The sequence below is a fragment of the Niveispirillum sp. genome (genome assembly GCF_052437035.1).
GTDB lineage: Bacteria > Pseudomonadota > Alphaproteobacteria > Azospirillales > Azospirillaceae > Niveispirillum.
The window spans coordinates 1-56,602 of the sequence record NZ_JBQVOH010000018.1 but is presented as its reverse complement, the minus strand read 5'-3'; the positions used below and the strand labels follow the sequence as shown (position 1 = coordinate 56,602).

Genomic DNA, 56,602 nt, shown 5'->3' with positions numbered 1-56,602 from the left:
GGCCGGGGCAGTCCACGTGGGCATAGTGACGGTTGTCCGTCTCGTACTCGACGTGAGCGGTCGAGATCGTGATGCCGCGGGCCTTCTCTTCCGGCGCCTTGTCGATCTGGTCGTACGCCGTGAACGTGGCGCCGCCCTTTTCGGCCAGCACCTTCGTGATGGCGGCCGTCAGAGACGTCTTGCCATGGTCAACGTGACCGATGGTGCCGATGTTGCAGTGCGGCTTCGTCCGCTCAAACTTTGCCTTAGCCATGGTATCCTGTGCCCTTGCCTGCTGCGATCTCTAGAAGACGCCGGGTCGTGGAAAACGGATTGTCTGGAGCGGGTGAAGGGAATCGAACCCTCGTCGTAAGCTTGGAAGGCTTCTGCTCTACCATTGAGCTACACCCGCACGGGTCGTTCGCCCACTCAACCGACTAACGTCACCACAAGCAGAACGGCGCGCCCCATATTCTGGGGCGCGCCTGAACTGGTGGAAGGGGCTGGATTCGAACCAGCGTACGCTATGCGGGCAGATTTACAGTCTGCTGCCTTTAACCACTCGGCCACCCTTCCGCGGTGCCGTTCTCGGCCAGCGGCCTGAACGGAGTGCGGGTTATAAGGATTAAATCGTCCCTGTCAACGCCAATCTGACATGCGTCTTCATTCTTTCTATCCGCTGGCGGAAATCCTGGGTTTGAACGAAAGTGCGTAAATGAGAAACCGACCCCCCTCCCCTAAATCCGGTCGCCCCGGTGGCAAAGGCGGCGCCAGCGGTAGCGGCGCCGGACGCCCCGGCGGCCGTTCCCCCTCGCGCGATACCCGTCGTGATGATGACAATCCCCGCGCGGCGCGCGGTCCCAAGGCCGGGGGCAAGCCCGGCTTTGCCAAGCCCGCCCGCGATGGTGACGCGCGCCCGCCGCGCGGCCCCCGTCGTGAGGATGATACGCGCGGCGCGCGTACAGGCGGCGACAGCCGTCCGCCCCGTGGCCCGCGTCCCGAGCGGCGCGATGACCGCCGGGACGATCGGCGTGACGATCGCCGCGATGACCGCCGGCCCGCCGCCGGCCAGGACCGGGGGGGCGCCGAACGTCGCCGCCCGATGAGTGCCGCTGAGGAGCTGGGTTTCGAACCCACCCCCCTGCGCGCCACCACCGGTCCGGCGCTGAACAAGCATAACCTGCTGTATGGCGTGCATGCCGCCTCTGCGGCCTGGATGAACCCGCGCCGCAAGATCCGCGATCTGTTTGTCACCGAATCAGGTCTGGAGGCGCTGGAAGAGGCGTTCCAGAAGGCGTCCGACGCCGAGCTGGACCGGCCCGAGCCGCGCCTGGTCGAAAAGGAAGAGATCGACAAGCTGCTGCCGCCCGGCGCCGTGCATCAAGGCGTGGCCCTTTCCTGCGCACCGCTGGCCGAGGTGGAAATCGAGGATGTCGTCGATGCCGCCGCCGACGATCCGCTGGCCCTGGTGGTCGTGCTGGATCAGGTGACGGACCCGCACAATGTCGGTGCCGTCCTACGTTCCGCCGCTGCCTTTGGCGCCAAGGCCGTGATCGTGCAGGACCGCCACGCCCCGCCCGTCACCGGCACCCTGGCCAAGACGGCATCGGGCGCGGTGGAGGCGGTGCCGCTGGTGCGCGTCACCAATCTGGCCCGCGCCATCGATCAGTTGAAGGCCGCCAGCTTCTGGACCGTCGCCTTGGCCGAATCGGGTGCCCGTCACCTGCATGAGGTCGATCTGTCGGGCCGCACGGCGCTGATTCTCGGCTCCGAAGGCGACGGCATCCGCCGTCTGACGGGGGAACGCGCCGATGAAATCGTGCGTCTACCCACCGGCGGCCCCGTCGGCAGCCTGAATGTTTCCACGGCAGCCGCCGTGGCTCTTTACGAGGTCGCGCGGCGACGCTAATGTCCCCGCCCGTTCGCCGGAGGGGTCCTCCCTCCGGCAACGCGCCTGGATCGCCGGCTTAGCTCAGTGGTAGAGCAACCGCCTTGTAAGCGGTAGGTCGTCAGTTCAATCCTGACAGCCGGCACCAGTGCCCCGTCTGACCAAAGGGTCACAGGCGGCTTTCAAGCTGCGAACGCCGCAGTATCTTCTCCGAAATTCGCTACGGAACCCACGGGGCCCCTTTCGCCTGTCCCCATCCGTTTTCTGCCGCCGCTGATCCAGACGGATCGCGCATGTGCATCCGCCTGAACGGATTTGGTTCGTTGAGTAAATAGATTTAATATTCTCTCTATACGTTAGAGCTACACCAATTTAAACATTGTGAAGTCATATGACTCACAGTTATTCTCGTAACTGGATATGCCGACTGCCGCCTTTATCCTTGTTGAAAGGAACGGCCCAGGAACAGAGCTGCAGTTACCTTTCGGGTCGCTGACAGGTCAGCCACCGGTTTTCGCACACAATCATAGAATCTTTTGCCCTGGGCATATCGGCGGGCAAGGCGACGTGCGCCCTGCTCCCAGGCACCGCGGAAGACGGTATTCGGATATCCTAAATAACAATGACTTGATGGAGCATAGAAATGCCTGCTGTTGCCTATGCAACCGGTAATGGATCGTCCACGGCCTTTACCATGCCATGGACGGTTTCCAATCCTCTGCTGTTCCTGTCTTTCCAGGACGGCGCCTGTGTCCCACCCACGGCCTATACGATCAGCGGCACGACGATCACCTATACCAGCGCACCGCCGAACAACGCGCAGATTTGCTGGCGAAACCTATCGTGACTTAGCGCCCCGCAAGGGAGCGCCCCCTTCCGGGTCCTGGCGCCCGGACAATCAGCGCGACCTGCACCCTCGACGCATATCCCGCCGGTGCTGCGCCGGTCGATAAAGGCTGACTGCCGCCCGAACGCGGCATTGCATCCTTGCGTCATCGCCATTCGACAGGAACGGCGCGTTCCAGACCCATATCGGAGCGAAATCCATGCCTTTGACCGTTATGTATCCGCGCACCATCGCTGGTGCGCCGCTGACCGTGCTCGACCAGACACCCGGGGGCACCGCATCGAACTATGGCCCCATCCTGTCGGGAATGCCCGGGCCGTTCCAGGTGGGGGCGGGCTCCTACCCCATCACCTCGAACGTCACGATCACGCAGCCGCTGCAATTCTGCATCGGGGCGCGGCTTGTCATCGCCTCCGGTGTCACGCTGACAATCAACGCGCATATCGATGCCGACTGGTACCAGCAGATCTTCGATACCAGTGCGTCCAATGCCAGCGTCGTCGGCACCTTCGGCAACAGCAGCATCTCGCCAGGCTGGTGGGGTGCGGTGCCGAACGGTCACCCCAATGGTTCCGGAACGAATAATCTGAAGGCTTTCCAGGAATGCCTGCGGGCCCGCCACCGTTCCGACAGCGTGGCGGCGCGCGTGTTCGTGCCCGCCGGTCGCTGGTTGATCGAGGGGCCGGCGGCGGCGGCAGTGCCGGGGCTGGCCGCAGCCGGGCTGCTGCAACTCTATCCCGGTGACTGCATGACGGGTGAAGGCTGGGACAGTTGCGCCATCATTGTCGGCAATACCAGCAGCGGCAACGTCATCTCCGTCGGCGCCCCCAACACGCAGGGTCCGCCATCGGAAGTGGGCGGCTTCATGCTGGTCGCGGAGGTCGGAGGCGCCTTCAGCTGCAACGGGCTGATGGTCTATGCCAATGGCGCCCAGGTACGGGATGTCTGGATCAGCGGCTTCTCCACGGGCCTGCGCCTGGACAGCACGGACCAGTTCGCGCGCAACTTCGTGGTCGAACATTGCTCTGAAGGCCTGCGTGTACAGCGCGGCGGCACGACTGTCAGCGATGGCGAGGTTTTCCTCTGCGGCAACGCCATTATTATCGAGCATCAGGATAATCAGGGCATCACGGTGATGGACAATGTCCGCGTCGTGGGCCGTGATCAGGCGCAGTCGGGCGGCCTGGGTATCGTGGTGACGGGAACCACGACCAAGGCCCAGATCATCAACTGCGCCGTGGAAGGCCAGTTCCTTACATTGGGCTATTGGCTGGTCAACACGCCATGGACGCAGCTCACGAATTGCAGTGCCAAGATGTATGGCAATGCCGACGGTCTGCGCATCGAAGCGGCCTCCGGCGTGCTGGTGGAGAATTTCCAGGCCGAGGTCTATGACGGCACGCCCAGCAGCAACAAAGGTATTGCCGTCATCAACAATAGCGGCACCGTGTCGATCACGGGTGGGCGGGTCCGGAACTTCTGGTACGGCGCCTATAATGAAACGGCGGGCGACACTGTCTGCTATACCGGCCTGATCGCCAACGGCAACCGGTTCCGCGGCATGCATACGGAACGCTGCACCACGCTGAACGTGGTTGGCGGCTCCTATTCCTATAATAGCGGAGCGGGTTCCAATGATTGCGGCATTTTCGGCCTGATCTCGGCAGCGGCGGATGTCCATCTCTATACGGGGGTGCTGGCCGTCAATGGTGGTGCCGCAACTCAGGATTACGGCATCCGCTATCAGATCAACGTGGTTGGTGCCCGCGTCCGCATATCCGGCGCAACCGCTGCGATGAACAACACCACCGCACAGGTGACCGCCGCCGGGGGTACCTATACAGCGGCGCCTCAGTTCGTGGTTGGCGCCGAAGTGGTGACAGCCTGAGAGGACGTGCCCCCGGCGGCAATATCGCCGGGGGCACCCCGCCCCTTGCGCACCCGCGCCCGCCGCACTAGCGTGGCGGCACCAATAAAGCTCGCGGGAGCCATAAAGTGTCTGTCAGCCTCCATACCGTTCCCTACCAGGGTGATGCTGTCCTGGCCGATCTGTTGCGTGCCGACGGGATTGACCGGTCGGTCGGGTCCATCCGGGACCTGATCGCCGGGGTCAATGCCGCCCCTGATGGCGAATTGCCCCATGCCTGGCTGGATCTTGTCTCGGCCCGCCGGTCGGACGCGACGTCGGAGCAGTTGACGGCCCTGCGTGCAACCATCGACCGGCCCGCCGACCCGGCCAAGGGCGACCATGCCGCCCGTCTGGCCGCCCTTCGCGCCGAGTTGAAGCGCCGGGGCCTGGACGGGTTCGTGGTGCCGCGCGCCGACGAGTATCAGGGCGAATATGTGCCGCTGCGCGGCAGCCGTCTGGCCTGGATCAGCGGCTTCACCGGGTCGGCGGGTGCCGTCGTGGTGCTGCTGGACAAGGCCGCCATTTTCATTGATGGCCGCTACACGATCCAGGCGCGCCAGGAAGTGTCGCCGGGTCTGTTCTCTTATCACCACCTGATCGAGGAATTCCACGGCGACTGGGCGGCGGCGAACCTGCCGGCGGGGGCCAAACTGGGCTTTGATCCCTGGATGCATACGGGCGCCTGGGCCGACAAGATGCGTGCCAGCCTGTCGCCTGCCGGTGTGGAACTGGTGGCGACCGATGGCAGCCCGGTTGACGCCGTCTGGGCGGATCAGCCGCCGGCCCCGCTGGGTGTGGTCAATGTTCAGCCCTTGTCCGCCGCCGGCCGGTCCGCCGCTGACAAGCGCGCCGACATTGCGCAGGCGCTGGCCAAGCTGAAGGCCGATGCCGCCGTGCTGACCCAGCCGGACAGCATCGCCTGGCTGTTGAATGTGCGCGGGGCCGATGTGCCCTGCACGCCGCTGCCGCTGTCCTTTGCCACCATCCGCGCCGACGGCAATGTCGACTGGTTCGTGGATCGCCGCAAGCTGGCACCGGGCCTGGAGGAACATCTGGGCAATCAGGTTTCTATCCGCGCGCCGGACGAGCTGGCCGGCGCGCTGGACGCCCTGGGGGCGGAGGGTGCCAAGGTCCGTCTGGATGGTGGCACCGCCGCCCTGTGGGTAGTGGACCGTCTGGCCAAGGCGGGGGCGCAGCTGGACCAGGGTGGCGATCCCTGCGTCCTGCCCAAGGCCGTGAAGAACCAGACCGAGATTGAGGGCGCCAGGGCCGCCCATCGCCGCGATGGCGCCGCCCTGGTCCGCTTCCTGCGCTGGTTCGATCAAGAGGCACCCAAGGGTGAGCTGGACGAACTGACCGTGGTGGACAGGCTGCACAAGGCCCGCCAGGGTGCCGACGATTTCCGGGGTCCCAGCTTTGAGACGATCAGCGGGGCCGGCCCCAATGGCGCCATCGTGCATTACCGCGCGACGCCGGCCACCAACCGCCGGATCGAAAATAACAGTGTCTTCCTGCTGGATAGCGGCGGGCAGTATCTGGATGGCACCACCGACATTACCCGCACCCTGGCCGTTGGCGATGTCGGGGCACAGGCACGACGGCATTTCACCCTGGTGCTGAAGGGCCATATCGCGCTCAACCGCGCCCGTTTCCCCGCCGGCACCGCCGGCAGCCAGCTGGACAGTCTGGCCCGCCAGTTCCTGTGGCAGCACGGGCTGGATTACGACCATGGCACGGGCCATGGCATCGGTTCCTACCTGTCGGTGCATGAAGGGCCGCAGCGCATCGGCAAGCAGCTGAACAGCGTCACCATCCTGCCCGGCATGATCTTCTCAAACGAGCCGGGCTATTACCTGACCGGGTCCTATGGCCTGCGCATGGAGAATTTGGAACTGGTGGTGCCGGTGGCGATCCAGGGTGCGGAGCGGCCCATGCTGGGCTTTGAGACGCTGACCGTCTGCCCCATCGACCGCCGCATGGTGGACCGCGACCTGCTGACCGCGGATGAGCGGGATTGGTTCAACGCCTATCATGCGCGGGTGAAGGCGGAATTGTCGCCGCTGGTGTCGGGTGATGACCTTGCTTGGCTGGAACAGGCGACGGCGCCGTTGTTGTGACCTGACTTGTCGCATGCGCTTGCGCTTATGCGACCTACAAGTGGTCGTAGGTCGCATAAGCGGAGCGCATGCGAAAAACCTTACCCTTTTGCCGTATACGGCGCTTCCAGGCCTGCCGTCACATAATCAATGACGCGGGCGGCCACGGCATCTAGATCATCCAGCTGGCACAGGCCGCCCGACAGTGTCTCCAGACGCTTCATGTCGGTATAGAGCGAGTGCTGCACGCCCATGGCGAAATGCAGCCGCCAATAGACCTCATGCTGCGGCAGGTGCGGCAGGGCGCGGGCCAGCGACAAGGCGAAGCGCTGCAAATGCCCCACCTCCTTGTCCAGCATCTCCCGCGCCTCTGCCGGGCCATCGCCGCGCGCAAAGGCCACGAACTGGTTATAAAGCGCCAACCGGGTGGAGGTGAAGGAATAGCGGATGGCGGGCAGGACCAGGGCCGCCACAATCTCCCGCACGGGCGGGGTGCCGCCCCCTGCCCTTTCCTCCGCCTCACGCAGAAGCCGGGCGCGGGCGCGGTTCAGCTCAATGGCGCCGCGCCGGAACAGGGCGATCAGCAGCGCATCCTTGGACCCGAAATGGTAATTCACGGCGGCCAGATTGACGCCCGCCGCCTGCGTCAGCTCCCGCAGCGATACCGCCGAGTAGGTCTTCTCCGCAAACAGCTTTTCCGCCGCGTCCAGGATCACCTCCTTGGTGTCCTGACGCCCGCCGGTCGATTCCATGTCGGCGGCGATATCGGCCCCTGCCTTCATCCTGCTTCGTCCCCAGTTTGCCCTGAACCACCCCTTGCCGGGGCATCTTGAGTCCGTATCAAACGGCTGTTCATACTTTACCGGGCGGATGCGGCCGCGCCAACCGTCCTGTAACCCCATCATTCCGCATGGCTGACGTAACGGAAGGTCCATGCCCCCGCATGCATTGACTTAAACGGGCGTTTGAATTTAGCATGGTACCAAAGGAACAACGCGGTATCATGGTTGGATGCCGTCAGCAGGGGGAAGGCCAGATGACCCAGTCGCCCGTCCGTTATGACCGCCAGGGTGCGGTCGGCATCGTCACCGTGGACAGCCCGCCCGTAAACGCCCTGTCGCAGGCCGTGCGTCAGGGTCTGTGGGACCGGGTGACGGAAGGGTTCAACGATCCCGCCGTGACGGCACTGGTCATCGTTGGTGCGGGCCGCACCTTCATCGCCGGGGCCGACATTGCCGAGTTTATCAAGGGCGGCATGGGTGAGCCGGACCTGAACGACGTCAACGCCTTGATCGAATCGGGGCCGAAGCCCGTGATCGCCGCCGTCCACGGCACGGCCCTGGGCGGCGGGCTGGAAGTGGCCTTGTCCTGCCACTACCGCGTCGCCGTGCCCAAGGCGCTGGTTGGATTGCCGGAGGTGAAGCTGGGTATCCTGCCCGGCGGCGGCGGCACACAGCGGCTGTCGCGGCTGGTCGGAGCAAAGACCGCGATCGAGATGATCACCAGCGGCGCCTTCATTCCGGCCGCCAAGGCCCAGGCGCTGGGTATCGTCGATCATGTCGGCGAAGGGGCGGACCCGCTTTCCGTCGCCCTGTCCTTCGCCGCATCCCTGCCCGCCGGCCCGCACAAGCGGACCCGCGACCGCGAGGAAGGGCTGGCCGCCGACCGGGGCAGCAGCGTGTTTGATGAGGCGCGGGCAAGCCTTGCCAAATCCGCCCGTAACCAGTTCGCACCCCAGCGCTGCATCGATGCCGTGGAAGCCGCCTTCACCCTGCCGTTTGATGAGGGGCTGAAGCGCGAGCGCGACCTGTTCATGCAATGCATGGCGCATGATCAGGCCAAGGCCCTGATCCATGTGTTCTTTGCCGAACGCGCCGTCACTAAGATCCCCGACGTGCCGCCCAGCGTGACCCCGCGCAAGATCGGCCAAGTCGCGGTCCTGGGCAGCGGCACCATGGGCGGCGGCATCGCCATGAATTTTGTGAATGCCGGTATTCCCGTGCGCCTGCTGGACCTGGACCAGGCCGCCCTGGACCGTGGCATGGGCGTGATTGCTAAGAACTATGCCGGTACCGTGGCCAAGGGTAAGCTGTCCCAGGCCGAGATGGACAAGCGCCTGTCCCTGATCCAGCCCACCACCGACTATGCCGATCTGGCCGATGCCGACCTGATCGTGGAGGCGGTGTTTGAGGATGCGGATGTGAAGGCCAAGGTCTTCCGCCGCCTGGATGAAGTGGCAAAGCCAGGCGCCATCCTGGCGTCGAACACCTCCACCCTGGACCTGGACGCCATTGCCAACAATACCAGCCGACCCGCCGATGTCATCGGCATGCATTTCTTCAGCCCGGCCAATGTGATGAAGCTGCTGGAGGTAGTGCGCGGCACACATACGGCGCCTGATGTCATCGCCACCGCCATGGCCGTGGGCAAGCAGATCGGCAAGGTCAGCGTACTGGTCGGCAATTGCGACGGCTTTGTCGGCAACCGCATGGTGCAATATTACGCAACCGAGGCGCAGCGTCTGGTGATCGAAGGCGCGTCCATCGAACAGGTGGATCAGGCGGCCCTGGAATTCGGTCTGGCCATGGGCCCGTTCGCGATGGGCGATCTGGCCGGGCTGGACGTGATGGCCTTCATCCGCGCCCGCCGTGTGGCCGCCGGCCTGATCTATGGCACGCCGCTGTCCGACCGCATCGACCCGGCCCGCAAGGGGCAGAAGAACGGGCGTGGCTGGTACCGGTATGAACCGGGCAACCGCACGCCCCTGCCCGACCCGGAGGTGGCGGCCATGATCGACGCCTACCGCGCCGAACGCGGCATCACGCCCCGGACGTTTACCAGCGAGGAGATCGCAAAGCGCCTGATCTATACGCTGGTGAATGAAGGGGCCAAGATCCTGGAAGAGGGGATGGCGCTGCGGGCCGGTGATATCGACATCGTCTATATCTATGGCTACGGCTTCCCCGCCTGGCGCGGTGGGCCGATGAAGTTCGCGGAACTGTCGGGACTGGACAAGGTCCTGGCTGACATCACCCGCTATCACGATGATGCCGTCGCTGCGGGCGATGCCGATGGCGGCTATTGGGAGCCGGCGCCGCTGCTGAAGCGACTGGTGGCGGAGGGGAAGAAGGGGTTCGGGTGACCATACACCCTACCCAGCACTGTCCCCGCCCCCTGAATGAAAGCCATCACCATGACCGCCATATTCGAGATGTCCCCCCGCGCCAAAGACCTGCACGAGCGGGTCACTGCCTTCATGGACGCTTACATCTACCCCAACGAGAAGGCGCTGTCCGCGCAGGTGGCCGAGGGGCCGACACGGTGGAAGCCGGTGCCACTGCTGGAGGAACTGAAGACCAAGGCCCGCCAAGCTGGCCTCTGGAACCTGTTCCTGCCGGAAAGCGACCTGGGCGCCGGTCTGACCAACCTTGAATATGCACCGCTCTGTGAGATCATGGGCCGCAGCCATTGGGCGCCGGAGGTGTTCAACTGTTCGGCCCCCGATACGGGCAATATGGAAGTGCTGGTCCGTTATGGCACGGAAGAGCACAAGGAACGCTGGCTGAAGCCGCTGCTGGCTGGTGAAATCCGTTCGGCCTTTGCCATGACGGAGCCGGAGGTTGCTTCCTCTGATGCCACCAACATCGCCACCCGCATCATCCGCGACGGCGATGATTACGTGATCAATGGCCGCAAATGGTGGATCAGCGGAGCCAGCGATACCCGCTGCAAGATCATGATCGTCATGGGCAAGACCGACCCGGACGGCACCGACCGGCATCGCCAGCAATCCATGATCCTGGTCCCCACCGACACGCCCGGTGTCACGGTCAAACGGCCCCTGCCCGTCTTCGGCTATGATGACGCTCCGCATGGCCATTCCGAGGTGCTGTTTGAGAATGTGCGCGTGCCCGCCAGCAACCTGCTGCTGGGTGAGGGGCGCGGGTTTGAGATCGCGCAGGGCCGCTTGGGTCCCGGCCGCATCCATCATTGCATGCGCCTGATCGGGGCATCCGAACGCGCCCTGGAACTGATGTGCCAGCGGCTGTCCACCCGTGTCGCCTTTGGTAAGCCGGTCGCGGCACAGTCGATCTGGCTGGAACGCATTGCGGACGCCCGCATCGCCATCGATCAGGCCCGCCTGCTGACCCTGCAGGCCGCCCACATGATGGATACGGTGGGCAACAAGGTGGCCAAGGCCCAGATCGCCATGATCAAGGTGGTAGCCCCCAATGTCGCCTGTCAGGTTATCGACATGGCTATCCAGGCGCATGGCGGCGGTGGCGTCTGCGACGACTTCCCCCTGGCCTGGGCCTATGCCAGTGCCCGCACCCTGCGCATCGCCGACGGCCCGGATGAGGTCCACCGCAATCAGATCGGCAAGATGGAATTGGGCAAGTATCGGGGGTGAATCACCCCATCCCGAACCAACCCGCGTCGCGGGCGGCATCCAGCCGCCCCGCAACGTGATTCCACAGTGCTGGACACCCCGCCGCGATGGGCGGGCCGACGCGGCCCATCACCTGTTCATAGCGCACCCCGTTCTCCCGCCAGCTCTGGCCATTATTGGCAAGGTTCAGCAGGACGGGGGCGGCGCGGTCCATGGCCTGGGCGAACCGCGCCTCCCGGCTCTGCCCCGCTTCGAATTCCCGCCACAGGTCCAGCAGCGGCGCTCCCTGCCCATTGGGCAGCAGTCCGAGGATGCGGGCCACCGCCTGTTCCTCCGCCGCCTTGCGCTCCTGCCGGCCCGCTTCGATGAAGAACAGGGTGTCGCCCGTCTCAATCTCCCCGATATCATGGACCAGCAGCATGCGGATCACCCGGTCCATGTCGGTGCCGGGTTCGGCATGGGGCGCCATGGCCAGGGCCAGCATGGCGAGGTGCCAGCTATGTTCGGCTGAATTCTCATACCGATCCTGGCCCAGCGGTTTCACCTTGCGCGTCACCGCCTTCAACCGGTCCAGTTCCAGAACGAACGCCACCACCTGTTCCATCACACCCTTCCTGTGCCTTGCGTGCCCAGCAGGATAAGGACGGGCGGTGCCGGACAAAACCGGCTATGGTTCATGACACTGCGGACAAATTTGTCTGCAATGGAGGCAGATCATGGACCGTTTCGGCGGCATTCACCTGTTCATGCAGGCAGCCCAGACACGCAGCTTCGTGGAGGCGGGGCGGCTGTCAGGCGTCTCATCATCCGCCGTGGGCAAGGCGGTGGCGCGGCTGGAAGAACGGCTGGGCGTGCGACTGTTCCACCGCTCGACCCGCAGCGTCACCCTGACACCGGAAGGCCAGCTTTTCCTGGACCATTGCCAGCGCATCCAGGCGGAAATGATGGCGGCAGAGGCGGCGCTGGCCGGCGCGCGCACCACCCCCGCCGGCCCCCTGCGCATCGCCATCCCGGCAGTGGCAGAGGCGGCATTGCTGCCGCTGCTGTCCGGATTCATGCGGAGCTATCCTGACATCATGCTGGAGATTGATGCCAGCGACCGGCTGGTCGACCTGATCGAGGAGGGGTTTGACGCCGCCATCCGTACCGGCACCCTGGCCGATTCGCGGCTGATGGGCCGGCGGCTGGGTGGCTTCCGCCACCAGATCGTGGCCTCGCCCGCCTATCTGGCGGAACGGGGCACACCGCAGACGCCGGCGGACCTGTGCCGGCATGCCTGTCTGCACCATCGCCACCCGGTGACGGGCAAGCCCGAACCCTGGCCCCTGATCGCGCATGATGACGCCCCGCCACCCGACCTTCCCGTCACCGGGATCGCCGGCACGGCCCAGGGGCGTGCCATTCTTGCCACCGATGGGCTGGGCATCGCCTGCGTTCCGGACTTCGTGGCCCGTCCGCTGCTGGATACGGGGCGGCTGGTCGATATCCTTGGCGACCATGTCATGGCCGTGGGACAGTTCCATCTGCTGTGGCCCACCGGGCGCCATCTGTCACCCCGGATCAGGGCGTTCCTGGACCATGTAACCGCCGGTTTCGCATTGACGAGCGGTTGAAAACAGGTGGCGTTTTCCACTTGCCCCACAGGCAAATCCGATGTGTGCTGTTAGTCATACGTTGGCATGCAAAAAGTCCGGCAAACGGGCGAATGGGAGGAACTGCATGCGGTGGCTAGGGGCACTGCTGCTGTCATTGGCGATGCTGACGCCGTCCGGGGGCCGGGCGGCGGACAATGAGATTCGTACCTACCGTATCGAGCATAACGCCTCCCCCGCCGGTCACAATGTCCGCTCCTATTATCTGGACCTGATCGAAAAGATTCTGGCCGATACGGAGGCGAAATATGGGCCTGCCCGGTTGCAGAAGGTGCCGGAGGATGTGCCGCAGGCCCGACTTCTGGCGCAGTTGGCGCATAACAAGCTGGACCTGCTCTGGACCACCACCAGCAATCTGCGCGAAGGCATCGTACCCCCCATCCGCATCCCCCTGGATATGGGCCTGACGGGACAGCGCGCCCTGGTCATCCGTGCCGACCGCAAAGCGGAATTCGATAAGATCACCAAGCTGGAGGAACTGTCGCAGCTGAAGGCCTGCCAGGGTTCCTACTGGCCAGATACAGTCGTGCTGCGCGCAGCGGGCTTGCGGGTGGTGGAATTCACCTGGATCGATATGGCCTATCCCGGCCTGCATGATGGCCGCTGCGACTATCTTCCCCGCGCCCTGAACGAGATTGACGGCGAGGTGGACGCCATCGGCGACAAGAATGTCATCGTCTATGACCGGCTGCTGCTGACCTACCCGTTGCCCATGTATCTGTTCGTGGCACCTAACCAGCCGGAACTGGCCGAACGCATGCGGGTCGGTCTGGAGCGGATGGCCTATGGCGGGGACTTGCGCCGGTTCATGGAGCAACATCCTGCAACCTCCATGATCTTCCCCCTGACCCGGTTCCAGGGCGCCCGCATCTTCCATCTGCCCAATCCCGACCTGCCCGCCCAGACGCCCCTGACAGACAAGGCCCTGTGGCTGGAGGTGGAGGCAGAGATGACCCCACGACCAAGGTCGTAAGCTTCCGGGCGGGCATTGCACCCTGTTCATGGCCGGTTTACTCTGCACACATGGCGAAAAGCCCACCACCCGGCGCCCGGAGAACCCGGTAAAGCCGGGGGTTACAGCAGGGGAGGGATGGACGCATGCGGCAACCCGCGACCGGCTTCAACCGTCATGCTGGGGAGGGCCACCATGCGTGTGCGTAGCCCGCAGGATCTGGTGGGCGGCATCGCCCTCATCCTCCTGTCCCTGCTGGCCTTCAGCCAGATCGGCGATCTGAAATTCGGCACCGCGTCGCGCATGGGGCCGGGATATTTCCCCACCGTGCTGGCCGGTCTGACGGGCCTGATGGGCGTGATCATCGCGGGCCGGTCATTGGTGCTGGACGGGCCGGCGCTGGACCAGCTGCATTGGCGCCAAGCCCTGCCCATCCTGGGGGCCATCCTGGCCTTCGGGCTGGCCATCCGGCCACTGGGTCTGGTCATCGCATCGGCCCTGCTGTTTGGGATCGCGGCCTTCGCGTCGTCCGACACGAAATGGCGGGAATTGCTGGTGGTCAGCGCCGCCCTGATCCTGTTTGCGGTCGGACTGTTCGTGCTGGCCCTGGGCCTGCCCTTCCCCCTCTGGCCGAGGTTCTGATCCATGGATAATGTATTTTCCAACCTCGCCATGGGGTTCGGGGCGGCGGCCACGCCCATCAATCTGGGCCTGTGCTTCATCGGCGCCCTGGTCGGCACGCTGATCGGCGTGCTGCCGGGCCTGGGCCCCATCGCCACCATCGCCATCCTGCTGCCCATCACCTTCTATCTGGACCCGCTGGGCGCCCTGATCATGCTGGCCGGCATCTATTACGGCGCACAGTATGGCGGCAGCACCACGGCCATCCTGGTCAATATGCCGGGCGAAACCTCGTCCGTCGTTACGACCCTGGACGGGCATCAGATGGCGCGAAGGGGCCGGGCCGGGCCGGCGCTGGCCATCGCCGCCCTGGGCTCCTTCTTCGCGGGCTGTGTCGCCACCTTCATCGTGGCCCTGTTCGGCCCGGTGCTGGCCAAGTTCGCCCAGAATTTCGGGCCGCCGGAATATTTCGCGCTGATGCTGGTGGGCCTGATCGGCGCCACCGTGCTGGCCAGCGGATCGGTGGTGAAGGCGGTGGCCATGATCATTGTCGGGCTGCTGCTGGGCTGCGTCGGGTCGGATATCGAAACGGGCGAACCGCGCATGACCTTCGGCATCCCGCAGATCGCGGAGGGGATCAATTTCACGACCTTGGCCGTGGGACTGTTCGGGGTGGCGGAAATCCTGCGCAATCTGGAAAAGACTGCCGACCGCACCGTCCTGGGTGCCAAGATCACGGGATTGATGCCGACCTGGGCCGATATCAAGCAGAGCGCCATGCCCATCCTGCGCGGTACCGGCATCGGGTCGGTCCTGGGTATCCTGCCCGGCAATGGTGCCGTCCTGGCACCCTATGCCAGCTACACGCTGGAAAAGAAGATCTCCAAGACCCCGTCGCGATTCGGCAAGGGCGCGATTGAGGGCGTAGCGGGACCGGAAAGTGCGAACAATGCCGGGGCCCAGACCAGCTTCATTCCCCTGCTGACCCTGGGCATTCCACCCAATGCGGTCATGGCAATGATGGTCGGCGCCATGACCATCCAGGGCATCGTGCCCGGCCCGCAGGTGATGAACGAGAACCCAACACTGTTCTGGGGCATGATCGCCAGCATGTGGATCGGCAATGCCATGCTGGTCATCATCAACCTGCCGCTGGTCGGCGTCTGGGTGCGGTTGCTGAAGGTGCCCTACCGTATCCTGTTCCCGGCCATCCTGATGTTCTGCTGCATCGGCGTCTATTCCATCAACTCATCGGGGGTGGAGGTGATGCTGGTCGCTCTGTTCGGGGGTGTCGGCTACTTCCTGCTGAAGCACGGGTTTGAACCCGCCCCCCTGCTGCTGGCCTTCGTTCTGGGGCCGCTGATGGAGGAAAATCTGCGCCGGTCCTTCCTGATAGCGCGCGGTGATCCGTCGATCTTTGTCACGCGGCCTTTGTCGGCTGGCCTGCTGGTCATTGCCCTGATCCTGATCGCCATCGTGCTGCTGCCATCGGTGCGCAAGCGGCGTGAGGAGGTTTTCCAGGAAGAGGATTGACCCAACCCCCGTCCCGAAACAAATCACACAAGACCAAACCAGGAGGATCCATGCGCTTTGCACCTATCGCCCTCGCGGCGGCCCTGCTAATCGGGGCCGGCACGGCCCAGGCACAGGATTACCCGACCCGTCCCGTGACCATGGTCGTCCCCTTCGCGGCGGGCGGCCCGACGGATACGGTGGCCCGCCTCGTCGCGCAGTCGATGAGCAAGACGTTGGGCCAGCAGGTGATCGTGGAGAATGTCGGCGGGGCCGGCGGCACCATCGGGGCGGCGCGCGTGGCCAAGGCCGATCCCGATGGCTACACCATCCTGCTGCACCATATCGGACAGGCGACGGCGGCCACCCTGTACCGCAAGCTGCCCTATGATGCGAAGGCCGATTTCGCGCCCGTCGGCTTGGTTACCGATGTGCCCATGACCATCGTGGCCAAGAAGGATTTCCCGGCCAAGGACCTGAAGGAACTGGTCGCCTATGTGAAGGCCAATCCGGACAAGGTGACGCTGGCCAATGCCGGCGTGGGTGCCGCCTCCCACCTGTGCGGCATGCTGTTCATGCAGGCGCTGGGCACCGCCCTGACGACCGTGCCGTACAAGGGCACGGGTCCGGCCATGAATGATCTGGTCGGCGGTCAGGTTGATCTCATGTGCGACCAGACCACCAACACCACGGGCCAGATCAAGGGCGGGGCCATCAAAGCCTATGCCGTGACGACGGCCACCCGCGTCCCCTCCCTGCCCGACCTGCCGACCACCAAGGAAGCGGGTCTGCCGGCGGTGCAGGTCGCCGTCTGGCACGGTATCTATGCGCCCAAGGGCACGCCCGATGCAGTGACGAAGAAACTGTCCGATGCGCTGAAAGTCGCGCTGAAGGACGACACGGTGAAGCAGCGCTTCAACGAGCTTGGCACCGAACCGGTCAGCGACGCCCGCGCCACGCCCAAGGCGCTGGGCGATTTCGTGGTGGCGGAGATCGACCGCTGGAAGCCGATCATTACGGCGGCGGGTGTCTACGCGGATTGATGGGATCGGACGGGGGCGGGTCCACATAACCCGCCCCCTTCCAGTAATAGTCGGTGACCCGTGACAGGCTACGGTCCATCCCACGCATACCGGCCTGTATCTGTGCCAGCGTGCCGTCTTCATACCGACGGACCGTGCTGAGATAGAGATAGATCGGCTCCCGCAGCAGCCGGAAGAAGGACCCCACGGATTGCGGACTGAATCCGCCCTGCTTCATGTGCCAGCCCAGGGCCAGACGGGTGCCAATCAGCCCATCCAACCGTCCGCCCATGATCATGGACAGACCCAGGGAAAGGTCCCGAAGCTCTACCAGCGTAACCGAGGGCGGCAGCTTGTCCGTCACATCCTTCCGGTTATTCCCACGCAGCACGCCAATTCGGCATCCCGCCAGTTCATCCGCGGATTGCGGGCGCAGCCCCGGTCGAGTAACCAGCCCCATGTCGGCATAGCCGAAGATGCCGGCGGGCACGGCAGCACCCTGCAGTTCCGGCAGTTCGAAGAAGATGATCAGGTCAAGTTGACCGGACTTGATGCCCATGATCAGCCGGACCGGCGGGCCGGGCCGGCTTTGAATGTCAAAGCCGCTATGTCGGGACAGATCTGCGATCACCTCGTTGGCGATGCCCTGTTTGGGGTCCTCCGGCAAATGCCAGGGCGGTGCCTCCATGACCCCACAGGTCAAGGTTCTTGCCAGGGCCCGTCCCGGCAGCCCCGTGGCAGCGGCGGCCAACATCGTTCCAAGCATCGTGCGGCGCGGAACCCGAATCACAGGCCACCCTCCCCAAGACGACTATGCCGGCCTATTGATCGCCATACCCGTCCATGATGATCGGATCGCCGCCCAAACCGCGCAACATGTCGGCCACCAGCGCCGTCACCGTTTCCAGCAGGACCGGATCGGTAGCGCGCAAGACCAGGGCCGTGGAGACCTTGCCCTGCCGGAAAGCCGGGTAGGAGCCAATATCGACGCCGGGATAATCGGCGGCAATGGTGCGCAGCGTGTCGGCAAAGCTGCCTTCGGGAATGGAAGAGGCTACCGACTTGGTCTTCACCACCGGCCCACCCACCAGCCGGTCACCGATACCGGTCAGCATGGCCTGCATGATCATTGGCACGCCCGCCATCACGAAAACATTGCCGATCTGAAAGCCGGGCGCGGTGGAGACAGGGTTGTCGATCAGGATCGCCCCTTCCGGTGTGTTGGCCATGCGCAGCCGCGCCTCGTTCAACATGCTGGTGCCGGCATAATGAAGCTCCAGCCGGCGCACAGCCTCCGGATTGCGGATCAGGGGGAGGCCGAAGGCCTTGGCGATGCATTCCGCCGTGATGTCATCATGGGTGGGGCCGATGCCGCCCGTCGTGAAGACATAGGTGTAACGGGCGCGCAGCGCATTGACCGCTGCCACGATCTCCACCTCCTCATCCGGCACCACGCGCGCCTCGCGGAACCGGATGCCCAGCGTCCCCAGATGCTTGGCAATGAAGGCCATATTGGCATCCTGGGTCCGGCCGGACAGGATCTCGTTACCGATGATCAGCAAGGCGGCCGTGGGGGCGGTGTCGGTCATTCAGGGCTCCGGCTTGGGTCACGTCATCTGTTCGGAGGTGAGGTGTCGCCCACTCTGAACGGGTGATCCGTGCAACATCATGCAACGAAAAACGCATTTTGAACCGGAGGCGTTTCTTCCGCCAACTCCGAATTCAGAGGCCATTGTGAAACATTGTGCATCCTTTTCCGCGTTTGAACGGGAGTGTTGCAGAAGCCCCCTCTGAATTCAGAAAAGCCAATCCGATCAATAGGCAAGAGCCTATCATGAACAGGCCTTAAAGTCAGCAATCACCCCAGCACCAGATCATCGCGATGCACCATCTCGTCCCGACCGCGATAGCCAAGGACGGCTTCGATCTCCGCACTGCGCCGCCCGGCGATGGCGCGGGCATCGGCGGCACCATAGGCCGACAGGCCGCGCCCGACGGTGCGCCCGTCCGGCCCCTGGATCAGGACCAGATCGCCGCGTTCAAACTCGCCTTCCACCCCGCGCACCCCGGCGGGCAGCAGCGACCCGCCCTTCAGCAAGGCGGCGACGGCACCGGCATCCAGCACCAGGGTGCCTAACGGCTTCAGGCTGCCCGCGATCCAGCGCTTGCGGGCCGTACGCGGTTCGGACCCCGGCACGAACCAGGTGGCCAGCGCCCCACCCTGGTCCACCGGCGTCAGCAGGGCCGACAACGGGTTAGAGCGTTTGCCCATGGCGATGGCCATGCGGCAGCCGGCAGACAGCGCGATGCGCCCGGCCACGATCTTGGTCACCATGCCGCCGCTGCTGTAACCCGGCGGCGGCTCGCCGGCCATGCCCACAATCTCCGGCGTGATTTCCTGCACGATGGGGATGTGCCGGGCTTCCGGGTCCTTGCGCGGATCGGCGGTGTAGAGCCCGTCAATGTCGGACAGCAGGATCAGCGTATCGGCGCTGATCATCTGCGCCACGCGGGCGGCCAACCGGTCATTGTCGCCGAAGCGGATTTCGGCGGTGGCGACCGTGTCATTCTCGTTGATGACCGGCACCGCGCCCAGTTTCAGCAGGGTTTCAATGGTGGCGCGGCCATTCAGGTGACGGCGGCGATCTTCTGTATCGTCCAAGGTCAGCAGCACCTGCGCGACGGTGATGCCATGGCGGGCCAGCGTCTCCTGATAGGCGTGCGCCAGGCGAATCTGCCCCGTGGCGGCGGCGGCCTGTTTCTCCTCCAGCCGCAGGGGACGGCCCACCAGCCCCAGATGTTCACGTCCGCAAGCAACGGCACCAGAGGTGACGATCACCACCTCCACCCCGCGTGCGCGGAGCGTGGCGACATCGTCGGCCACGGTATCCAGCCATTCGGTGCGGATTTTGTGGGTGGCGGCATCGACCATCAGCGCCGACCCGATCTTCACGATCAGCCGCCGCGCCGAACCCAGATCCTGCGAACCCGCCAACACCGCACCCATGGCATTCATCCCGCCCCAAGAAACCTGCCTCGCTTATGCTTTTCGGCAAGCATCGGGGTCAATGCACGAAGGAATATTGCCGGTATGCTTTGGCGGCGGGATGCTTCCACCCTACCGCTTGAACCGGTAGCTGACCTCCACGATCCCGTGATCGTCGGGGCTGTCATGGAAGGTGAAGCCCAGATCACGGCACAGGCCCAGCATGCCGGCATTTTCGCGTAAGACCTCGCCAAACACCTCCTGGATGCCGCGGCTGTCGGCATAGGCCAGGATGGCTTTCATCAGGCGGGAACCCAGACCCTTGCCCTTCATGTCGGACCGGACCAGCACGGCATATTCGGCCCGCTCATTATCCGGGTCGGCGGTGATGCGGACCACGCCGAAGATAGGGCCGGGCTTGTCCGGGTCGCTCAGGTCCTGCGGGATGGCGACCAGGGCCATTTCGCGGTCATAGTCGATCTGGGTCAGGCGGGCCGCCATCTGGTGCGACAGGCGGCGCATGGGCGCGAAGAAGCGCAGGCGCATATCCTCCACGCTGGTGGCCGCGATCATGTCATGGATCGCCGGCTCATCCTCCGGCCTTATCGGCCGGACCAGGAACTCACGGCCCGACCGCAAGGTCAGCGCATGTTCCAGCTTCTTGGGGTAGGCCCGAATGGCCAGCCGCTTCAGCGACCGCTCGGTCAGCGGCTTCACCTTGATGCGGGCATCCAGCGCCAGCACACCCGCCTCATCGGCATAGAGCGGGTTGATATCCAGCTCCGCGATTTCCGGGAAATCGGTGATCAGCTGGCTGACCTTGGTCATGGTCAGGGCCACAGCGTCCAGGTCGGCCCGCGCCATGTGGCGGAAGCCCTGCAACAGCTTATAGATACGGGTGCGGGCCATGGCGTCGCGCGCCAGGTTCAGGTTCAAGGGCGCCAGGGCCAGCGCCTTGTCGTCCAGCACCTCCACCGCCACGCCACCGGCCCCGAACAGGATGACGGGGCCAAACAGCGGATCATCCACCATGCCCAGGATAAGTTCCTGCGCACCGGGCCGGTGCGCCATTTCCTGTACCGTGAAACCCTCGATCCGGGCGTCGGGCATGGCGGTGCGGATACGTTCCAGCATGGCCTCGGCCTCCGCCCACACCTGCGTCGGCAGCAGGTTGAGCGAGACGCCGCCCAGATCGGATTTATGCGTGATGTCGGGCGACAGGATTTTCAGCGCGATACGCCCGCCCAGCCGCTTGGCCGCCCGTTCCGCCTCTGCCGGGGTGGCGGCGGTGACGGTCTGGACGCAAGGGATGCCATAGGCGCGCAGGACCTCCTTCGCCTCAAATTCCGACAGCCAGCCGCGCCCGTCGGCCAGCGCGGTGTCGATGACGGGGCGCACCGCCCCCATATCCACATCGAACTGTTCCGGCGCGCTGACCGGGGTTTCCATCAACAGTTCCTGATTGCGGCGATACTGCACCAGATGCAGGAAGGCGCGGATGGCCTGGTTCGGGGTCTGGTAGTGCGGGATGCGGGCATGGTCCAGCAGGCGGCGCGACGGGGCCGCCTGCTGTTCACCCAGCCAGCAACCCAGCACGGGCAGGCGACGGCCACCGCCGGCCCGGCTGTTCTGTTCGCGCACAATATCGGCCACGGCCTGGGCCGCGTCGGCGCCATCGGCCACCGCCGTGGGGCAGTTCATGACCAGGACGGCATCGATATTCTTGTCCGCCATCACGATTTTCAAGGCGTCGGCATAGCGCTTGCCATCCGCATCCCCGATAATGTCCACGGGGTTACCATGGCTCCAGGTCGGCGGCAGCACCTTGTCCAGTTGCGCCAGGGTTTCCGGCGACAATTGTGCCAGCCGCCCGCCACCCGCGATCAGGGTATCGGTGGCCAGCACGCCCACCCCACCGCCATTGGTGAGGATGGCCAGCCGGTCACCGCCGATCTGCACCCCGGTGGCCAGCGTCTCCACCGCTGCGAACAGCTCATCCAGTTCGCCCACGCGCAGCATGCCGGCGCGGCGGAAGGCGGCGTCATAGACGGCATCGGCCCCGGCCAGGGCACCCGTGTGCGAACTGGCGGCGCGCGACCCTTCCTCGCTGCGGCCCGACTTGATGACGATGACGGGTTTGGACCGCGCGGCGGTGCGGGCCGCCGACATGAATTTGCGGGCAGAGGTAATGGCTTCCACATAGAGCAGGATGGCCCGCACCGACCCGTCCTGCGCCAGATAATCCAGCATGTCGCCGAAATCGACATCGGCCTTGGAACCCAGCGAGATCAGGTGGGAAAAGCCGATGCCGCGCGGCGTGGCCCAGTCGACGATGGAGGTGACCACCGCCCCTGACTGCGCCACCAGGGCGATATCGCCCTTCAGCGGCGGCACATGACAGAAGCTGGCATTCAGCCCCTGGCCCGGCACCATGATGCCCAAGCAGTTCGGTCCGATAATGCGTAAAAGATGCGGACGGGCGGCGTCCAGCACCGCCTGCTGAAGCTTCCGGCCCTCCTCCCCCATTTCCGCGAAACCGGCGGTGATGATCACGGCGGCCTTGGTGCCGCGCGCACCCAGTTCGGCGATCAGGCCCGGCACAGTGGCGGGTGGGGTGGCGATGACGGCCAGTTCCGGGGTGATGGGCAGGTCGGAAACCGAGGGATAGGCCAGCACCCCCTCAATCGAGCGTTCGCGCGGATTGACGGGCATGATCGGCCCGTCGAACCCGGCATTGAACAGGTTGCGGGCCACTACCTTGCCCACCGATTTGTCCCGCCGGCTGGCCCCGATCAGGGCGACGGAGGCGGGCTTGAACAGGCTGTTCAGGTTACGGATGGTCATGGTGGCTCCTGGTATCCGGGATCACGCTGCCGTGCAGCATGCCGGAAGCAGGCGCCACCATAAACCAGGATCATGGTCGGGCGATGACATGGGTCAATCATTCGCCCGCAAACAGCGATCAGATCCACCAGGTTTCCGGGTTGAGGATCGGCCGGTCGTCAATGGCACGCAGCAGGCCGACGACAGCCCGGATCAGCCACCAGATGCCGACCACGAACAGGATGAGGACCCCGATACCGATGAAGCTGGTCGCCGCGCCGATCACCATGCCCAGAACACCCAGCCAGAAGGTGCGGATAATATAGGTGATGTGCGTTTCCCACATCGTGCCATAGGCCTCGCCCCGCTTCAGATAGGCGATGATGACGCCGATCAGGCCGAACCCGACAATGGTCAGCAGATTGCAAATCACCACAATCATGCGCATGGAGCCGTTGCCCCGGCGCGAATCATATTCGGCCATTCCCCCACCCTCCTTCGCACGCCCTGTTCATGGGGCAAGGCATCAGCCTATGCCATCCACGTCTCCTCCTGGCAACAGCCCCGGCAGACCCTCCATCGAAAGGGCAAGCGGTGCGGCGGCCGGTGCGGGGAAACTGGCGACGCGCCCCTCTGCTTTGCCGTACCGCACATAATGCTCGATCAGGGCGGTGTGGTTGAGGCCAAAGATCGCGAACAGATCGGGATTGAGGGCCGCATAAATCTCAGCATCGAATCCGGCGGCGCGTCGTCCCTCGGCGGCGCCGAAATTGACGAAATGGGTCAGCAGGGATTTCTCGTCCAATCCGAAGGCGGTGAACAGGTCGGCATTCAAGGCGGCATAGGCCTCAACATCGAATCCCGTCCCCGACCGTTTCTCCGCCGCGCCATAGCGGACATAGTGATCAACCAGCGCATTGCGGTCGGTTCCAAAGACACCGAACAGGTCCGGGTTCCTGGCGGCATATGCCAAAGCGTCGAACCCGTCCGCCTTGCGCTGTTCAAGGTGACCATTGGACAGGTAATGAGAGAGCAGAGCATCGGTATCGAGACCGAAGGCCCGGTAAAGATCCGGATTCAATGCTGCATACGCCTCGGGATCAAAGCCCGTGACGGGCCGCCCCTCGGCCCAGCCATATTGGATGTAGTGGCGGATCAGCGCCTCGTAATCGCCGCCGAAAACCGCCGACAAGTCAGGGTTCAAGGCACGGTAGGAGAGCGCCAGGCCAGCGGCGTCGTCATTGATGATGGTGCCGGTCACGGTGATGCTGGTAGCATTATTTGCGAGGCTGGCGCCACTGATCTGCGACAAGGTCAGGATCACCGTCTCGTCTGCCTCGACCTTCGTATCACCAGTAACGGGAACCTGGATGGTGGCCGTGGTCGATCCGGCGGCGATGGTCACGGCGCGGTCGATGGGGGCGTAATCCGTGCCGGCTGTGGCCGTGCCACCCGTTGTCTTAACAGTGAAGGTTACGGGCAGAGGAGACGACGCCGACAGGGTTACGGTGTATGACAAATGCTCCGCCCCTTCCACAACAGACGCCCCAGTCATAGACAGGGTCGGCATCTGAACAAGGATTGTCTGGTCGGAGAAAGCCAGCAGTTCCATGCCGGTCAGCGTGTCAATCTCACCGAATGTATGCCGGACAGTGGTTGTCCCGGATTGGGTGGAAACCGTGTAATTGGACCATTTATCGGTGAACAACACTGTATCCGTTCCCAAGCCTCCGTTCAGCGTATCGTTGCCGCCCCCGCCTGCCAACGTATCGTCACCCGCACCGCCATTCAGCGTATCTGCGCCGGCCCCGCCGGTCAGGCTGTCGTTGCCGTTGCCGCCAGTCAGGGAGAAAATCGTGGCGGACGGCGTCATGTCCTTGAAGTTATAAGCCGTGAGGCTGCTGGCCTGGACGCCCTTCAGACGCAGGATGGTGAATAACTCATAGCCCGGCCACCTGTTGGTCGTGCCGTCATAGTCGGCCTGTACCAGCGTGTCGGCACCATCCTGGACCAGTCGCAGAAAATCGCCGAACAGGTTACCGCCCGTATAGCCGTCGAACAGCCCGGACGAAGTAACGTCGATGATGTCACCGCCCGCACCCGCCGTGAAATCGGTTACGATATTGGCCGCACCGGATGACACGCTCCACATCTGGATCGTATCAACACCGCCCCCACCCGTGATGTTGTTGTTGGTGGGAGATACCCGGATCAGGTCATTGCCTTCACCGCCATCGATCCAGTTGCTGCCCAGGACATCCAGGAAATAATCACTGCCGCTGCCCCCCAGAAGGCTGTCATCCCCATCATTGCCATGCAGATAATCGGCACCACCACCCCCTAACAGCGTGTCATTCCCCGCATCGCCTTGAAGGAAGTCCGCGCCTTCGCCACCATCAATCAAATCAGCGCCGGCACCACCTTCCAGAGTGTCACTGCCATCAAGACCCGTGATCGTATCCGCCTCACCACCACCCTTCAGGCCATCAGCGCCAGACGTACCGGTCAGCGTCTTGCCTGGGGCGGCCGTACCTGAAGGGTCCATGTCCTTGAAGTTGTAAGCAGTGAGGCTGCTGGCCTGGACGTCCTTCAGACGCAGGATGGTAAAGAATTCATAGCCCGGCCACCTGTTGGTCGTGCCGTCATAATCGGCCTGCACCAACGTGTCGGCACCATCCTGGACCAGCCGTAGAAAATCGCCGAACAGGTTGCCGCCCGTATAGCCATCAAACAACCCGGACGAAGTAACGTCGATGATGTCACCGCCCGCACCCGCCGTGAAATCGGTTACGAAATTGGCCGCTCCGGATGACACGCTCCACATCTGGATCGTATCAACACCGCTCCCGCCCGTGATGGTGTTATTGGTGGGAGATACCCGGATCAGGTCATTGCCTTCACCGCCATCAATCCAGTTGCTGCCCAGGACATCCAGGAAATAGTCACTGCCCCCGCCACCCAGAAGGCTGTCATCCCCGTCATTGCCATGCAGATAATCGGCACCGCCACCCCCCAACAGCGTGTCATTCCCCGCATCGCCTTGAAGGAAGTCCGCGCCTTCGCCACCATCAATCAAATCAGCGGCGGCACCACCTTCCAGAGTGTCACTGCCGTCAAGACCGCTGATCGTGTCCGCATCACCACCACCCTTCAGGCCATCAGCGCCAGACGTACCAGTCAGGATGGGCATAATAACTCTCCAAATTATGTTGAACAGCGCGATAGGATACGAAAATTACACATACCATACAGGTAACACCACTTGAATATTCCTTGAGTACTAGGCAGCATTACTTCCCAGAAGGTCGTTAACAGTCAGATCACCTGGACATGAAAAACCGGGACCACAGCGGATCCCCGCTTTTCATGTCAGCTCTATCAGGCGGTTACCCGCCCGTCGAAGAATCACCCCGCCATCACAGGAAACTGTCGATACCCCAGCCGGTATCGGGCACGAAGGTGGACAGTTCGGCAGGGGCATTGGGAATGACGCCCAGTAGGCTGAAGGTCTGGCGTCCTTCGGCAGCGCCATTCTGGACATAATGGCGGACCAGGGCTTCGCGGTTCAGACCGAAGGCAGCGAACACATCGCTGTTGAAGGCGGCGTAGGCTTCCACGGTGAAGCCGGTGATGGCCCGACCTTCCTTGTAACCCATGGTCACATAATGGTTGACCAGCGCCTGTTCATTCAGCCCGAAAGCAGAGAACAAGTCGGGGTTCAGCGCGGCATAGGCCTCCGCGTCGAAGCCGCTGGCCAGACGGCCCTCCGCCTCGCCATAGAGAATATAGTGCTGAACCAGGGCGCGGTGATCCAGACCGTAGGCGGCAAAGACATCCTTGTTAAGCGCGGCATAGGCGACGGCGTCGAAACCTTCGGCCACCCGGCCCTCACGCATGCCCTTGGTCTGGTAATGGTTCAGCAGCGCCTTGGCGTCCAGGCCATAGAGATCGAAGACATCCTTGTTCTGGGCGGCATAGGCATCGGCATCAAAGCCGGTGGCAAGACGGCCCTCCGTCCGGCCCGTGCTGATATAATGCTGCACCAGCCCCGCATCATCACCGGCAAAACGGGTATCCAGCGAGGTGTTCAGCGCACGGTAGGCGGCGATGGAGAAATCCGCCTGGAAATCGTCGTTCAGGATGGTGGAGGACGTCCGCATGATACCATCGGAGGTCTGCACCAGGGCGCCGCGCACATTGCTGACGGTTCCGATCAGCGTATAATCGGTTGAGACCGTCGTATTCCCTGCATAGGGGAAACGGATTTCCAGGGATGTCTGACCGGGAGCGATGGTGTAGCTGCGGGTCCCGATCTGGAAGCCGGTCGAAGTGGCGTGGCTGAAGTCGAAGGTCACCGCCTCCGTCGCGGCACGTGACAGGTTGATCGTGAACACCGCGTCGGTATTGACCACCCGGCCCTGCACCGACCCTTCGATCTTGCCTTCCACCACCACCATGTAGACGCCACGGTCCCCTTCGATCCCGTAAGAGCCGGACATGGTGAGGAAAGGCGCCTCGGCGGGTGCCACATTGACCGTCTGATCCAGGAAGGCCAGACGCTCAACGCCGACAAGAAGGTCGGTGCCGTCGCTGCCCGTCTTGTGCCGGACGGTCGTGATGCCGTTGATGGTCGTGACCTCGTAATCGGCATAAAGACCACTGAAATTGGCCGTATCCGTGCCGGAACCGCCATACAGCCTGTCGTCACCGGCACCGCCCGTCAGGGTGTCGTCGCCACCATCGCCGAACAAGCGGTTTGCATTGGCATTGCCCCGCAATGTGTCGCCGGCCAAGCCGCCGATCACATCCTGGCTGCCCATCGCCTCCCGTGTCACCGGCGTCGTCTGTGTCGCCAGGATCAGATCGGCCGCCGTCAGCTTGGCCGGATCGACGACAAGGGCGACGGCACCCACGTCAAAGGTGGCGCCGCCCCGCAGCATCATGCCAGCCTTGCCGGCCACACGCACATGCTCGGCCATATAGCGGACCGTCTCCAGGCTGCTGATCCCCAGGGCGGACAGGTCCAGCTTGTCGGCACCCTGGGTGAAATCGGCGATAACATCCCGGCCATAAAGGTTCTGAATGACGAACGTGTCCCGACCGAGGCCACCCACCCAGACATCACCACCAGAATTGCCATAGGGTTCGTAGGGGTCGTCCTGAATCCTGTCGTCACCAGCCCCACCGAACAGCCGGTCGCTGCCAGAACTGCCGATCAGGGTGTCATTGCCGCTGCCACCGACCAGAAAGCCCGTGCCGCCCCCAAAGGTTGATATCTGCTGGGCGGGCAAATCCGGCGCCAGGATGAAATCCGCCGCCGTCAGCTTCTTCCAGTCAATATTCAAGCTCAGACTGCTGCTTGATATCTGGATCGTGCGGCCGGACGGCGACAGGGCCATCATCTCGCGCAGAACTTGAAAACTGCTGATGCCCAGATCCGAAACGTCGATCCGGTCCTGCCCCTGGGTGAAGTCGGTAACGATGGCCGTGGCAAAGCCAGTGGCGCTGCTCAGCGCAAAGACGTCACGGCCAGCACCACCCGTCATGCTGGTGATGCCGCCGATTGCCGCGTAGATGATATCGTCGCCGGCATCGCCGAAAATGGTGGAGCCGTTATAGGATCCGTGCAGCCGGTCATTGCCAGTACCGCCGAATACATAGCCGCTCTGGTTGGCGAAAATCTCCCGGGGGGCATCGCCCGACGCGAAGATGAAATCGCGTTCCGACAGGGTCCAGTAATTGACCCCTTTCAGCTGGAACGTCACGACGCCGCTGCGCATGAAGGTGAAATTGGTGTCAGCCGTGCCCGCCACACCCGGCGGCACCAGTGCCTTCAGGGCATCCCAGCTGCTGATGCCAAAGGCAGACAGGTCGACACGGTCCTGGCCCAGCGTGAAATCGGTAATGGTCATACTGGTGTTGCTGTTGCCGCTGACGCTGGGCAGCAGAACATAGGTGTCGTTGCCGGCACCGCCGGTGACAGTGTCATAACCGTCGCGGACAATGATGCGGTCATGACCGGCACCAGCCAGAATGAGGTCGCTACCCGCGCCGCCGTCGATCGTGTCGTTGCCGGCCCCGCCCAGAATATCTTCGCCGGCATAACCACCAAGGATCAGGGCGCCCGTGGCGCGCGGGGTGGCGAAGACGAAGTCGGCCTCCGTCAGCTTGTCCACCGCACTGTTCATGGTGAAGACATAGACGCCGTTGGTGGCGCGGAACAGGAAGCGGGAGCCGCCATCATTGCCGCTGGACAAGAAAAGCCGCGCCGTCGCCAGATCGGGAATACCCAGGGCCGACAGATCAATCCGGTCCTCACCGGGCGTGAAGTCCGTGATTCGGGACTCCCCATAGCCATAGTAATTCTGAACGAGATTGGGGATGAACAAGTCGCGCCCCGCACCACCCGTCAGAAGATCGTTTGAACCGATATATAAAGTATCGTTGCCGGCCCCACCCAGCAGGGCGTCAGTCCCCTCACCACCGATCAGCGTGTCGTTACCGTCCAAGCCGGACAAAGTATCGTTACCATTGGAACCATTTATATTATCGTCTTCAGCGCCGCCAACCAGAGAATCGTCGGTATTTTCTCCAATAATATTAGCCATTCTTGCCCCACAATACAGAAAAACCAGTCGTTATCGACAGTTCACCGAATAACATGACGCCTTTGAAATTTCTATCTGATGACGATAATTAATCAGTATTATGCCGAAAGTGGCGTATCCCGGCGACACAGACAGGAAACCAATCGGCACAAATGAAAAAAAGCCGGAACCCGACAGGGTCCCGGCTTTTTCAAGAAAGCAGCGGGCGGTTACCCGCCCGTCATGGCAATCACGCAGTGGCCGCAGCGCGCTCAATGCTTTCCTGGATCAGTTTGGCGGCGACATCCGCCTCGTCCCAGCGGACGATGCGGACCCACTTGCCATGTTCCAGGTCCTTATAATGCTCGAAGAAGTGGGCGATCTGTTCGACCAGGATCTGCGGCAGCTGACGGTAGCTGGTGATGTCCTTGTAGAACGGATGCAGCTTGTCCACCGGCACGGCCAGAATCTTCTCATCCATGCCCGCGTCATCTTCCATGATCAGCACGCCGATGGGGCGCGAGCGCAGGACGACGCCGGGGACCACGGGGGTCGTACCCACCACCATAACGTCGATCGGATCGCCATCCAGCGCCAGCGTGTGCGGGACGAAGCCGTAATTGGCCGGATAGAACATCGCCGTGTGCAGGAAACGGTCGACGTAGAGCGCGCCGCTATCCTTGTCCAGCTCGTACTTCACGGGCTGGCCGCCCTGCGGGATCTCGATGACGACGTTGATGTCCCAGGGCGCGTTCTTGCCGACGGGGATCTTGGTGATGTCCATGGTTACGGCCTTCTTGGCAACTGAACAGAGTGAATTACCGGCGCGATCCTAGCCGAGTGCACGTGCGAAATGAAGTTTGCGGAAGGATGACCCGCTGTGCATTTCCGCCGCATCTACCAAGGTCGTAGGTCAAATCCGGCACTGGAACGGCAAAGGGCCGCCAGGTTGCCCCGGCGGCCCTTTCCACGGCTGGGTCTGACCCCTGCTTACTTCTTCTGCGGCGCCGGGGCAGCCGGAGCGGCGGGCATGGGCGAGCCGTCAATGTTGAACTTCTCAACCTTGGCGGTCTTCTCCAGACCCTTCACCACGTCCTCGGCGATCTCCTGGGCCACCATCTGGCGCAGCTGCGGCGTAGCCTGGTCCAGCGTCGGCGGAACCTGCTTGCGCTTGTCGGTCAGCTTGATGACATGGAAGCCGAACTCGCTCTGCACCGGGGTGGCGCTCACGTCACCAACCTTCATGGCGAAGGCAGCGTTGGCGAACTCCGGCACCATGCGGTCCTTGGTGAAATAGTCCAGGTCGCCGCCACGGTCCTTTGTCCCGTCGGTGCCCTTCTCAGCCGCCAGCTTGGCAAAGTCGGCGCCGCCCTTCAGCTGCTTGATGATGGCATCGGCCTCTTCCTTGGTCTTCACCAGGATGTGGCTGGCGCGCACTTCGTCCTGCGGCGGGTTTTCCTTGATCCACTTGTCGTAGGCGGCCTTGATCTTCTCAGGGCTCATCTTCTTGTCGATCTCGGCCTTCAGCCAGGCCTGCTGGACGAACTGCTCCTCAGCCTGCTTCAGACGCTTCTTGACGTCGGCGCTGTCCTGCAGCTTGGCCTTGTAACCAGCCTCGGTCACCAGCTGCGCCTGGATCAGCTGATCGACCAGCTGCGGATAGATCATCTGCAAGGGCATCTGCTGCACCTGGGGGTCCAGCTGCTGCAACAGGGCGATCACGTCGGAACGCTTGAACTCCTTGCCGTTGGCGCGGGCGACGACCGGGTCGTCAGCCAGGGCGGAACCAGCGGCGGCGGGCTTGGCGGCGGGTGCTGCGGGCTTGGCCGCGTCCTGGGCCATGGCCGGAGAAAGGGCAACGGCGGCGACCGACCCGAGGGCGGCAACAACCAGAGCGGCACGCATGGTCTTGAACGACATCTGTGGGGGTTCCCTCGAAACAATCTGGTCGGTCGGCGGGAACATACCCAGCAGACCGCACCGGCATAAAGCATGACAGGCCATGAGCAGGCAAGGGGCCACGCACATGCCCTAAAGACCAATTCCCGGCGCATCGGGCGTGCCGGGAATTGGCACGGCGGCGACCGCCGACGCGCCGCCCATGCGGCGTAGCCAAACCGCCGGATGGCGGTGCCGGCGATTGAGGCCCGGTGATCAGAGTGATCGCCGGGAACAGCGGAAAGCATCCATTTCATGGCTGCAACGCCCCGGAAAGGCGCGTTGATGTGGCATTGCCGCATTGACCGATGCGATGCGCGGTCTTATCTGTGACGGGCGCTGGAATGGGCGAGGCCTGTTCCGGTATAAACAGCCTTCCCGGCGGCCCGACCGGCCGTAACCGGGATATCGTCATGTCCGGTGTCCTTCGCGCCTGTACCTTCTTCTGGAGTGCCTCTATGTTCGGTTCCATCGCCCGCAAGCTGTTCGGCAGCGCCAATGAGCGGGTGGTCAAGGGTCTGCGCAAGCGGGTGGAAGCCATCAACGCGTTGGAGCCGAAGCTGTCCGGCCTGTCCGACGCCGAGCTGCAGATGCGCACCGACTGGCTGCGCGACCGGCTGGAAAAGGGCGAGACGCTGGACGCCATTCTGCCCGATGCCTTTGCGACGGTGCGCGAAGCGTCCAAGCGCGTCATGGGCATGCGGCATTTCGACGTGCAGATGATCGGCGGCATGGTGCTGCATTCCGGCAAGATCGCCGAAATGCGCACCGGTGAGGGCAAGACCCTGGTCGGTACTCTGGCTGTGTATCTGAACGCGCTGCAGGGCAAAGGCGTGCATGTCGTCACTGTGAACGACTATCTGGCCCGCCGCGACGCCACGCATATGGGCCGGCTGTACAGCTTCCTGGGCCTGACGACGGGCGTCATCGTGCATGGGCTGGATGACGAGGAGCGGCGCGCCGCCTATGCCTGTGACATCACCTATGGCACCAACAACGAATTCGGCTTCGATTATCTGCGCGACAATATGAAGTACCGCCTGTCTGACATGGTGCAGCGGCCCTTCAATTACGCCATCGTCGACGAGGTGGACAGCATCCTGGTGGATGAGGCGCGCACGCCGCTGATCATCTCCGGCCCGTCCACCGACGGCTCCGAATTGTATATCGCTATCAACAAGGTGATGGCGCATATCGGCGAGGGCGATTTCGAAAAGGACGAGAAGGCCAAGGCCGTCTCCATGACCGAGTCGGGCACCGAGAAGGTGGCCCAGATCCTGAAGGACATGGAACTGCTGAAGACCGGCGACCTGTACGACATCCATAATATCTCCCTGGTCCATCACATGAACCAGGCGCTGAAGGCCCACAAACTTTTCACGCGCGATGTGGATTACATCGTCAAGGATGACAAGGTCATCATCATCGACGAGTTCACGGGCCGCATGATGGAAGGCCGCCGCTATTCCGAAGGCCTGCATCAGGCGTTGGAAGCAAAGGAAGGCGTGTCGATCCAGCGCGAGAACCAGACGCTGGCCAGCATCACGTTCCAGAATTATTTCCGCCTGTACCCGAAGCTGTCGGGCATGACCGGTACGGCCATGACCGAAGCCGCCGAGTTTGCGGAGATTTATGGTCTGGAGGTGGTTGATATCCCCACCAACCTGCCCGTGGCCCGCACGGATAATGACGACGAGGTCTACCGCTCTGCGGCGGAGAAGTACGAGGCCATCGTCAAGCTGGTCGAGGAATGCCGCGCGCGTCAGCAGCCTATGCTGGTCGGTACCGTTTCGATTGAGAAATCAGAAACGCTGGCAGCCCTGCTGAAGAAGAGGGGCATTCCGCATAATGTGCTGAACGCCCGCTATCACGAACAGGAAGCCTATATCGTTTCGCAGGCGGGTCGTCCCGGTGCCGTAACGATTGCCACCAACATGGCCGGTCGCGGTACCGATATCCAGCTGGGCGGCAATTTCGAGATGCGGGTGGAGTTCGAGCTGGCCGACGTGCCGGAGGGTGAGGAGCGCGACCGCCGCATCCAGACCATCCGTGACGAGATCGCGGCGGCCCGCGAAGTGGTGCTGAAGGCCGGCGGCCTTTATGTGGTCGGTACCGAGCGCCATGAGAGCCGCCGTATCGACAACCAGCTGCGTGGCCGTTCGGGCCGTCAGGGCGATCCGGGTGCGTCCAAGTTCTTCCTGTCGCTGGATGATGACCTGATGCGCATCTTCGGCAGCCAGCGTCTGGACGGCATGCTCCAGAAGCTTGGCCTGCAGGAGGGTGAGGCCATCATCCATCCCTGGATCAATAAGGCCCTGGAAAAGGCGCAGCAGCGCGTCGAAGCCCATAACTTCGAGATCCGCAAGAACCTGCTGAAGTATGACAATGTCATGAATGACCAGCGCAAGGTCATTTATGAACAGCGCAAGGAGATCATGGAGGCCGAGGACGTCCAGGAAATGGTCGCGTCCATGCGCCACGAAGTGATCACCGACATGGTGCGCCGCGCCATCCCGGAAAATGCCTATGCCGAGCAGTGGAACGTCAATCTGCTGCATGAGGAATGCCTGCGTCTGTTGGGCGCCGACCTACCGGTCCGGGAATGGGCCAAGGAGGAAGGCATCGCGGATGAGGAGATCAGCGAGCGTCTGCTGAAATTCGCCGACGACAAAATGGCGGAAAAGGAAGCCGCCTATGGCGCTGAACTGCTGCGCAATATCGAGAAGAGCCTGCTGCTCCAGATTCTGGATCAGGTCTGGAAGGATCATCTGCTCTCGCTCGACCATCTGCGCCAGGGCATCAATCTGCGCGCCTATGCGCAGCGCGATCCGCTGAATGAATATAAGAAGGAAGCGTTCGAGCTGTTCTCCGGCCTGTTGGATAACCTGCGTGAGCAGGTGACCCAGATGCTGATGCTGATCCAGGTTCGCGTCAACGAGCCGGAGCCGATGCCCATGCCGATGCCGGAATTCGGCCAGGAAACTCGCTACGACCCGGCCTTGGCCGGCCTGCCGCCCGCCGACGCCCCCCTGCCCGAAGGCATGGTGCGCCGCGCTTCCATCCCGAATTTCGGCATGGGTGCCGCCGCCTTGCCGGTGGCGCAGGAAACCGACCTGACCGATGGCGAGGCCTGGGTGAACACCCCGCGCAACGCCCCCTGCCCCTGCGGCAGCGGCAAGAAGTTCAAGCATTGCCACGGTGCTGCCGGCTGACGGCGGCATCCAACAAACCAACCTGCCGCCGGCCGTGGCCGTACCGGCAAATCCGTCCTAACAGCGCCGCCTCATAACCATGGCGGTTCATTCAGTATCGGGAGTTGTGGCGTCATGCCGAAGATGGTGTTCATTGAAACCGACGGCACCCGCCGCGAGGTGGATGCCCCCCTGGGCCTGTCGATCCTGGAAGTGGCCCGCCGCCACGATATCGACCTGGAAGGCGCCTGCGAGGGCTCGCTGGCCTGTTCCACCTGCCATGTCGTGGTCGCACCGGAATGGTACGACCTGCTGCCCGACGCGCAGGAAGATGAAGAGGATATGCTGGATCTGGCCTTCGGTCTGACCAAGACCTCCCGCCTGGGCTGCCAGATCCGCATCACCCCGGAACTGGACGGGCTGACCGTCAAGCTGCCGGGCGCCAAGTAAGGCGCCTGCCATGGCGCTGATCCGTCAGACCTTGCCGGACCTCGCCACGCCGGGCGGCCTGTTCGACCGGTTGCGCGGGGCCACGCGCCCCGCCTGGGACCGTTATGTCCGCCACCCGTTCGTGGCGGGCATGGGCGATGGCAGCCTGCCGGAGGCCTGCTTCCGGCATTACCTGATCCAGGATTACCTGTTCCTGATCCATTTCGCCCGCGCCTACGCGCTGGCCGCCTTCAAGGCCGACAATCTGGCCGATATGCGGGCGGCGGCGCGGTCCATGGCGGCGATCCTGGATCTGGAAATGGGCCTGCATGTCAAATATTGCGCGGGCTGGGGCCTGGATGAGGCCGCGATGCAGGCCGCACCCGAGGCACAGGGTACATTGGCCTATACGCGCTTCGTGCTGGAACGCGGGCTGGCCGGTGATCTGCTGGACCTGCATGTGGCGCTGGCCCCCTGCATCATCGGCTATGCCGAGATTGCGGCCAATCTGCTGACTGATCCAACGACAAAGCTGGACGGCAACCCCTATGGCGACTGGATCGCCATGTATGCCGACCCTGAATACCGGGCTGTGGCGGCAGCACAGGTGGCCCTGCTGGACCGGCTGTCGGCCACACGCGGCGGTGAGGCGCGGTTCAACGACCTGACCCGCAGCTTCGATGCCGCCAGCCGGCTGGAAGCCGGGTTCTGGGACATGGGGCTGGGGCTGCTGCCATGAACAAGGCGGCGCACCCCGCGCGCGCCGACCGCCTGACATTGCTGGCGCCGCTGCTGCTGGTCCTGTCCGTCTCCATGCCACCGCTGGGGGGTGGGCTGGCCAAGGATGTCTCGCAGGGGCATGATATTCTGGCGCTGGCCTTCCTGCGCAACGCCATCTCCGCCGCCATCATGCTGGCCATCGTCCGGCCTTCCTTCCGCAATCTGACGGGCGCGCAATGGCGGGCGGCGGCGGCGCTTGGCGCGTCGCTGGCGGCCATGAATGCGTGCTTCTATCTGGCGCTGGCCCGGCTGCCGCTGGGTGTAGCCGTAGCGATCGAGTTTCTGGGGCCGCTGGCCGTTGCCATGGTGGGTGCCCGGCGGGTGGTGGATTATCTCTGGCCGCTGCTGGCGCTGGCGGGTGTACTGCTGCTGACGCCGCTGGCGGGGGCGGAGCGGCTGGCCCCGCTGGGTCTGCTCTTCGCCATCGTCACGGCGGTTGGCTGGGCCGCCTATATCCTGATGTCGCGGCATGCGGGGCGGCAGATACCGGGCATGACGGGGCTGGCCCTGGCCCTTTTGTTCGCGACCCTGTTCACGGCCCCGGTCGGCCTGCCGGTGTCCGGCCCCTATCTGACCAGCCCGGAGATGATGGCCAAGGTGGCGGCGGTGTCGATGCTGTCCACCCTGCTGCCCTATGCACTGGAGTTCGTGGCGTTGCGCCGGGTCTCCACGGCCCTGTTCGGCATCATGATGGCAATGGAGCCGGCCCTGTCCGCTGTGGTCGGCCTGTTCTTGCTGGGTGAAGTGCTGTCGCTGTCGGCGGTGGCGGCCATCATCCTGATCTGTATGGCCGCACTGGGGTCCAACCTTACGCGGCGCGGCGGCTGATCCAGCCCTTCTCGATAAAGCCGGTCCTGATGCCGGCCAGCCAGAAGAACCCGACATGCACCGCCTGATAAAGGGCGAATTCGCCCCAGTCGGCCCAGCCCGACAGGTCGGGCGGGTCGAGGTCCACCCGTGTGGTCAGGTCGGGGAAGGACAAGTCCGCACTGCCCACGAAGAAGGAAAACAGCACATTATTGATGATGTGCACGCCCATCGCGGCCTCCAGGCGGCCGAAGCGGGTGGTGATCCAGGACAAGAACAGGGCCATGCAGAAAATCTCCGCCCGCATGGCCCAGACAGCCTGCGCCCCCGACCCTTCATGCACCAGCGTGAACAGCACAGCCGTCAGAAGCGAGGCCGGCACGGCATGGCGGAACAGCAATTGCGCACCCTGCGCCAGATAGCCCCGGAACAGCAGTTCCTCCGCCGAGGCCTGCAGGCCGAACAGCAGAATGGACAGCGGCGCCAGCATCAGGAAGGTCATCAGGCTGGTCTGCGACAGGCGCAGTTCGCCCGCCCACAGCCCGATCCCCACCTGTACCAGCATGGGCAGCGCGAAGATCAGGGCCGCCCGCCCCATCATCCCCCAATCCAGCCGCCGCCCCGGCGCGATCAGGTCGGATAGGCGCAGCCGGTGCAGCCAATGCAGCACCAGGGCCATAACCGGGATAGCGATGGAGTTGATGGTCAGCAGCCCATAGGTCTGCAAGTAGGGAGTGCCCGGCAGCAGGCGCGCCAACCCCGTCACCATCATGAAGATGGCGATGCCCGCCAGCAGCATCAGCACGACAATCACAACGGTGCCGAACAGATAGGCCCCGCGCGACTGCCCCGTCGCCACGCCCGCCATGTGGACCGGCGTCTCTTCACCCGTCATTCCGGCTGCCCCTGTGCGTGGCCCGCGACAAAGCCGGTGCGCAGGCCGATGAACCAGTAATTGGCGCAGACGGCGCCATAGATCAGCATCTGGGCCAGCACGGCATTGATGTCGAAACTGCTGTCACGGAAATCTTCCTGAAAGCCGCTGACCGACGGCAATCCATGGTCCGGGCGGGCGGCCAGGGTGAAGACAATGATGTTATGGGCGAAATGCACGCCCATGGCAGGCTCCAGCCGCCCAGCCCGCGTGGTCAGCCAGGACAGCGCCAAACTGATCATCAGGATATTGATCTTGCGGTCCCAGCCGGTATCAAAGCCGCCCGTATCATGCAGCGACAGGAAAATGACGGCCACCGGCAATGCCGCCAGCATTGCATGGCCAAACAGGACCTGGAAACCCTGTGCCAGATAGCCCCGGCAGACCATTTCCTCCGCCGTGGCCTGCAACGCCACCAGCACCAGCATCATGGGCAGCAGCGCCAGGGCCGCCCGCCAATCGCCCAGGCCCAACTGACCACTCATCACCGCCATGATGATCACGGGCGTGAAGGCCAGGGCATAGGTGGCGGCCGACCGGGCCATCATGCCCAGGTCCAGATGCTGTTCGGGGGCCACCACGCTCATCAGTGACCGGCCCTGCATGTTTAGCACAGCGGTCAGCAGCAGGATGATGGCGGCCAGCGCCAGCAGATTGGTGATGCGGCGGATGGCGGGGTCCCCCTCCATCCAGCCCAGCGACAGGCTGACGGTTTCGGAGATGCCGCCTGCAGCCCAAGCCACCGGAAAGACCAGCAGGCCCAGCGCCAGCATGCCCACGGCGTAATGCCAGAAGGACAGGCCCAGATGCACGCCCACCATATGCACCGGCACAGGCGCCCAGCCCCGACCTTCGCCCCCCTGCCGCATGGTGTCATCCGTCGCTGTTGCAACAGCCGGTGTAACCCCTGGCGGCAGGGGGGCGCAAGGCCGCCCAAACTCAACTCACCGTGAAGCCATAGTCGGTGAGGGGGAGTGAGCGCACCCGCTTGCCAGTCGCGGCGAACAGGGCATTGACCAGGGCGGGCGGCAGGGGTGGGGTCATCGGCTCCCCCGCTCCGCCCACGGGTGCGTCCGGGCTGTCGATCAGGACGATCTCCACCTCCGGGATACGATCCATCTGGATCAGGTGGTACTGATCGAAATTGCGGCTGCTGACCGCCCCTTTCTCCAGGGTCACCTTCTCCGCCAGACTGGCCGACAGGGCCATCAGGATCGACCCCTCTCCCTGGGCCCGCACACTGTCGGGATTGACGACGGTGCCGCAGTCGAAGGCGCACCAGACCTTTTCCACCCGCACGCGGGTGCCGGTGACCGACACCTGCACCACCTGTGCTGCAATCGACTGAAAACTGTTCCAGATGGCGATACCCAGGCCGGTCCCCGGTGGAAGGGTCCGACCCCAGCCGGCGGCACGGGCGGCGGCGTCCAGCACGCGCAGCGCGCGGGGATTGCTGGCCAGCAGCCGGCGGCGATAGGCCAGCGGGTCCTGTCCCGCCACCTGCGCCAGTTCATCCACGAAACATTCGAAGAAGAAGGCGCCTTGCGTGCTGCCCGGTGCGCGCCAGGGGCCATTGGGCACGGGCAGGCCGCCTTCCGCCATGGTCGTCAGGGGGGATGGCAGGTAATAGCTGGGCTGATGGTCAGGCTGTGTCGGCCCGCCCGTTGCGATGGAAACCCAGACATTGCCGGACGCCGGGACCGTATGGGTATGAACGGCGACGGGCATGCCATCGGCCCCCACCCCAGCGGTTATGCGGCAGGCCGTGGCGGGGCGGTAACGGCCCTGGCACAGATCCTCCTCCCGCGAATAGATCAGCTTTACCGGGGCCGCCACCTGCTTCGACAGGAAGGCAGCATAGCCGACATAGTCATTCAGGTACCGCCGGCCAAAGCCGCCGCCTGACAACAGCGTCTCCACCTCCACCTTGTCCTCTTCCATGCCGGACAGGCCCGCCAAGATGCGGCGGACGGAGGTGGGGAACTGGCTGCCTGTCCAGGCCCGCGCCTTGCCGGGGCTGAGGTCGATGGTGGCCGACATAGGCTCCATCTGGGCATGGGCCAGGGCCGGCACGACATAATCCCAGGAGAGGACCCTGGCCGCCCCTGCCATGGCGGCAGTGTGGCCGGCACGGATCGCGGCCTCATCCTCCTTCTCGCCCTTGCGGATGCTGCCAGGGTCGGACAGCTTGGCCGTGATCGTGCCGATCATGCCGTCTGTGTCGAGGTTATCCTTGCCGTGGGCGTCCCAGACGGGAGAGAGGGCCAGCAGCCCCTGGCGCGCCGCCCACCAATGGTCGGCCACCACCGCCACCGCATCGACCAGACGCATCGGCCGGTCGGAACCGGGAATGGGGATGGCTGTATCCTTGATCACCACCACATGCCGCACGCCGGGAATGGCCATGGCCGGGGCGGGATCAACGCTGACCAGCTTTCCACCGAAGACCGGGCATTGCATCAAGGTGGCGGACAGCAGGCCCGGCAGCTTCACATCGGTGGCATAGACGGCACTGCCATCCACCTTGGCGGCGATATCCTTGCGCATCACCCCCTGCCCGACCAGTGTCCAGTCGGCTCGCGACAGGAGCGCGGGATCGGCGGGAACCGGCAGGCGCGCCGCCATGTCGGCCACGGCGCCATAGGCAATGCGCCGACCGCTGGACCGGTGTTCGACATGGCCGGCAATGGCCCGGCATTCGGCAACCGGCACGCCCAGCATGCGGGCACCAGCCATCACCAGCATCTCCCGCGCGGCGGCGCCGGCGCGGCGCAGCTTGTCCCACTGGCTGCGGATCGACGAACTGCCGCCCGTCCAATGGCTTTTGCCATCGGCCATGCCCATAGCGTCGATCAGGGGGGCCGTCTTCACCGAAACCCTGTCCCATTCCACGCACAGTTCATTGGCCAGCAACTGCGCCACACCGCTGAACCCGCCCTGGCCCATTTCCTGGGCGTTGGAATAAAGCGTGACGGCACCGTCCGTACCGACATGCAGCCAGTTATTGATGGTCGCCCCCTGTCCGGGGGCGGCGACGGCCACGATGCTGAACGGCATCAGCCCCAGGGTTAGACCAGCCCCGGCGGCGGAAAACAGCGTGCGGCGCGACAGTGAAACAGCCATGGTCCCCTCCCCCCGCTTCAGGCCGGTGCCATGCCGGCGGCGCGGCGGATGGCACGGCGCACGCGGGGCAGGGTGCCGCAGCGGCACAGGTTGGTCATGGCGGCGTCGATCTGCGCATCGGTCGGACGCGGGTTTTCGCGCAGCAGGGCGTCGGCAGCCATCAGCATGCCAGACTGACAATAGCCGCATTGCGGCACCTGTTCGGCGATCCAAGCCTGTTGCAGCGGGTGGGTGCGGTCGGGCGACAAGCCTTCGACCGTCGCCACCTTCTGTCCCGCATATTGTTCCATCGGGAACTGACAGGACCGTACCGCCTGTCCGTCCAGCAGAACGGTGCAGGCGCCGCACTGGGCAACGCCGCACCCATATTTCGTGCCCGTCAGGCCCAAAAGGTCGCGCAGCACCCATAGCAGCGGCATGTCGGCAGAGGCGTCCACGCCATGCCGCTGCCCGTTCACATCGATCTCATATCGCATTCCAACCACCCGGTCACATCATCGCCGGTAGGCCCGGCGGGTCGGGATGGAAGGTGGCGAAAGCCAGGGAAACCGGGAAGTCCGATGGTCCGACGGCATCCCGATGGAACGCCGATATTGTGCCGATCAGCGCTCTACCATCCGCACATCGACAATATCGACCAGGGTGCCCAGATACTTCCCGATGATCAGGCGCCCGTCGGGGTCCAGGGCCAGGGAGGATTTGTAGAGCGCGTCGGGAAGGTCGGCAACGGCGCGCAGCTGGCCGCCATCGGCGGGCAGCAGCATGATGCGCGCCTGCCCATTGCCCGGCCGGTCGATCAGATAAACGCCGTCCGGCCCCACCACCCAGCTTTCATTGTCATAGGCGCTGGGCAGGTCGGCCACCTTTTCCACCTGTCCGCCATCGGCGGGTTGCCGCCACAGCCCATCCTCCCCGTCACGCACCATGTAGAGCCAGCGGCCATCGGCACTTTCCTTGGCCACGCGCCACCCGGCCTCACTGATCGGCATGGCCTGTTCATAGGGCGGACGGGTGATCCAGATGCGCCATCCCTCCAGCCGGTTGGAGGCGAAATACAGCCGCTGCCCGTCGCGCGACCAGGCAGGCGCCCGATCCTCCGCCCCCGGATCGGCGGCCACACGGCGCAGCCGGCCCGCCCCGCGATCCAGGATGAACAGGCCGGGTGCGCCATCGACCACCGATACCAGCGCCAGCCGCCGCCCGTCGGGCGCCCAGCGGGGGGACTGGGTGAACGGTCCGGCAAACTGCGTCACGGGGGACGGGGCCTGTCCGGGATCGGCCACCCAGATCTCAAACATGCCGGACCGGTCGGACGCGAAGGCCACGGCCCCCTGGCGGCTGACATCGGGGTCCCAGTCCAGACGGTTGCTGGCCGGCACCACGGGTTCGGTCCCGCCACCCTGCAGCAGGCGCAGCAGGGTGGACCGGTTGGTCCGCACCTCTGCCGCCACCCGGTCGCCACCGGCCCCGATGCGGCCCAACTGGTTCAGGCCGGGGGCGATGCGCAAAGGCGGGGCCTTGCCCTCGGGATCAACCCGCCACAGGCCGAAATCGCCGGCCCGGCTGGAGGATGTGTAAAGCCAACGCCCGTCGCCCGACCATTCCAGCCCGTGCAGCTTTCGCCCATCCGCCGTGACTTGCCGTTCTTCGCCGGTCGCCAGATCGCGCAGGATGACATCCGATACACCGACGGCGCGGTGGCGCATGAAGGCCAGACGCTTACCATCGGGGGAGATGGCGGGGTCACCATCGCCATTGATCCCGGCGGGCGGGCTGGTCAGCGGCACCGGCGTCCCGGCATCAGCCCCGGACAGGGCGATGGACCACAGGCGGGCGGGTTCGGCGGCGCTGGCCTTGTCGGCGAAGACCAGATGATCGCCATCAGCCCAGGCGGGTTTCACCTCCCGGAACGTCGTGCAGCTGGCCACCAGCCGTTCCGGCCCCGACGGAACGGGGCGCACAAACAGCTGACACGGTCCCGATGACGGGACCCGGACAAAGGCGATGCGGCCACCATCGGGTGACCAGACGGGCGACAAATCATGGGCGGGATCATCGGTCAGGCGGACGGGTGTTCCGCCCGACAGCGACTGCACCCAGATATCAAATCCCTGGCCGGCCCGGTCCGATGCATAGGCGATCTGGCCGCCGCCGAGGCTGATCGCTGGCTGCACCTCCTGCCCCGGATCGGTGGTGACGGGGGTGACTTGCGCCACCGGCGGCGCGTCGTCAGTCCGGGTCAGCAGCAGGGCGGTGCCGGCCACCGACAGGGTCAGCAGCAGGGACAAGCCGACCCAGAGATAGGGCCTGGACCGCCGAGCCTGTGCGGGGGCCGCAGCGACCGCCGCCGGCTCCTCCACCACCGTTTCCGCCCCCTGCCCCGCCACATTCAGGCGGTAACCGATCTTGGGGATCGTCTCGAATCCGATGACCCCGTCGATGGCCAGAACCGCGCGCAGCCGCCCGATACAGCGGCCAATGGCGTCATCCCCGACCTCCAGCCCCCAGGCCGTGCGCATCAGTTCGGCGCGCGACACCGTCCGCCCGTCGGCCCGGACCAGCACGATCAGGGTTTGCAGGACACGGGGTTCCAGCTTCACCTCCGCCCCGTCGCGGCAGGCCATGCCCAGGGACGGGCGCACCAGCCAGGGGCCCAGGCGGAAATCCGGCTCCACCGCCAGATCGATGCTGCCCATCGCCACGCCCATGCCGCACCCGTTCCCTGCCATCCCGGACCCAGAAGGGCCGCAGAGTGCCGCGAATGGATGGCTTTGGCAAATCGTGGTTCCCTTGCGGGCAACATGAATGGTGCCCCTTCCCCCTAACCCTCCCCTGGCGCGAACATTAACCAGGATGTAGCCTCGTCGCCTGCGACCGCCATGCCTACGGACGAAGGGGCGGCGTCAACAGAGGGGGTTACAACAGTGAAGCTGAAAAAGATCCTGCTGGGCACCGTGGGGGGTGTCGTTGGTCTGGCCGCTGTGGCCGTTGGTTACGGGCTGTGGGGGCCGCTGCCCATCCATCCCACCATTGAGCGTCAGACCATCCTTCAGGTTCTGGACAGTCCGGAGACGTTGACCCAACTGGGCATGATCGACGGCACCTTCTTGGATTTCCATTCCGGCAAGCTGGACGAGATCAAGCCGGAAGACCTGGAAAAGGCCCGCCGGGACATGACCCGCTATATTGCGGAGATCAAGGGCTATACCGGCCTGACGGGGCAGCAGGCCATCTCGCAGCAGGTGATGCTGGAATTCTATTCCACCAATCTGGCGCAGCTGGATTTCCCCTGGGTGGTGCCGGGCGGCGGGCTGTACCCCGTGGATCAGTTATTCTCCCCACCCGTCAGCCTGCCGCAATTCCTGACCAACGCCCATGTGGTCAGCGATGTGAAATCGGCGGAGCGCTATATCAGCCGCCTGCATGCCGTCTCCACCAAGTTCGCGCAATTGGGTGAATCGGTGCGCAATCAGGCCAAGGCCGGCGTGGTGCCGCCCGATTTCGTGGTGGATAAGAGCCTGGTGGTCATTGACGGCTTCACCAAGGACCCCGTGGCCGATAATGCGCTGATCACCACCTTCAAGACGCGCCTGGAAAAGGCCGGCGTCGCGGAGGCCGACCGCACCCGCCTGATCGCCGCCGCCACCACCGCCGTGGAGAAGGACGTTTATCCGGCCTATCAGGCGCTGGGCAAGCTGCTGCGTGAGGAAATCCGGCCCAAGGCGACGTCGGATGCCGGCGTCTGGCGTCTGCCGGACGGGGCGCGCTATTACAAGCTGGCGCTGCGGGCCAACACCACGGTGGATACCGAACCGGAAGCGATCCACGATATTGGTCTGTCGGAAGTGGCCCGCATCACCGCCGAAATGGACACGCTGCTGCAAAAGCTTGGCCGGACAGAGGGCACGGTGGGCGAGCGCGTGCGCGCCCTGGAACAGGACCCGGCCCAGAAATACCCGCCCGGTCGCGAAAGCTATGAGCAGGAGCTGGCCGATCTGAAGCGCATGACCGACACGGTCATGGCCAAGGCCCCGCAATGGTTCAACAAGCTGCCCAAGCAGCCGGTCGATATCCAGGCCGTGCCGGAATATGCCGAGGCCACCTCCCCCGGCGGCTATTACAACCCGCCGGCGCTGGATGGCTCCCGCCCCGGCATCTTCTATATCAACTTAGGCGAAAAGGCGCGCGCGCCGAAGTTCAGCCTGCCGACCCTGGTCTATCACGAGGCCGTGCCCGGCCATCATTTCCAGCTGGCCCTGGCCCAGACGATTGAGGATGTACCCACCTTCCGCAAGGTCTATCCCTTCACCTCCTATGCCGAGGGCTGGGCGCTCTATGCGGAGCGGCTGGCCGTGGAAATGGGGATGTATGAAAACGATCCTTACGGCGACCTCGGCCGGCTACAGGCCGAACTGTTCCGCTCCGTCCGTCTGGTCGTGGATACCGGCATCCATGCCAAGCGCTGGACCCGCGAACAGGCCATCACCTATATGCGCGACACCACGGGCATGAGCGAGGAAGCGGTCACCATCGAGATCGACCGCTACATCGTGCTCCCCGGCCAGGCTTGCGCCTACAAGCTGGGCCAGCTGAAAATCCTCGACCTGCGCGAGAAGGCCAAAACCGCGCTTGGCGAGAAGTTCGACATCAAGGGCTTCCACGACGTCGTGCTCGGCTCCGGCGGCCTGCCGCTAACGGTGCTGGAGGCGCAGGTGGATGCCTGGGTGAAGCAGGTTAAGGGGTGAGCGTATAGTGCGGGTGAGGGCCCGTTAAGATTCATCCCAAGTCAAGAATACCCGCCTCCCTGGTGAATATCCAGGGAGGCGGTTGTGCACAATCAGATGTCATTCCTAACAGCGCCTACAGTCGATCATGCGTCCATGTAGGCAAAGTCACTGCGCGGCACATAGCCCAGCAGGTCCAGGGGTGCGGTAGGTACCAACCCTTGTGCCGTGCCATTATAGGCAAGCCGCCCCTCGCCCCGGCCATAATCGACGTAATGGCGGACCAGGGCGGCGTGGTCCAGCCCGAAGGCATTGTAGAGGTCACTGTTGAAGGCGGCATAGGCTTCCGCACTGAAGCCGATGGCACTTCGTCCTTCTGCCCGGCCGAACTGGATATAGTGGCTGATCAACGCCCATTCATTCAGACCGAAGACGCGGAACAGGTCAGGATTCAACGCCGCATAGGCTTCCGCGTCGAAGCCGGCGGTAGCACGCCCTTCCGCCCGGCCGCTGGTGATGAAGTGTTCGACCAGGGCCTGACGGTTGGTGCCGAAAGCACCAAACAGATCGGGATTTAACGCCGCATAGGCCATGGCGTCGAACCCTTCAGCGACACGTCCTTCTGTCCGGCCGGTGCTCACGAAATGGTTCAACAGGGCGGAAGCGTTCAGGCCGAACGACCGGTAGAGTTCGGGATTGAAGGCAGCGTAGGCCTCGGCATCAAAGCCGCTGGCGATCTTGCCAGCAGCCCGGCCATTGGCGATGTAGTCCTGCATAGCGGCAGCATCGCTGCCCAGACCGCCATTCAGGGCGCGGTATGCCTCCACACTGAAGCCGGCCTGGAAGTCATCATTGACGACAGTTCCGGTGGCATAGAGGTAGCGGCCATTGCTGCTGGCGAAAAGGGCACCGGACAGATCGGTCACCGTGGCCAAAACGCTTTGATCTGCCTCCACCAGAACGTCGCCCTTTACCGGCACAAGGACGGTAACGCTGGTAGAACCCGCCGGAATGGTCACGGTCTTGATGACAGCGTCAACGGTGGTGCTGGCCCTTACGGTGAAACTGAAGCTGACATCAGAGGTTCCGGCTGCCGACAGGGTGGCGGTGAAAGCCAGATTGGCCGCCGTGCCCGATTGCCCTTCGCGCACGGCGCCGCCGGACAGTTTCAACGTCGGGACGGTTCCGCCAGACAGATCAATGGTCCGGTCGTTGAACACCAGCTTTTCCACGCCAGTGATCAAGGTCTTCTCACCTCGGACGCTGCTGGCGGTCGTGATATTGTTGACGGTAGCGATCTGCCAGAAGCTGGATGTATCGTTGAAAATAACACGGTCCAGGCCCGCCCCGCCGATGATCGTGTCATTGCCATACGCGGTCGTCGTAGAGCCAGGAATGAAGCTATCATCGCCATCCCCGCCGAAAAGCAACTGCGATGCCTGTGACCCTTCCAGCGTATCGTTGCCGGCCCCCCCGAAAAGGTTCATCTCCCCACTGAGCGCGGAGGTCAGGTAGAGACTGCCTGTCGGGTTGGACGCGAAGATGAAATCGGCCGCCGTCAGCTTGGACCGGTCTGTACGGATATCCACGGCGCCGCCGCCAAACTCGATACGCACGACATTGCCCGATGCCTGCAGGATGGCATTGGAAGAGGCAAGCAGCGCCTGGAAACTGTTGATCGAGGTGGCGGACAGGTCGACCTTGTCGATACCGCGGGTAAAATCGATGATCGAAGCGAATGTGGACGAATTGGTGGCAGGCACGATGACGAAAATGTCGCTGCCGGCGCCGCCGGCCAGGACGTCCTCGCCGCCGGTCGCCACCATCGTGTCATTGCCAGCTCCCCCCACCAACCAGTCCGCATATCGGCTGCCGCGGATCATGTCGTCACCAGAGCCGCCGACCACGGGCACGGGATTGAACATATTGCTGGAGTTCGAGTTGGTGGCGGTCAGCCACTGGCCCCTGCCATCATCGGCCGCATAGACGAAATCCTGCGCCGTCAATCTGGCCGAAGGGATGCCGACATCCATCACCTGGGCCAGGAAGTTCAAGCGGCCATAAAGCCGGTCATCCGCCAGGATCATGGAGAAGGTCGCGAAGTCACGGATACCCCAGGGCGACAAGTCGATCCGGTCCTCGCCCTGCTTGAAATCGATGACCTTGACCGGATTGTTCAGGCCGCTGCGCATCTCCGTGCGGAAGACATCCCGTCCGCTGCCACCAACCAGTTGATCCCCACCATCTCCCGTCAGCGTATCATTGCCGGCATCGCCGTACAGCCAGCTCTCACCGAGGCCCCGCAGAACATCATCGCCCAAGCCGCCATAAAGGGCGCCGCCATACGATGTCGCGGTCACGGTCCGGGCCGTCCCACTATCCTCGAAGATGAAGTCCGCCGCCGTCAGGCGGGTGGGATCTATGGCCAGGATCAGGTCCGCCTCGCCACCGCCTGGAAGGTCGATGACGAACTCCGTCACCTGCTTGTTACCTTCGATGACGGTGGCGAAGCCCAACTGCTTCACCGTTTCCAGGCTGGCGATCCCGGTCGCCCGCAGATCGATCCGGTCCTCGCCCTGCGTGAAGTCGCGGAAATAGGTGCCACGGTAGCCGTAACTATAGCCAGCATCACTGAAGACCAGCACATCCTTGCCGGAACCGCCGACCAGGGTGTCGAAGCCGCTTGAGACGATGATGCGGTCGTCCCCGGCACCAGCCAGGACGAAGTTGCTGCCGCTGCCGCCGGTGATGGTATCGTTGCCGTTCCCGGCCAGGATGTCCGAGGTATATTGGTCGGCGACCAGCCGCATGCCGTAATCTGCGGGGGCGAAGATGAAATCGGCGGCGGTCAGCTTCGAGATCTCGGTGCCGACCAGCAGGCGGTCGCTGCCGAAAATGCCGCGGGTGGCGATCACCGTCCCACCTGCGGGAGCGGCCGTCATGATCTCCCGCAGCATGGTGAAGTCCCGCACCCCGAACTCGCGCAGGTCAATCCGGTCGCTGCCCTGCTCGAAATCCTGAATCGTGACAGCCCCGTCACCCGAATGGACGAAGACATCGTTGCCCGCTCCGCCGATCAGCGTATCGGTGCCGGTACCGCCAAACAGCGTATCGTTGCCAGCGTCGCCATAAAGGCGCTCATCGTTGACGCTGCCATTGACGCTATCATTGCCCAGGGTGCCGTAAAGATCACGCAGACCGGTGGAGAAGATACCGCTTGGATTGCTGGTAGCGCCCGTCACCAGAAAATTGGCCACCGTCAGTTGGCTGGCCGTCACTCCCTCCAGGAACAGGATGATGCTGGTGCCACCGTCATAGTTGACGGTGACGGCGGTGCCTGCCTTGCCCTGGTATGTGGTGGCGCTGATCAGATCCTTGGCCACGGAGAAGCTGGCGATGCCACGTTCTCCGCTGATGTTGGTAAGGTCTATGCGATCGCTGGCCACATCAAAATCGGTGATGATTGCCATGCCGCCGGAATAGGGGAAATAGCGCGGGAAATGGAAAACATCGCTTCCCGTCCCGCCGGAAGCGGTATCGCTGCGCCCGACATAGAGATGGTCGTTGCCCTCACCACCCTGGATATTGTCGCCACTACGCACATAACCGATCCCGTCATCGCCGTAGATGACATCATCGCCGGCCTCGCCCTTGATGGTGGCCCCGCCGCCACCGCCGCCGCTCAACGTGTCCTTGCCATCACCACCAGAGATCTGGTCGCGACCGCCGCCGCCAGTGATGACGTCATTCTCGGCGCCGCCGGTCAGGGTTTCAGCGGCGGACGTACCGTTGATCAGGGCCATGGGTTCTCCTGTTGCGAAGCGATTCTCGACTCTTGGCAGCGACGGCTGCGACGATGACCGCCGGTTGCCTCCGGGGGCCCGATCGTTCAGGCCAAATTCAGCGTCTCGACGCGAGCAGATGAGAAATTTTCTTTCAAACGACTATTCAGTAACCAACATTTCAACCACAAGATACAGCTATTCCAGGCATGTCTATTTGAAATTTAATGCATATCCTCATTTTCATACATACTAATGGAAACGAATCCGTCCGCCGGCGGCGGTCGCCGCCAGAGCGGCTTGGGATCGACCTGACCGACGTTATTCGGTCTTCCCAATGCCAAAAAGCAAAAGGCCGCCGGGTTGCCCCGGCGGCCTTCGCATATTCTCAACCCTGACAGAGGGCTGATCCGGTTGCGGATCAGTCGTTCTGCTGCTTGCGCTTCAGGGCCGCACCCAGGATGTCGCCCAGAGAGGCGCCCGAGTCGGACGAGCCGAACTCGGCCATCGCGGACTTCTCTTCCTCGACTTCCTTGGCCTTGATCGACAGGCCGATCTTGCGGGAACCGCGATCGACCTGGGTGACCTTGGCATCGACCTTTTCGCCAACGGCGAAGCGGTCGGGGCGCTGCTCGGAACGCTCGCGCGACAGGTCGGACTTGCGGATGAAGCCGGTGAAGCCCTCGCCCACTTCGACCTCGATGCCGCCTTCGGTGATCTGCGTCACGGTGCAGGTGACGACATCGCCCTTCTTGACGCCAGCGGCAGCCTGCTCGAACGGATCGGAAGCCAGCTGCTTGATGCCCAGAGAGATGCGTTCCTTCTCAACGTCAACGTCCAGGACCTTGACCTTGACCTGATCGCCCTTCTTGTACTCCTGGATCGCCTGCTCGCCGGGGGTGTTCCAGTCCAGATCGGACAGGTGCACCATACCGTCGATGTCGCCCGGCAGACCCACGAACAGACCGAATTCGGTGATGTTCTTGACTTCGCCTTCCAGCTCGGTGCCGCCCGGGAACTTCTCGACGAAGGCTTCCCAGGGGTTCTGCATGGTCTGCTTCAGACCCAGCGAGATACGGCGCTTCACCGGATCGACGTCCAGGACCATCACTTCCACTTCCTGAGAGGTGGAAACGATCTTGCCCGGATGGACGTTCTTCTTGGTCCAGCTCATCTCGGAGACGTGCACCAGACCTTCGATACCCGGCTCCAGCTCCACAAAGGCGCCGTAGTCGGTGATGTTGGTGACGCGGCCCTTGAACTTGGCCTGCGGCGGGTACTTGGCTTCCACGCCTTCCCACGGATCGGCTTCCAGCTGCTTCATGCCGAGGCTGATGCGCTGGGTCTCGGAGTTGAAGCGGATGACCTGGACCGTGACGGTCTGGCCGATCTGCAGGGCTTCCGACGGGTGGTTGATGCGGCGCCAGGCGATGTCGGTGACGTGCAGCAGGCCGTCAACGCCACCCAGATCAACGAACGCACCGTAATCGGTGATGTTCTTGACCACGCCCTGCAGGATCTGACCTTCCTTGAGGGAGGCGACCAGCTCGGAGCGGGCTTCCGCACGGCTTTCTTCCAGCACGGCGCGGCGGGAGACGACGATGTTGCCGCGCGAGCGGTCCATCTTCAGGATCTGGAACGGCTGCGGCGTGCCCATCAGCGGGGCGATATCGCGCACCGGACGGATATCGACCTGGCTGCCCGGCAGGAAGGCCACGGCGCCATTCAGATCGACGGTGAAGCCACCCTTGACGCGGCCGAAGATGATGCCGGTGACGCGGGACTGGTCCGTGAAGGACTTTTCCAGCAGGGTCCAGGCTTCCTCGCGCTTGGCCTTTTCACGCGACAGGACGGCTTCGCCGTTCTTGTCTTCCATGCGCTCCAGGTAAACTTCGACGGTGTCGCCAACCTTCAGCTCGATCGGCTGACCGGGAACGGCGAATTCCTTCAGGGCGACGCGGCCCTCGGACTTCAGGCCGACATCGATCAGGACCTGATCATTGTCGATGCTGAGGATGCGGCCCTTGACGACGGTGCCTTCCAGGCTGTCGGAGGAACCGAAGGACTCTTCAAGCAGAGCGGCGAAGCTTTCCTTCGCGGCGGAAACCTGTGCCATTTGAACTCCAATGGGCAAACTGTTTCGGGTTGAAACCAACGCTGGCGCCGCCCCTCGTGTCCGGCACGCCCGAGCCGGTCGAGAAACCTTGCCACCGCCGCGCCGGACACCACGCCCGGCGACTTGGTACGCTTTGTCCCGAAGAGACCGGCGCGCCAGACGGGATGTCTGGACGAGAACCGGTTGAAGGCCATGGCGGCACCGGCGGCAAGCGCCAGCGAGGACGTTTTCTAAGCAAAAACGCGGGCGTCGACGCGCCCCCGGGTTCCCCCGGCGGTCGTCCGCTCGCGTCACGATCCTTCATGTCCTTCGGGACAGGCGGGTCTTATAGCCGCGATGGGCCATCCCCGCAACCGATAGAGTCGGCGGAGCCTCCTGCTTTCCGCAGTGCTCCGCGCATGGGTGTTATATTTTATCTGTTCCCTCAGGCGGAAAGCCGACCCCGCACCACCGTCAGCGCCGCATCCAGCACCTGCTGTGGGTTCATGTCGGAATTGTCGATGATCACGGCATCGGGTGCCGGCACCAGGGGGGCGACGGCGCGTTTGGTGTCGCGGTCGTCACGGGCCTGCATGTCGGCCAGGACATCGGCGAAGTCCGGCTTTTCCCCCCGCCCCTGCAATTCCGCAAACCGGCGCTGGGCGCGGACTTCCACACTGGCGGTTACGAACAGCTTAACGGGCGCATCGGGGCAGATGACGGTACCGATATCGCGCCCATCCAGTACGGCCCCTGGCAGCCCGCCTGGCGGGTTGGCGGCAAAGTCGCGCTGGAAATCCAGCAGTGCCTGCCGCACGCCCGGCACCGCCGACACGCGCGAGGCGCCGGACGCGGTCGTATCCAGGCGCAGATCGGGGTCATGGGTCAGACGGTCGATATCCGCCGCCGTCAGACCGCGCGCCGTGGCGGTCGCAGCCTCCGCATCGCCCAGATCGATAGAAGCGCGGATCATGGTCAGCGCCACACCACGATAGAGCGCGCCCGTGTCCAACAGCGCAAAGCCCATGGCCGCCGCCACCTTGCGGGCAAGCGTGCCCTTGCCGGACGCGGCGGGACCATCAATGGCGATGACGGGGCGAGACATGGGCTGGCTTTCGGTCTGTACGAGGAACGCCGCAGGCTTTGCGCCATGTGCCAGAGGCCGTCAAGTCTGCCATTAAATTGAACATCGATTCAGATTTCATTTGGCTTGCCGACAGGCCGCGCATTGCCCATGCTCTTGCCCCAACAGAGAACCAGATTCTGGGGGGATATGATGCGGCTTTTGGGAAAAATCCTGTTGGGCCTGCTGCTGCTGATCGTGGCGGGGGTCGGGGGCTTTGCGTTGTGGGCCTGGACCCCCGACCTGTCGCGGGTCGAGGCGGAGGCAAAGTTCGCGCGCGGACCCGGTGATTTTGTCGAGGCATCGGGCCTGCGCTTCCATGTGCGGCTGGAGGGGCCGGAAGGAGCACCGGTACTGGTGATGATCCATGGCAACGCCTCCATGCTGCAAAGCTGGGACGGCTGGGCGGCCGACCTGTCCAAGGATCACCGCGTCATCCGCTATGATCTGGCTGGCCATGGCCTGACGGGCACGGACCCCGCCGGCACCTATAGCCCGGAACGCGACGCGGTGCAGTTGAAGGCGCTGCTGGATACGCTGAAGGTGGAGAAGGCAACCTTGATCGGCAATTCGCTGGGCGGGCAGATTGCCTGGCATTTCGCGGCGGCCAACCCGGACCGGGTGGAGAAGCTGGTGCTGGTCGCCCCGGGCGGCTTCCCCCTTCTGGGTATCGGGTTTGGGCAGAAGGTCGAGTTGCCGTCCGCCATGAAGGCCCTGCCTTATTCGCTGAAACGCGATGCGGTGCGGGCCATGATCGGACCACTGTATGGCGATCCGGCGCGGTTCAGCGACCAGATGCTGGACACCTATTATAACTCCTGGCTGTCGCCCGGCGTGCGCGCAGCCCGACTGCAACGCGCCGCCGCCTATATGATCCAGGACCCGACGGAAGCCCTGCGGACCATCCAGGCGCCGACGCTGCTGGTCTGGGGTGAGAAGGACTGGCTGGTCGCGTTCGCCACGACGCCGGCCAAGTTCCAGGCCGCATTGCCCAACAGCACCCTGGTCAGCTTCCCCGGCCTGGGCCACATGCCGCAGGAAGAAGACCCGGCGGCCACGGTGGCGAAGGTCCGCGAATTCCTGGCACCTTGATGTGAACTTCCCTCAGACGCCGGTGGCGGCATCCGCCGCCTTGGCTCACGGCGCACGCGCGCCGGGCTGCCGGTCGGGAGATTGGTGATAAACCGAGCCGTCAGGCGCTGCGGCGCTTGGCGGCAAGGTCAATGGGCGGCGGCGGCGTGGGGCGAACCTCGCCCGTCTCGCTGGCCGGCGGGGCCACCGCCGGGAACCGGGCCAGGAAGCAGGTGCCATTATCGGGCTGGCTGTTTTCCACAATCAGGGTGCCGCCCAGCTTCTGGCTGACCTGGGTATAGGCCAGATAGAGACCCAGGCCGCTGCCGCCGCGTTCACGGCCCGTCGTGAAGAAGGGTTCGAACACCCGGTCCAGCTGTTCGCGGGCCAGGCCCTTGCCATCATCGCGAACCCGCAATTCCACCCAGCCCTGTTCATCGGCGCGCAGGTCCAGCTCAATGCGGCCCGTCTGCCCATCGACAAAGGCGTGGGTGACGGCGTTGACCAGCAGATTGGTCACCAACTGTGCCACCGCATCGGGATAGGTGTCCACCGGCAGGCGGGTGGCGCCGGTCAGCGCAATGGCGTGCGGGGTTTTGCGCGTCTGCGGGCGCAGGGAAATCACCACCTCTTCCAGATACCCGGCCAGATCGAAACGGCGGCGATCCTGGCGCGTGCGGTCCACGGCCACATGCTTGAAGCTTTCAATCAGCCTTGCCGCGCGCTCCATATTCGATTGCAGGATGCGGGCGGCCAGCGAGGTGGCATCGATATATTCATTCATCTGCTCCCGCCGCAGCGTACCGGTGGCCAGCGCCTGTTCGATCCCGCGCGTGTCATTAGCCAGACGCGTGGCGGCGGCCAGGGCGGTGCCGACGGGCGTGTTCACCTCGTGTGCGATGCCGGCGACAAGGCGGCCCAGCGAGGCCATCTTTTCGGCCTGAACCAGATTATCCTGCGTCTGGCAGAGACGGGTAAGTGCCTGTTCGGCCTGATGGCGTGCGTCACGTTCAGCCTGCATCACGCGGCGCAGGGTGGCCATGACGGTGGCCAGCGCCAGCCCGGCAACCGCCAGAATGGACAGGGCCGCCAGCAGCGTCGCGAAACTGGCATGGTAATCCGCCGATGCGAACGGACCCAGGCCCTGCGCCGTCAGCAGGGTCAGGCCCGTAGCCACCAGCAGCGTGTAGAGGGACGTCCCCAGCAGCCCGAGGCGCAGCCCCGCCGCCAGGATCAGGCAGAACAGCACCAGCCGCCCCGCCTCCCGCAGCCAGAGCGTATCGACCAGCGCCATGGTCCCCAGCACGACCGCCCCAACCAGCACCAGGCCCAGGGCCGTGCCCCAGCGGCGGCGCAGCAGGGCCGTGGCGCCCGGTGCCGCCATTAGGATCAGCGGCGGCGCCACCAGCAGCACGCCCATGGCATCACCCACCCACCAGCTGACCCAGGCGCTGGCCAAGCCTTCACCCAGGTCGGCCCCACCGACGAGTGACGACATGATGCCCGCAGACGCACTCAACATGGGGGTGATAAGGACCGGAACGCTCAGAAAGGCGATCAGACCGGACGGGCCATCGAACAAGGGCTGCTGTCCCCGCACCTTGTGCAACCAGACCCAGGCCGCCAGTGCCGGCAGGCAATTGCCGAGGCCGACCGATATGGCGAAGACCGGGTTGGCGAAATTCAGCAGGTTCAGGGCAAAGGCCCCCATGAACACACCGGGCAAAAGGCGGGGACCGTAACGCCAGACGGCGGCAAAGGCGATACCAGTGGGCGGCCATATCAGGGTCACCGCCTCCCCCGCGAACGGGACCTGCAAACCAGCCCACCCCGTGGCCGCATAGATCAGCGCCACGAACAGGTTCGCCAACAGGAGCCTGAGGCCTTCTGCCATCCACCATCCCCCAGACCATGTGAGACGCCCATGGTCATTCACTTCGGATTAACTCCAAGTGTAGTAGATTATACGCCGAATGGAAGGATCGCGTGTGCGCCACAGCGTGCTCATTGCGCCGCACCATGTTGCACAAATGTGACGTGGTCGGCAAATGACGGCAGCAAACAGCATTCATGGCTGGCGGGGCACCGGCTTTCGCGTATTGTCCGCCCTGCCGTGAGGTGCTTTGGGAAACCAAGCGCCCACCGGGATGGAACCCTGGACGTGTCTCGCCGATCCGGGGATGATCATCTACAGCCGGCGTGCCAGGCACAGCCGGCTTTTCTTTTGCCCTTTCTTTGTCATGCATGCGCGCTGGTGCCGTGATATCCTGCGGCGCATGTACAGTGACGTCCTTGATCTTCGCGAATTCTACCGCTCCAGCACGGGACAGGTGGTGCGCCGCCTGATCCGCCGCCGCATCCGGGAATTATGGCCCGACCTGCGGGGACAGCGCGTGCTGGGCATTGGCTATGCCACGCCCTATCTGACCATGTTCCAGGAAGAGGCGGAGCGTGTGATGGCCGTGATGCCGGCCAGCCAGGGCGTGATCGCCTGGCCCCCCGACGGCCCCGGTCAGGTAACCCTGGCGGATGAGGCGGAGCTGCCCTTTCCCGACATGTCCATCGACCGCATCCTGCTGATCCACGGGCTGGAATGTACCGAGGAATTGCGGCCCCTGATGCGGGAAATCTGGCGGGTGATGGCCGGTGGTGGACGCCTGATCACGGTGGTGCCCAACCGTCGCGGCATCTGGGCCCGGTCCGACAGCACGCCGTTCGGCCAGGGCAGCCCCTTCACGCCGGGGCAGCTGCGCAGCACCCTGAAGGCCAACATGTTTGTGCCGGAGCGGGAGGATTGCGCCCTGTTCCTGCCGCCCACCCGCCTGCGCTTCATGCTGGCCAGCGCGCCAGCGGTGGAGGAACTGGGCCATCGCTGTTTCCGCGCCTTTGCCGGCGTCCATATGGTGGAAGCATCCAAGCAGATCTATGCCAGCGCCGCCCGCGCCAAGGTACGCGAACGCCAGCGCGTCCTCTCCCCCCAAGGCCAGCCCGTATTCGGTCGCGTCGCCACCGAGCGCACGCGCGAGTCCTGAACCTCCCGAAACCTAACCTTTAGCTTAGGTTGTGCCATTGCCGTGGCTTCAGTTGCTCTTTGCAATGACAATTGCATATCGCAACATGCATTTCGCAGTTTTGCAGATTGCAATATATCAACCGGAGTACCCCCTGCACCCGAAAGTCGCAGAAACCCTCAACTTTCAGGGTGTGTCCGCACTTGGCATTCCGGCTGCAATCCTTGGTTCCCATGAAGGCAACAACGCCTCGCCCCAACGAACCGATGGAGACCGACATGACCAAGTTCTTCGCCAAGACCGCCGCCGCCGCCCTGATCGCTTCTGCCA

Annotated in this window: 39 protein-coding genes and 3 tRNA genes; 19 read left to right on the top strand and 23 right to left on the bottom strand. The window is 64.0% G+C overall.

Annotation, left to right across the window (positions count from 1 at the left end; genetic code table 11):
• From ACT6Q8_RS24920 to ACT6Q8_RS24910, 3 genes are all read right to left on the bottom strand, one after another.
• A partial coding sequence (locus tag ACT6Q8_RS24920) for a GTP-binding protein (protein WP_444739455.1) occupies positions 1-253 on the bottom strand: 253 nt, incomplete at its 3' end.
• Positions 254-317: 64 nt separating this feature from the next.
• Positions 318-391 (bottom strand) — tRNA-Gly (locus ACT6Q8_RS24915).
• A 79-nt stretch (positions 392-470) separates the two neighbouring features.
• Positions 471-555 (bottom strand) — tRNA-Tyr (locus ACT6Q8_RS24910).
• Positions 556-694: 139 nt separating this feature from the next.
• Between ACT6Q8_RS24910 and rlmB the strand changes: the two genes are divergently transcribed.
• The 5 genes from rlmB (at position 695) to ACT6Q8_RS24885 (ending at position 6,740) form a co-directional block, all read left to right on the top strand.
• Positions 695-1,888, top strand: coding sequence for a 23S rRNA (guanosine(2251)-2'-O)-methyltransferase RlmB (gene rlmB / locus ACT6Q8_RS24905; protein ID WP_444735225.1), 1,194 nt, complete (start codon positions 695-697; stop codon positions 1,886-1,888).
• A gap of 52 nt (positions 1,889-1,940) precedes the next feature.
• Positions 1,941-2,015, top strand: a tRNA-Thr gene (locus ACT6Q8_RS24900).
• Between the two features lie 495 nt (positions 2,016-2,510).
• Entirely contained in the window at positions 2,511-2,714 is a 204-nt protein-coding gene (locus ACT6Q8_RS24895) for a hypothetical protein (RefSeq protein ID WP_054169431.1), read from the top strand.
• A 199-nt stretch (positions 2,715-2,913) separates the two neighbouring features.
• Entirely contained in the window at positions 2,914-4,602 is a 1,689-nt protein-coding gene (locus tag ACT6Q8_RS24890; RefSeq protein WP_444735224.1) for a hypothetical protein, read from the top strand.
• Between the two features lie 107 nt (positions 4,603-4,709).
• Positions 4,710-6,740 carry an aminopeptidase P family protein gene (locus ACT6Q8_RS24885; protein WP_444735223.1) on the top strand — a complete coding sequence of 677 codons (2,031 nt, stop codon included), beginning with the start codon at positions 4,710-4,712 and terminating at the stop codon, positions 6,738-6,740.
• Between the two features lie 80 nt (positions 6,741-6,820).
• Here ACT6Q8_RS24885 and ACT6Q8_RS24880 read toward each other — a convergent pair whose 3' ends face one another.
• Positions 6,821-7,501, bottom strand: coding sequence for a TetR/AcrR family transcriptional regulator (locus tag ACT6Q8_RS24880; protein WP_054169434.1), 681 nt, complete (start codon positions 7,499-7,501; stop codon positions 6,821-6,823).
• 254 nt (positions 7,502-7,755) lie between these two features.
• On the opposite strand from ACT6Q8_RS24880, the gene ACT6Q8_RS24875 reads away from it, so the two are divergent.
• A complete protein-coding gene (locus ACT6Q8_RS24875; protein WP_444735222.1) occupies positions 7,756-9,861 on the top strand; it encodes a 3-hydroxyacyl-CoA dehydrogenase NAD-binding domain-containing protein in 2,106 nt (701 codons plus the stop codon).
• Between the two features lie 51 nt (positions 9,862-9,912).
• Positions 9,913-11,130, top strand: coding sequence for an acyl-CoA dehydrogenase family protein (locus ACT6Q8_RS24870; protein WP_444735221.1), 1,218 nt, complete (start codon positions 9,913-9,915; stop codon positions 11,128-11,130).
• A 1-nt stretch (position 11,131) separates the two neighbouring features.
• Here the strand turns inward: ACT6Q8_RS24870 and ACT6Q8_RS24865 are convergent, their stop codons facing one another.
• Positions 11,132-11,713 (bottom strand): HD domain-containing protein, encoded by a 582-nt coding sequence (locus tag ACT6Q8_RS24865; protein ID WP_444735220.1) that lies wholly within the window; start codon positions 11,711-11,713, stop codon positions 11,132-11,134.
• Between the two features lie 112 nt (positions 11,714-11,825).
• On the opposite strand from ACT6Q8_RS24865, the gene ACT6Q8_RS24860 reads away from it, so the two are divergent.
• From ACT6Q8_RS24860 to ACT6Q8_RS24840, 5 genes are all read left to right on the top strand, one after another.
• The gene (locus ACT6Q8_RS24860) at positions 11,826-12,722 is read left to right on the top strand and encodes a LysR family transcriptional regulator (protein WP_444735219.1); all 897 of its coding nucleotides are present in this window, start codon (positions 11,826-11,828) and stop codon (positions 12,720-12,722) included.
• Between the two features lie 106 nt (positions 12,723-12,828).
• The gene (locus tag ACT6Q8_RS24855) at positions 12,829-13,734 is read left to right on the top strand and encodes a hypothetical protein (protein ID WP_444735218.1); all 906 of its coding nucleotides are present in this window, start codon (positions 12,829-12,831) and stop codon (positions 13,732-13,734) included.
• A 174-nt stretch (positions 13,735-13,908) separates the two neighbouring features.
• Complete coding sequence (locus tag ACT6Q8_RS24850) at positions 13,909-14,355, top strand: tripartite tricarboxylate transporter TctB family protein (protein WP_054169439.1); 447 nt, start codon at positions 13,909-13,911, stop codon at positions 14,353-14,355.
• Between the two features lie 3 nt (positions 14,356-14,358).
• Positions 14,359-15,867 carry a tripartite tricarboxylate transporter permease gene (locus ACT6Q8_RS24845; RefSeq protein WP_054169440.1) on the top strand — a complete coding sequence of 503 codons (1,509 nt, stop codon included), beginning with the start codon at positions 14,359-14,361 and terminating at the stop codon, positions 15,865-15,867.
• 50 nt (positions 15,868-15,917) lie between these two features.
• Positions 15,918-16,889: a tripartite tricarboxylate transporter substrate binding protein BugD gene (locus ACT6Q8_RS24840; RefSeq protein WP_054169441.1), complete on the top strand. Its 972-nt coding sequence runs from the start codon at positions 15,918-15,920 to the stop codon at positions 16,887-16,889.
• Here ACT6Q8_RS24840 and ACT6Q8_RS24835 read toward each other — a convergent pair.
• The 9 genes from ACT6Q8_RS24835 to ACT6Q8_RS24795 all read right to left on the bottom strand — a co-directional run bounded on the left by ACT6Q8_RS24835 (position 16,861) and on the right by ACT6Q8_RS24795 (position 31,184).
• Positions 16,861-17,622, bottom strand: a complete 762-nt coding sequence (locus ACT6Q8_RS24835; protein ID WP_444735217.1) for a substrate-binding periplasmic protein — start codon at positions 17,620-17,622, stop codon at positions 16,861-16,863. The genes ACT6Q8_RS24840 and ACT6Q8_RS24835 overlap by 29 nt on opposite strands.
• Positions 17,623-17,689: 67 nt before the next feature.
• Entirely contained in the window at positions 17,690-18,457 is a 768-nt protein-coding gene (locus ACT6Q8_RS24830) for a competence/damage-inducible protein A (protein WP_444735216.1), read from the bottom strand.
• A 269-nt stretch (positions 18,458-18,726) separates the two neighbouring features.
• On the bottom strand, positions 18,727-19,875 hold the full coding sequence (gene proB / locus ACT6Q8_RS24825) for a glutamate 5-kinase (protein ID WP_444735215.1): 1,149 nt from the start codon (positions 19,873-19,875) through the stop codon (positions 18,727-18,729).
• Between the two features lie 111 nt (positions 19,876-19,986).
• Positions 19,987-22,698 carry a bifunctional acetate--CoA ligase family protein/GNAT family N-acetyltransferase gene (locus ACT6Q8_RS24820; protein ID WP_054169445.1) on the bottom strand — a complete coding sequence of 904 codons (2,712 nt, stop codon included), beginning with the start codon at positions 22,696-22,698 and terminating at the stop codon, positions 19,987-19,989.
• Positions 22,699-22,816: 118 nt separating this feature from the next.
• Positions 22,817-23,161 carry a hypothetical protein gene (locus tag ACT6Q8_RS24815; protein WP_054169446.1) on the bottom strand — a complete coding sequence of 115 codons (345 nt, stop codon included), beginning with the start codon at positions 23,159-23,161 and terminating at the stop codon, positions 22,817-22,819.
• Between the two features lie 42 nt (positions 23,162-23,203).
• On the bottom strand, positions 23,204-25,867 hold the full coding sequence (locus ACT6Q8_RS24810) for a Calx-beta domain-containing protein (RefSeq protein WP_444735214.1): 2,664 nt from the start codon (positions 25,865-25,867) through the stop codon (positions 23,204-23,206).
• Between the two features lie 226 nt (positions 25,868-26,093).
• Positions 26,094-29,285, bottom strand: a complete 3,192-nt coding sequence (locus ACT6Q8_RS24805; RefSeq protein ID WP_444735213.1) for a M10 family metallopeptidase C-terminal domain-containing protein — start codon at positions 29,283-29,285, stop codon at positions 26,094-26,096.
• Positions 29,286-29,514: 229 nt separating this feature from the next.
• Positions 29,515-30,048: an inorganic diphosphatase gene (gene ppa / locus ACT6Q8_RS24800; protein WP_054169449.1), complete on the bottom strand. Its 534-nt coding sequence runs from the start codon at positions 30,046-30,048 to the stop codon at positions 29,515-29,517.
• Between the two features lie 206 nt (positions 30,049-30,254).
• Positions 30,255-31,184 carry a peptidylprolyl isomerase gene (locus ACT6Q8_RS24795; protein ID WP_444735212.1) on the bottom strand — a complete coding sequence of 310 codons (930 nt, stop codon included), beginning with the start codon at positions 31,182-31,184 and terminating at the stop codon, positions 30,255-30,257.
• Between the two features lie 476 nt (positions 31,185-31,660).
• Here ACT6Q8_RS24795 and secA point away from each other — a divergent pair, with 476 nt between their 5' ends.
• The 4 genes from secA (at position 31,661) to ACT6Q8_RS24775 (ending at position 36,430) form a co-directional block, all read left to right on the top strand.
• Entirely contained in the window at positions 31,661-34,414 is a 2,754-nt protein-coding gene (gene secA / locus ACT6Q8_RS24790; RefSeq protein ID WP_054169467.1) for a preprotein translocase subunit SecA, read from the top strand.
• 114 nt (positions 34,415-34,528) lie between these two features.
• Positions 34,529-34,843: a ferredoxin family 2Fe-2S iron-sulfur cluster binding protein gene (locus ACT6Q8_RS24785; protein WP_054169451.1), complete on the top strand. Its 315-nt coding sequence runs from the start codon at positions 34,529-34,531 to the stop codon at positions 34,841-34,843.
• Between the two features lie 10 nt (positions 34,844-34,853).
• Positions 34,854-35,561: a thiaminase II gene (tenA, locus tag ACT6Q8_RS24780; protein WP_054169452.1), complete on the top strand. Its 708-nt coding sequence runs from the start codon at positions 34,854-34,856 to the stop codon at positions 35,559-35,561.
• Positions 35,558-36,430 carry an EamA family transporter gene (locus ACT6Q8_RS24775; RefSeq protein ID WP_444735211.1) on the top strand — a complete coding sequence of 291 codons (873 nt, stop codon included), beginning with the start codon at positions 35,558-35,560 and terminating at the stop codon, positions 36,428-36,430. Before tenA ends, ACT6Q8_RS24775 begins: the two co-directional genes overlap by 4 nt.
• On the opposite strand, the gene ACT6Q8_RS24770 is transcribed toward ACT6Q8_RS24775, so the two are convergent.
• The 5 genes from ACT6Q8_RS24770 to ACT6Q8_RS24750 all read right to left on the bottom strand — a co-directional run bounded on the left by ACT6Q8_RS24770 (position 36,411) and on the right by ACT6Q8_RS24750 (position 43,174).
• The gene (locus ACT6Q8_RS24770; RefSeq protein ID WP_444735210.1) at positions 36,411-37,304 is read right to left on the bottom strand and encodes a lysostaphin resistance A-like protein; all 894 of its coding nucleotides are present in this window, start codon (positions 37,302-37,304) and stop codon (positions 36,411-36,413) included. The genes ACT6Q8_RS24775 and ACT6Q8_RS24770 overlap by 20 nt on opposite strands.
• On the bottom strand, positions 37,301-38,212 hold the full coding sequence (locus ACT6Q8_RS24765) for a lysostaphin resistance A-like protein (RefSeq protein WP_444735209.1): 912 nt from the start codon (positions 38,210-38,212) through the stop codon (positions 37,301-37,303). The genes ACT6Q8_RS24770 and ACT6Q8_RS24765 overlap by 4 nt, the downstream gene beginning before the upstream one ends.
• Before the next feature lie 70 nt (positions 38,213-38,282).
• Positions 38,283-40,466, bottom strand: a complete 2,184-nt coding sequence (locus ACT6Q8_RS24760) for a molybdopterin cofactor-binding domain-containing protein (RefSeq protein WP_444735208.1) — start codon at positions 40,464-40,466, stop codon at positions 38,283-38,285.
• A gap of 17 nt (positions 40,467-40,483) precedes the next feature.
• Complete coding sequence (locus ACT6Q8_RS24755; protein WP_444735207.1) at positions 40,484-40,942, bottom strand: (2Fe-2S)-binding protein; 459 nt, start codon at positions 40,940-40,942, stop codon at positions 40,484-40,486.
• A 126-nt stretch (positions 40,943-41,068) separates the two neighbouring features.
• Positions 41,069-43,174, bottom strand: a complete 2,106-nt coding sequence (locus ACT6Q8_RS24750) for a winged helix-turn-helix domain-containing protein (protein WP_444735206.1) — start codon at positions 43,172-43,174, stop codon at positions 41,069-41,071.
• A gap of 216 nt (positions 43,175-43,390) precedes the next feature.
• On the opposite strand from ACT6Q8_RS24750, the gene ACT6Q8_RS24745 reads away from it, so the two are divergent.
• A complete protein-coding gene (locus tag ACT6Q8_RS24745) occupies positions 43,391-45,211 on the top strand; it encodes a DUF885 domain-containing protein (protein WP_444735205.1) in 1,821 nt (606 codons plus the stop codon).
• A gap of 125 nt (positions 45,212-45,336) precedes the next feature.
• Here ACT6Q8_RS24745 and ACT6Q8_RS24740 read toward each other — a convergent pair whose 3' ends face one another.
• The 3 genes from ACT6Q8_RS24740 to cmk form a co-directional block, all read right to left on the bottom strand.
• Positions 45,337-48,993, bottom strand: coding sequence for a M10 family metallopeptidase C-terminal domain-containing protein (locus ACT6Q8_RS24740; protein WP_444735204.1), 3,657 nt, complete (start codon positions 48,991-48,993; stop codon positions 45,337-45,339).
• A gap of 400 nt (positions 48,994-49,393) precedes the next feature.
• Positions 49,394-51,088, bottom strand: a complete 1,695-nt coding sequence (rpsA, locus tag ACT6Q8_RS24735) for a 30S ribosomal protein S1 (protein ID WP_054169461.1) — start codon at positions 51,086-51,088, stop codon at positions 49,394-49,396.
• Positions 51,089-51,512: 424 nt separating this feature from the next.
• On the bottom strand, positions 51,513-52,172 hold the full coding sequence (gene cmk, locus ACT6Q8_RS24730) for a (d)CMP kinase (protein ID WP_444735203.1): 660 nt from the start codon (positions 52,170-52,172) through the stop codon (positions 51,513-51,515).
• Positions 52,173-52,340: 168 nt separating this feature from the next.
• On the opposite strand from cmk, the gene ACT6Q8_RS24725 reads away from it, so the two are divergent.
• Positions 52,341-53,282, top strand: a complete 942-nt coding sequence (locus tag ACT6Q8_RS24725) for an alpha/beta fold hydrolase (RefSeq protein WP_444735202.1) — start codon at positions 52,341-52,343, stop codon at positions 53,280-53,282.
• A gap of 100 nt (positions 53,283-53,382) precedes the next feature.
• Here ACT6Q8_RS24725 and ACT6Q8_RS24720 read toward each other — a convergent pair whose 3' ends face one another.
• The gene (locus ACT6Q8_RS24720; RefSeq protein ID WP_444739454.1) at positions 53,383-55,155 is read right to left on the bottom strand and encodes an ATP-binding protein; all 1,773 of its coding nucleotides are present in this window, start codon (positions 55,153-55,155) and stop codon (positions 53,383-53,385) included.
• Positions 55,156-55,537: 382 nt separating this feature from the next.
• Between ACT6Q8_RS24720 and ACT6Q8_RS24715 the strand changes: the two genes are divergently transcribed.
• Positions 55,538-56,293, top strand: a complete 756-nt coding sequence (locus ACT6Q8_RS24715) for a methyltransferase domain-containing protein (RefSeq protein ID WP_054169468.1) — start codon at positions 55,538-55,540, stop codon at positions 56,291-56,293.
• Positions 56,294-56,602: the final 309 nt, after the last annotated feature.

Coding starts and splice junctions, on each gene's coding strand:
- rlmB (WP_444735225.1), top strand. CDS start 695: ATGAGAAACCGACCCCCCTCCCCTAAATCCGGTCGCCCCGGTGGCAAA.
- ACT6Q8_RS24895 (WP_054169431.1), top strand. CDS start 2,511: ATGCCTGCTGTTGCCTATGCAACCGGTAATGGATCGTCCACGGCCTTT.
- ACT6Q8_RS24890 (WP_444735224.1), top strand. CDS start 2,914: ATGCCTTTGACCGTTATGTATCCGCGCACCATCGCTGGTGCGCCGCTG.
- ACT6Q8_RS24880 (WP_054169434.1), bottom strand. CDS start 7,501: ATGAAGGCAGGGGCCGATATCGCCGCCGACATGGAATCGACCGGCGGG.
- ACT6Q8_RS24875 (WP_444735222.1), top strand. CDS start 7,756: ATGACCCAGTCGCCCGTCCGTTATGACCGCCAGGGTGCGGTCGGCATC.
- ACT6Q8_RS24870 (WP_444735221.1), top strand. CDS start 9,913: ATGACCGCCATATTCGAGATGTCCCCCCGCGCCAAAGACCTGCACGAG.
- ACT6Q8_RS24865 (WP_444735220.1), bottom strand. CDS start 11,713: ATGGAACAGGTGGTGGCGTTCGTTCTGGAACTGGACCGGTTGAAGGCG.
- ACT6Q8_RS24860 (WP_444735219.1), top strand. CDS start 11,826: ATGGACCGTTTCGGCGGCATTCACCTGTTCATGCAGGCAGCCCAGACA.
- ACT6Q8_RS24855 (WP_444735218.1), top strand. CDS start 12,829: ATGCGGTGGCTAGGGGCACTGCTGCTGTCATTGGCGATGCTGACGCCG.
- ACT6Q8_RS24850 (WP_054169439.1), top strand. CDS start 13,909: ATGCGTGTGCGTAGCCCGCAGGATCTGGTGGGCGGCATCGCCCTCATC.
- ACT6Q8_RS24845 (WP_054169440.1), top strand. CDS start 14,359: ATGGATAATGTATTTTCCAACCTCGCCATGGGGTTCGGGGCGGCGGCC.
- ACT6Q8_RS24840 (WP_054169441.1), top strand. CDS start 15,918: ATGCGCTTTGCACCTATCGCCCTCGCGGCGGCCCTGCTAATCGGGGCC.
- ACT6Q8_RS24835 (WP_444735217.1), bottom strand. CDS start 17,622: ATGTTGGCCGCCGCTGCCACGGGGCTGCCGGGACGGGCCCTGGCAAGA.
- ACT6Q8_RS24830 (WP_444735216.1), bottom strand. CDS start 18,457: ATGACCGACACCGCCCCCACGGCCGCCTTGCTGATCATCGGTAACGAG.
- proB (WP_444735215.1), bottom strand. CDS start 19,875: ATGGGTGCGGTGTTGGCGGGTTCGCAGGATCTGGGTTCGGCGCGGCGG.
- ACT6Q8_RS24820 (WP_054169445.1), bottom strand. CDS start 22,698: ATGACCATCCGTAACCTGAACAGCCTGTTCAAGCCCGCCTCCGTCGCC.
- ACT6Q8_RS24815 (WP_054169446.1), bottom strand. CDS start 23,161: ATGGCCGAATATGATTCGCGCCGGGGCAACGGCTCCATGCGCATGATT.
- ACT6Q8_RS24810 (WP_444735214.1), bottom strand. CDS start 25,867: ATGCCCATCCTGACTGGTACGTCTGGCGCTGATGGCCTGAAGGGTGGT.
- ACT6Q8_RS24805 (WP_444735213.1), bottom strand. CDS start 29,285: ATGGCTAATATTATTGGAGAAAATACCGACGATTCTCTGGTTGGCGGC.
- ppa (WP_054169449.1), bottom strand. CDS start 30,048: ATGGACATCACCAAGATCCCCGTCGGCAAGAACGCGCCCTGGGACATC.
- ACT6Q8_RS24795 (WP_444735212.1), bottom strand. CDS start 31,184: ATGTCGTTCAAGACCATGCGTGCCGCTCTGGTTGTTGCCGCCCTCGGG.
- secA (WP_054169467.1), top strand. CDS start 31,661: ATGTTCGGTTCCATCGCCCGCAAGCTGTTCGGCAGCGCCAATGAGCGG.
- ACT6Q8_RS24785 (WP_054169451.1), top strand. CDS start 34,529: ATGCCGAAGATGGTGTTCATTGAAACCGACGGCACCCGCCGCGAGGTG.
- tenA (WP_054169452.1), top strand. CDS start 34,854: ATGGCGCTGATCCGTCAGACCTTGCCGGACCTCGCCACGCCGGGCGGC.
- ACT6Q8_RS24775 (WP_444735211.1), top strand. CDS start 35,558: ATGAACAAGGCGGCGCACCCCGCGCGCGCCGACCGCCTGACATTGCTG.
- ACT6Q8_RS24770 (WP_444735210.1), bottom strand. CDS start 37,304: ATGACGGGTGAAGAGACGCCGGTCCACATGGCGGGCGTGGCGACGGGG.
- ACT6Q8_RS24765 (WP_444735209.1), bottom strand. CDS start 38,212: ATGCGGCAGGGGGGCGAAGGTCGGGGCTGGGCGCCTGTGCCGGTGCAT.
- ACT6Q8_RS24760 (WP_444735208.1), bottom strand. CDS start 40,466: ATGGCTGTTTCACTGTCGCGCCGCACGCTGTTTTCCGCCGCCGGGGCT.
- ACT6Q8_RS24755 (WP_444735207.1), bottom strand. CDS start 40,942: ATGCGATATGAGATCGATGTGAACGGGCAGCGGCATGGCGTGGACGCC.
- ACT6Q8_RS24750 (WP_444735206.1), bottom strand. CDS start 43,174: ATGGGCGTGGCGATGGGCAGCATCGATCTGGCGGTGGAGCCGGATTTC.
- ACT6Q8_RS24740 (WP_444735204.1), bottom strand. CDS start 48,993: ATGGCCCTGATCAACGGTACGTCCGCCGCTGAAACCCTGACCGGCGGC.
- rpsA (WP_054169461.1), bottom strand. CDS start 51,088: ATGGCACAGGTTTCCGCCGCGAAGGAAAGCTTCGCCGCTCTGCTTGAA.
- cmk (WP_444735203.1), bottom strand. CDS start 52,172: ATGTCTCGCCCCGTCATCGCCATTGATGGTCCCGCCGCGTCCGGCAAG.
- ACT6Q8_RS24725 (WP_444735202.1), top strand. CDS start 52,341: ATGATGCGGCTTTTGGGAAAAATCCTGTTGGGCCTGCTGCTGCTGATC.
- ACT6Q8_RS24720 (WP_444739454.1), bottom strand. CDS start 55,155: ATGGCAGAAGGCCTCAGGCTCCTGTTGGCGAACCTGTTCGTGGCGCTG.
- ACT6Q8_RS24715 (WP_054169468.1), top strand. CDS start 55,538: ATGTACAGTGACGTCCTTGATCTTCGCGAATTCTACCGCTCCAGCACG.